This window comes from Azospirillum brasilense (assembly GCF_022023855.1).
GTDB classification, from domain to species: domain Bacteria; phylum Pseudomonadota; class Alphaproteobacteria; order Azospirillales; family Azospirillaceae; genus Azospirillum; species Azospirillum brasilense_F.
In genome coordinates, this window is record NZ_CP059450.1 from 1,949,610 (window position 1) to 2,004,179 (window position 54,570).

Sequence of the window (54,570 nt, forward strand, 5' to 3'; positions counted from 1 at the left end):
ATCCACGGCTGCGTCCGCGACGCCGCCGTGCTCGCCACGCTGGACCTGGGCATCAAGGCGCTGGCGGCGACCCCGCGCAAGACCGTTCGCAACGGCGAGGGGCAGAGGGACCTGCCGGTGACGCTGGCCGGCATCCGCATCGATCCCGGCGATCTGGTCTTCGCCGACGAGGACGGCGTGTTGGTGCTGACTGCCGAGGAGTTCGGTGCAGCCGCGTGACGGGTGGGGACCGGGACACCCACAGGCTTTATGGCCCGGCACCGTAACGCGGCCATCAGGCCCGGCGATGAGGAGTTCGGCGCATGTTGATCGTCTTCGGCGGGTTGCCCGGAACCGGCAAGACGACGATTGCCCGAGCGCTGGCGCGACGGCTCGGCGCCTTTCATCTGAGGATCGACACGATCGAACAGGCGATTCGCGCAACCAGCGGAGCCGACGATCCGGTCGGCCCACAGGGCTATGTGGTCGCCTACGCCGTGGCCGGCGACAATCTTCGGCTTGGCGCCACCGTCGTCGCGGATTCGGTCAACCCCATCCGGGTCACGCGCGAGGCGTGGCGCGCCACGGCGCTTCGCGCCGGGGTGCCGCTGGTCGAGGTGGAGGTCGTGTGCTCGGACCCGCTCGAGCACCGGCACCGGGTGGAAACCCGTCACAGCGACATCGCCGGGCACCGTCCGCCCTCATGGGCGGCGGTAATGGGCCGGACCTACGAGCGTTGGGACGGGCCGGCGGTCGTCGTCGACACGGTGGGCCGCGCGGTCGACGACTGTGTCGCGTCGATTCTGGCGGTTTTGCCGATCCGCTCGCCCGACGGGACCGGGCGCCGTCGATGAGGAGGGATCAGCCCGCGACCTTCTCCCAGCCCATCTTCTGGTACCGGTATTCCAGGATCGTCGGCGCCGCGCAGGCGTAGCCGACCCAGACGCCCAGCGTCATCAGGGCGCCGGCCGGCCACAGCGGGATGGAGATGAGGATCAGCGCCGCGTGGATCGCGGCGTGCAGCCACTCGGCCTTTTTTGCGAAGTAGACGGGTCCGAGCAGGAAGGCCCAGAGGATCTCGCGGTTGGTCACCGCCTCCCGTTGGCCGTTCGTGGGATTCTCGAACATCATCCCGGACGGAGCCGCTGCCATCCCTGCCTCCCTTTGATTGTTTGGGAATCAGATTTGACGACGGCGGCCCGGTCTGTCGAGACCGCGACGAAGTTTTTCCGGATGGTGGAGACGGCGCCCTGACGGATGGATCAGGCCGCCGCTCCGCTCCGCCCGGTCTGCGTCATGGCCAGGAAGCGCCGGCACTGCTGTTCGCGGTCGTAGCCCAGCAGTGTGCCGAGGATGAAATCCTCCTCCGGCGTCAGTTGGTTCAGCGGCTTGCGCACCACGCTGCGCACCATCGCGACACAGGCCGCGTTGCCGAAGAAGACGTTGACCTTGGCCTCCGTCACCGTCTGGACGTGGTAGTCGACGAACCGCTCCGCCAGCTTGCGGGTCACCGTGTCGGCGTCCCGCGTGCTGAGCGTCATCATGACCATGGGCCGGACACCCTTGCTGTACTCGTACAGGTGGTGTCCGAGCAGGTGGACGGGCATGGACAACCCGTCATGAGGCGTCATGTCAGCTGGCTGATCCATGCGGTGATCCGTTTGTCGGTTTGGGAGGACTGGTTGTCCTGGTCGAGCGCCAGCCCGACGAACCGCCCGTCGCGTTCCGCGGTGGAGCCCGAATGCTCGTAGCCGGTGGTGTCGGTGAAGCCGACGACGACCCCGCCCTGCGCCACCACCTGATCGTAGAGCGTGCCCATGGCGTCCACGAAGGACTCCGGGTAGGTCACCTGATCGCCGGTGCCGAACAGGGCGACCTTCTTGCCGTTCAGGTTGGCGGCCTTCAGCGTGCCGAAATTGGCCTCCCAATCGCATTGCAGATCACCGACGCCATAGGTTGGCGCGCCGAGGATCAGCAGGTCGCAATTCTCGAAATCCGCGGCGGAGGCGCGGGCGATGTCGACGGTCTTTCCCTGAATCTTCTTCGCGATGCGCGAGGCGACCGACTTGGTCGCGCCGCCGTCGGAGCCATAGATGATCGTGACGTTCATGGTCTCTCTCTGGGCAATCCTGTGGGCCAATCGCATCAGGGCCGGCAAGCAAAAGAGGGAACGTCCGGCCTGCGTCGAATGATAATAAGAATGATTCGCATTTGCAATATGACCATGACGGATTTGTGGGAATTCCGCGAAGGGGAGGCCGCGCCGCCTGGAACGGCGCGACCTTCAGGGGTTCAGGAGTCCTTGTGCGGGGAAACGTTGGGCAGCAGCGCGGCGAACAGGCCGAGCAGGGGAACGACCGAGCAGGCCTGGAAGACGAAGCCGATGCCCTTCCAGTCGGCCAGGACGCCGAGCCCGGCGGCGGCCATGCCTCCGATGCCGAAGGCCAGCCCGAAGAACAGCCCGGAGACCATGCCGACCCGGCCGGGCATCAGCTCCTGCGCGAAGACGATGATGGCGGGGAAGGCCGAGGCCAGGGCCAGCCCGATCACCGCGCTGAGCGCGACCGTGGCCGTCAGCCCGACATGGGGCAGCAGCAGCGTGAAGGGCAGGATGCCGAGGATGGACACCCAGATGACCGTCTTGCGCCCGATCCGGTCGCCGATCGGCCCGCCGATGATCGTCCCCGTCGCGACCGCCGCCAGGAAGACGAACAGGCAGAGCTGAGCGGCGTCCGGCGCCAGGGCGAAGCGCTCCATCAGGAAGAAGGTGTAGTAGCTGGTGATGCCGGCCAGATAGACGTATTTGGACAGGATCAGCACCATCAGCACGGCCAGCGCCCGGTTCACCTGCCCGCGGGACAGGCCGGGGTGGCGGACCGCGGCGCCGCGGCGGACCGGGCGGGCGTGGTCGCTGCGCGCGTACCAGCGCCCGATGCCGGTCAGCAGCGCCATGCCGCCAAGGGCGGCGAGGGCGAACCAGGACAGGCTTTCCTGCCCGCGCGGCAGGATGATGTAGGCGGCCAGCAGCGGCCCCAGCGCCGAGCCGGCGTTGCCGCCCACCTGGAACAGCGACTGCGCCAGCCCGTGCGCGCCGCCGGAGGCCAGCCGGGCGATCCGCGACGCCTCGGGGTGGAAGACCGAGGAGCCGAAGCCCAGCAGGGTCGCCCCGATCAGCAGCGCCGCATAGTTCGGCGCGAAGGCCAGCGTGACCAGCCCGACCAGCGAGGCCCCCATGCCGATGGTCAGGGAGTAGGGCGCCGGCCGCCGGTCGGTGGCGAGCCCGATGATCGGCTGAAGCAGCGAGGCGGTGATCTGGTAGGTCAGGGTGAGCAGGCCGATCTGCGCGAAGCTGAGGTCGAATCCGCCCTTCAGGATCGGGTAGATCGCGGGCAGCAGGGACTGGATCAGGTCGTTCAGCAGATGGCAGACGCTGATCGTCCCCAGGACGGGCAGGGCCGTCCCCCCGGCCTTGGGCCGGGACAGGGTGGTGTCGGTCACGAAAGGAAGCCTTTTTTGACGCTTGGCCGGTGGGCGGGCGGCGCGTTGCTTGGTGTGGAGCAACAGCCTATGGTGAGCCGCGACGGCCTGCCACCGCGGGCAGGCCGATTTCTTACGAGACTGGGCCATGGTCCGGAACCTGCGCATCGACACGGTCGAGGAGTCGCCCCATCCGCTGATCGCCCTGGGGCAGGATCACGCGGACGGCACCTTGCTGGCCGCCCACACGCACCGGCGCGGGCAGTTGCTGTCCGGGGCGACAGGGACGCTTCTGCTGTCCACCGCCCAGGGGCGCTGGGTGATGCCACCCCATTGCGGGCTGTGGATTCCGCCGGGCGTCCCGCACGAGGTCCGCATGATCGGGATGGTCATGACGCGGAGCCTCTATCTCGCCCCCGCGCTGGCCGACACCATGCCGGGCCGCTGCGAGGTGGTGGCGCTGTCGCCCTTCTTCCGCAGCCTGATCGGGCGGGCGATCGACGTGCCGGTGGACTACGACCCGGACAGCCACGACGGCGCGGTGATGGCGTTGCTTCTGCACGAGATGCGGCGGCTTCCGGTGGAGCCGCTGTCACTGCCCTTCCCCGCCCACGCCGCCCTGGCGGAGCGCTGCCGGCGGTTCCTCCAGGAGCCGACGATCCAGGCGACGATCGAGGGGTGGAGCGACGGTCTGGGCATGAGCCGCCGCAACTTCACCCGGCTGTTCCGGCGCGAGACGGGGCTGAGCTTCGTGGAATGGCGCCAGCAGGCGTGCTTGGTGTCAGCCCTGCCGCGTCTGGTCGCCGGGGTTCCGGTGACGACGGTGGCGCTGGACCTCGGCTACGACAACCCGGCGGCCTTCACGACGATGTTCAAGCGGACGCTGGGGGCGTCACCGAGGGCCTATCTGGCACAGGCTGGTGCTCACGGCCCGGAGCGTTCGGCCTGAGGCTCTCTGTATCTCTATGGTCCAAATCCCGATGCCGAAGAAGAAAAGCCCCGCCGGAGCAATCCCGGCGGGGCTTTTCATTAACGCGGAAGCTCTCGCACCCGGCCCCCCTCCCGGCCTCCCCCCGCTTGCGCGAGGGGAGGGGAAGAGATGCAGGCGGATCAGGCGGCGACCGTGTCGGCCACGTCCTGGAACTCCTTGATCTGGTCGAAGTTCATGTAGCGGTAGATGTCGCCGGCCTTCTGGTTGACGACGCTCACCTGCTCCAGATACTCGGCCGGGGTCGGCAGCTTGCCCAGCAGGGCGGCGACGGCCGACAGCTCGGCGGAGCCGAGATAGACGCGGGTGTCGATGCCCAGGCGGTTCGGGAAGTTGCGGGTCGAGGTCGAGATGGCCGTCGAACCCTTGCGGATCTGCGCCTGGTTGCCCATGCACAGCGAACAGCCCGGCATCTCCATGCGGGCGCCCGACTTGCCGAGAACGCCGTAATAGCCTTCCTCGGTCAGGATCTGGGCGTCCATCTTGGTCGGCGGGGCGATCCACAGGCGGGTCGGGATGTCGGTCTTCCCGTCCAGGATCTTACCGGCGGCGCGGAAGTGGCCGATGTTGGTCATGCAGGAGCCGATGAAGACCTCGTCGATCTTGTCGCCGGCAACTTCCGACAGCAGCTTCACGTCGTCCGGGTCGTTCGGGCAGGCGACGATCGGCTCCTTGACGTCGGCCAGATCGATCTCGATCACCGCGGCGTACTCGGCGTCGGCGTCCGGCTCCAGCAGCGACGGGTTGGCGATCCAGTCCTCCATCGCCTTGATGCGGCGGCCGAGCGTCCGGGCGTCCTCGTACCCGTTGGCGATCATCCACTTCATCAGGGTGATGTTGGAGCGCATGTACTCGATGATCGGCTCCTTGTTGAGCCGGACGGTGCAGGCGGCGGCGGAACGCTCGGCCGAGGCGTCGGACAGCTCGAACGCCTGCTCCACCTTCAGCTCGGGCAGACCCTCGATCTCCAGGATGCGGCCGGAGAAGATGTTCTTCTTGCCCTTCTTCTCCACCGTCAGCAGGCCCTGGCGGATGGCGTAGAGCGGGATCGCGTTGACGAGGTCACGCAGCGTGACGCCCGGCTGCAGAGTGCCCTTGAAGCGGACCAGCACCGATTCCGGCATGTCCAGCGGCATCACGCCGGTGGCCGCGGCGAAGGCGACGAGGCCCGAGCCGGCGGGGAAGCTGATGCCGATGGGGAAGCGGGTGTGGCTGTCGCCGCCGGTGCCGACGGTGTCGGGCATCAGCAGGCGGTTCAGCCAGGAGTGGATCACGCCGTCGCCCGGACGCAGGGCGACGCCGCCGCGGGTCGAGATGAAGGTCGGCAGCTCGCGGTGGGTCTTGACGTCCACCAGCTTCGGATAGGCCGCGGTGTGGCAGAAGGACTGCATGACCAGATCGGCGGAGAAGCCGAGGCAGGCCAGATCCTTCAACTCGTCGCGGGTCATCGGGCCGGTGGTGTCCTGCGAGCCGACCGTGGTCATCTTCGGCTCGCAATAGGTGCCCGGACGCACGCCCTGGCCTTCCGGCAGGCCGACCGCACGGCCGACCATCTTCTGGGCGAGCGTGAAGCCCTTGCCGCTGTCGACTGGGGAGGACGGCAGGCGGAACAGGGTCGACGGGGCGAGGCCCAGCGCCTCACGCGCACGGGCGGTCAGGCCGCGGCCGATGATCAGCGGGATGCGGCCGCCGGCGCGCACCTCGTCGAAGATCACGTCGGACTTGACGGTGAACTCGGCGATCACCGCGCCGTTCTTCAGCGCCTTGCCCTCGTAGGGGCGCAGCTCGACCGTGTCGCCCGTCTCCATCTGCGAGACGTCGAGTTCGATCGGCAGGGCGCCGGCGTCTTCCATGGTGTTGTAGAAGATCGGGGCGATCTTGGAGCCCAGGCAGACGCCGCCGAAACGCTTGTTCGGGACGTAGGGGATGTCCTCGCCCGTCCACCACAGCACGGAGTTGGTGGCCGACTTGCGCGAGGAACCGGTGCCGACCACGTCGCCGACATAGGCGACGAGGTTCCCCCGGGCCTTCAGATCCTCAAGCTGCTTGATCGGGCCGCGGACGCCGGCTTCCTCCGGCACGATGCCGGGGCGCGGGTTCTTCAGCATGGCCAGGGCGTGCAGCGGGATGTCCGGGCGCGACCAAGCGTCCGGGGCCGGCGACAGGTCGTCGGTGTTGGTCTCGCCCGACACCTTGAAGATGGTCAGCGTCAGGCTGGCCGGAACCTCGGGGCGCGAGGTGAACCACTCGGCGTCGGCCCAGGACTGGATCACCGCCTTGGCGTTGGCGTTGCCCTTGTCGGCCAGCTCCTTGACGTCGTGGAAGTAGTCGAACATCAGCAGCGTGGTCTTCAGGCCGGCGGCAGCGGCCTCGCCGCACTCGGCGTCGCCCAGCAGGTCGATCAGCGGCTTGATGTTGAAGCCGCCGAGCATCGTGCCCAGCAGCTCGGTCGCCTTGACCTTGGAGATCAGCGGCGAGGTCTCGTTGCCCTTGGCGAGCGAGGCCAGGAAGGCGGCCTTGACCTTGGCGGCGTCGTCGACGCCCGCCGGGACGCGGTGCGTGATGAGATCGACCAGGAAGGCTTCCTCGCCCTGCGGCGGGTTCAGGAGAAGGTCGACCAGATCCTCGGTCTGCTTGGCCGAAAGCGGCAGGGCGGGAATTCCGAGCGCGGCACGCTCAGCGACATGCTGGCGGTAAGCTTCAAGCACGGTGCGGTCCTCTCATCCAAGGTTGCTCAACAGTCGTCCGATTCCCCGACCCGGGGGGCGCGCTCGCGGACCCGGCTTTTTGCCCTTGCGGCGTCTTGCCACGCCGCTGGTCCTACCATTCCGGAAGGAACTTCCGCGGAACGGAGATGTCTTACGTCGCGGCCTTGGGAGTCGTCAAGTCAACGCTCCGCCTGCGACACGTTTTCAGGCGCCGGCCATAGAAGTGGTATTACAACTTGCTCCCGCCGGCCCTGTGGAGGGGCGGCGATTTCCTGAATTCCTCATGGTCTTTGCAATGAACGCCCCGGTGGGGTTTCTGCGCGGACCGCCGCATCACCATGGCTAACCCGCTGGTGAAGAGGTTGATGGTGAACAATTGGGCATGTAGGGTGTTCTGGCCGGCATCCACGGCACCGCGCAGGCTCCATGCCCCCAGGCCCCATGTCCTCTGGCCCCAATCCCACTGGTACAAAGCCCGTTCGGAATCGGATCGCCGCCCGGTTCCTGAGCGTTGTTTTGGCGCTGGCGCCGCTGCAACCGCTGCCCGCCGCCGTCCCCGCGACGGTGCCCGCCGGGCTGGCCGCTGCCACCGCCGCGCTGCTCTGGCCGCAGGCGGCGGAGGCGCGGGCCGGTGGGGGCCGAAGCTCCAGCGGGGGATACAGCCGTCCGGCCGTCCGCACCCCGTCCTTCTCCACCCGCTCCGCTCCGTCGCGCGCGCCGTCCACCGGCAGCAGCGGCTACAGCCGTCCCCAGAGCGGGCCGTCCTTGGGCTTTCCCGGCGGGGCGCCGTCCGGCGGTGGCGATCTGGGCGTGTCGCGGCGGTCGAGCGGCGAGGCGCTGGACCGCTACCGGGCGCAGCAGCAACAGCAACAGCGTGAGCGCACCCCGCCGGTCGCCGCGCCACCGCCCCGCTCCGGATCCGGGTCCGCTTCCGGGTCGGGCTGGGGCGGGGGAGGGGGCTGGCAGGGCGGTGGGGCCGGCTGGGGGCAGCGGCGCACCGGCGGCTATGGGCCGGGCGGATGGTACGGCGGCTGGCGCCCGCCGGGCTGGGCCTATGGCAGCCGTCCCAGCTTCGGCCTGTGGAACGGACTGTTCCTGTGGTTCCTGCTCGATAACCTGTCGCGTCCCGGCTACGCCGACTGGTTCCACAACCACCAGGGCGACCCCGGCTACGCGGAATGGCGCACGGAGGCGGAGCGGCGCGCGCAGGACGATCCCGACCTGCGCCGCCGCCTGGACGATCTCGACACCCGCCTGCGCGCGCAGGAGGACCGGCCGCGCGACCCCGGCTACCTGCCGCCCGACATTCCGCGCGACGTCGCGCAGGCCGCGCCGGAGACACCGTCGTCCCCGGCCCAGTCCGATGGGGGCTCCGGGGGCGGCATGGGCACCCTGCTCCTTCTGATTCTGCTCGTCGGGGGGATGGTGGTGGCCGTGACCGTCCTGCGCCGTCGCTCGTCGGGCTCCCGCTCCGGAGGTTCCGCCATGACCCGTTCTCCCTGGAGCACTGCCGCCGGCATCGTCAAGGCCAAGGCCACCGGCGCGTCCTACGAACCGTCGCTGTTCCGCGTCGGCATGACGCTGACGCCCGATCCCACGCCCTTCCTGCTGGGTGGCGGCGCGATCAAGGCCGCGGCGCCGGAGGGGGCTGGCGCGATGGTCAGCGTGGAGGCCGTGGGCACGTTGACGGGTGGCGGCGTGACTTTGCACCGGCTCTATCTTCCGGGCGGGAGCGGCTTCTACCAGCTTCATCTGGGAGCCGGGGGAGCGCCGGACGAATGCCGCTGGTTCTCAGTGCTGGACGAGGTGCACCCCACCGACAACGACGAATGGGGCTTCTGGCTGGACCCTGCCGACGGGATGATCGGCTACCCGCAGTTCCAGACCAAGGACGGCAAGCTGTACGGGCGGCTGTGGTCACCCGGCGCGTCCCGCATCGCCCCCATCACCTTCGACGAGAGGCTGACCGACCACCGCGGCAGCCGCACCCGCCGCCTGACCGCCATGCTCTACGCGGCTCCCACCGGCGCCGCCGACCCCGCGCCGCGGACCGAGTATGTGCTGGTCGCGGCGGTGGAGGACGGCGGCGAGGCGTGGGTGGAGGTCCGCGCCGGCATCGACGTCAACCCTGCCTCGCTATCCCTTTCCTGACGCCCTTCCCAGCGTTTCCCGCCCGATCCCGCCAGCCCGTATGGAAGACACCATGGACACCAGCGTCGCGCAAATCCTGCAGGGCCTCGAATCCGGCCTGCCGCTGCTGCTTCTGCATTTCGGAGCGACCCTGGCTCTGTTCCTGATCGGGGTGGCCGTCTACGTCGCGGTCACGCCGCTGCACGAGCGTGAGTTGCTTGCGAGCGGCAACCAGGCCGCCGGCGTTGTGCTGGGCGGCACGATGGTGGCGCTGGCGATCCCGCTGGCGGCGACGCTGGCGACCAGCCTCGTCCTGGTGGACATCGTGATTTGGGGGGCGGTTGCCCTGGTGCTGCAGTTGATTACCTTCCTGATCGCCATCTGGCTGTTCCGCGACCTGCGCCCGATGATCGAATCCGGCAACGTCGCGGCGGGCACGGCGCTGGCCGGACTCCAGATCGCCATCGCGCTGCTGAACGCCGGAGCCATGGCGGGCTGAAGACCCGCCCAGACAGACCCGCCGAAACAGAGAGGAACCGCAACCATGATCTCGTTCATCCGCAACCTCGTCGGGGTGAAGACCGATCAGGCCGTCCAGTCGGCGGTGGAAGCCCTGGTGCGCTGGGACCCCAAGGCCGCGACGGAGGCCGAACTGCGCACGATGGAAGAGCATCTGGACAGCCTCGGCCTTCAGGTCGCACAGGCCCGCGCCGCTTACGAGAAGGAGCAGAAGGAGGCCGAGGCCATCCTTCAACTCTCCCGCCAGCGCATGGCCGCCGCCGAGCATCTGCAGCGCCAGATGGAGGCGGAAGCCGACGCCGGTCGCAAGGCCCAGCTCGAAAAGAGCCTGGAAACGCTGGTGGGGATGCTGGAGCAGATGGCTCCGGACATTGATCGGGAGGAGCAGGACGCCGTGGACGCGCGCGAGTTCCTGACCATGCTGGAAACGACCTACGCCGAGGCCGGCGGCAAGCTGAAGGCCGCCCGCAGCGCGTTGCAGCGGGCCGAACGGGACATGGGTCGCGCCGCCCAGCAGCGCGACATGGCCGAGCAGCGGGCGGAGGCGGCCCGGCAGGCGGCGGGGCTGAGCGGCGCCACCTCCAGCCTCGGCACGGCGCTGAAGGCGATGCAGGACGCGGCGGCCCGCGACCTTGCCCAGGCGGAGGCGTCCAGCGCCAAGGCCCGCCTGCTCAAGCCGTCCAAACCGGAAGAGGATGACCCCAACATCAAGGCGGCGCTTGATGCCGCCACCGGAGCGAAGCCGGTGCCGAGCACCCTCTCCGACCGTCTGGCCTCCCTGAAAGGCCGGCATTGAGGAATGAATAGGATCATCCTATCGGTGAGATAGGATGATCCGTATCGATCCTATCGAAGTTCTCCGCCATGATGCGAGCGGTGAAAGTCTGCTCGGTGGAGGACGACCATGCGCAGGTCCATGGCGGAGCTGTTGAACGAACTGGAACGGCACGGCGTGCGGCTGCTGCCGGGCGGGCGTCTGCTGGTGCCGGGCGACGTTCCGGCGCCGCTGCTGATGCGCGCCCACCGCAACCGCCGCGCCCTCAGCGCCGCTTTGGCGCCGCCGCGCGGTTGACGACGCACTTGACCCCAAACCGCGGGGCGTTGTTCCTGCGCGGACGGCGCCCCACGTCAATGCAACGCCCCCGATGTTCCGGGCGATCCCGTGCCCTACCAGGAGACCCTGTGTGACGATCCAACTGACCACCCTCGCCAACGGATTCCGCGTGCTGACGGACCACCTGCCGCATCTCGGCACGGTGACCAGCGGCGTCTGGGTCGGCGTCGGGGCGCGCAACGAACGGCCGGCGGTGAACGGCATCGCCCATTTCCTGGAGCACATGATCTTCAAGGGAACGGAAAGCCGCGACGCGCTGGGCATCGCGCTGGAGATCGAGAACCGCGGCGGCGAGTTCAACGCCTACACGGACTACGACGTCACCGCCTATTACACGCAGATGGCCGCCAAGCACGTCGACATCTCCTGCGAGATCATCGGCGACATCGTCCTGAACTCCGTCTTCCCGGAAGAGGAGGTTGAGAAGGAGCGCGGCGTTGTCATCCAGGAGATCGGCCGCTACGCTGACGAGCCGGAGGATGTGGTCTACGAGGCGCTGCGCCGCACCGCCTTCGACGGGCAGGCGCTGGGCCGCCCGATCCTCGGCCCCAAGGAGAACGTCGCGGGTTTCGGGCGGGAGCACCTGTTCGACTATGTGTCCCATTACGATCCGCGCCGCATGGTCTATGTGGTGTCCGGCAACGTTGATCACGGCACCGTGGTGCGCCGGGCGGAGGCGCTGTTCGGTCATCTGACCGCCAAGGACGATCCGTTCCAGGAGACGGTCGTCAACAAGGGCGGTGCGGCGCTGCTGAAGCGCGACGCCGAACAGGTGCATTTCATGGCGGCCTTCCCCGGTGTCGGCACCGAGGATTCGGCGAGCTACGCGCTGCGCCACCTCGCCAACATCCTGGGCGGCGGCATGACCTCGCGCCTGTTCCAGGAGATCCGGGAGAAGCGCGGGCTGGTCTATTCGGTCTACGCCGCGCCCATTCAGTATGCGGACGGCGGGGCGCTCAGCTTCTACGCCGGCACCGGGCCGGAGGAGGTGGCCGAACTGGTGCCGGTCTTCTTCGAGGAACTGCGCAAGGCCCGCGACGGCGTGACCGCGGTGGAATTGGAGCGGTCGAAGGAGCAGATGCGTTTCTCGGTGGGCAAATCGCTGGAATCGACGATGCGCCGCGCCGACCGCTTCGCCCGCACCCTGCTGCGCACCGGCGAGGTGCGGACCATCGAGCAGATCTTCGAGCGCATCGACGCTGTGACGCCGGAGGATGTGGCGGCGGCGGCCAACCGCGTTTTCGCCGGCCCGATGGCGGTGTCCGCGGTCGGCAAGCTGGACCATCTGCCATCCTACGAGGACATGCAGGGGATGCTGAAGGCGGCGTAAGGTTGTTGCTTTGCGACGCTTGCCCCCTCCCTAACCCTCCCCCGCTGACGCAGGGGAGGGGATTCGGTCCCTCTCCTGCGAAGCGAAGGAGGGAAGGGGCCCACGCGCAGCGTGGGAAGGATGGGGGCAAGACGTCGCCCTACCAGACCACCGCCGGCAGCGCCGCGACCTTCAGCGGACCGAGGAACAGCCCGCGGTTCTGCAGGGTGACCGGGGCGGTCAGCACCGGCTCGCCGTTCGGCCCGGTGGGGCGGGCCAGCAGGCCCAGCATGGTGCGGGCCATCGCCAGCTCCTTGGGCCGGAACATCCCCTGGAGCGCGTCCAGCACCGCCTGATAACCGCGCACCTCCGCCGTCAGCGCGGCCTGCGGCTGCAAGGCGGCATCCAGCGCCAGCGTCCCGTTCATCGCCAGCTTCAGCGGTCCCCAATCCACATTCAGCCCGTCGATCTGGAGCGTGCCGCCGTCGCGGCTCCAGGCCGACAGGCTGGCCGGCTCCGGCTTCGGTGGCTGGCCGAGGACGCGCGCGGTCAGCAGGAGCCGCTGAACCTCGCGGCCCAGCGAGTCCGGCGCGCCCTCGGGCAGGGTGGCGCCGCGGGCTTCCAGCGTGACGGACAGGCCGGTGTCGCTGTGGCTGGCCGGTGGTGCGGCGGGCTGGCTGGCGGTCAGGTCCAGGGCGGCGATGGGAACGGGCAGGGCCTCGGGCTGCGCCACGAGGTTGGTGAAGGCGAGCCGCGCCTCGACCGGCTGGCCGGTCAGGGTGAGGCCGACATGACCCCGGCCGCCGTCGCGGGCGATGAGTGTGAAGGGCGGCTGGCTGGGCTGCACCACCGTCACCCGCTGCTCGCCGGGCAGCGACAGGGCGATGCGCGTGTGGTTCCAGGGCGGCGCCTCCGCCACCAACCGGGCGCCCCGCCATTCCACGTCGCGGGTGGCGAGGTGCGGCGCCTCCAGCGCGGCGCGGATGGTGAAGGGATAGCCGCCGACACTCAGCCCGCCATGGGCCACCACGGTGCCCGCCGTCCGCTGCTCGTCCATCCAGGCAAGCACGCCGCGCTCCACCGCCGCTGCGGCCTGCCACCACCACACCGAGTAGGCGCCGGCGAGCAGGGCCAGGGCGAGAACGGCGAAGCCCAAGATCTTCCGAACGCGCATCTGTGGCATTTCCGTTTTGTGGCACCCACCTTATAGCGGGCGGCCAGGGGCCGTGCTAGCATTCACCGTGTCGCCACCAGTCGGCGCACGCTGCATTACTTAAGGGTCATGCTGCTCGATACGCAATCGCCTGTTGCCGAGCTTCCGGTCATCGCACCGGCGCAGCGCACGGCATCATCCGCCTCTTCCTGGTCTGCCGACATCGCCGTGACGCCCGGCGCCGACCTCTGGGTCTTCGCCTACGGCTCGCTGATGTGGAACCCGGAGTTCCCCTTTCTGGAGCGCCATCCGGCGGTGCTGGGCGGCTACCACCGCCGCTTCTGCGTCTCCTCCCACCGCTACCGCGGCACGCCGGAGCGGCCGGGGCTGGTGCTGGGTCTGGACCGCGGCGGCTCCTGCCGGGGAATCGTCTTCCGCGTGGCGGCGGAGCGGGTGCCGGAGACGCTGGACTGTCTGTGGGACCGGGAGATGCTGAACCGCGTCTACCGGCCGAAGCTGCTGCCGGTGCGCCCGCGCGACGGCGGGGCGCCGGTCATCGCCTGCACCTTCGTCGTGGACCGCCGCCATCGGCAGTATTGCGGCTGCATGGACGAGACCGCCATGGCCGAGCGCATCGCCTGCTGCCGGGGCGAGCGCGGTCCGAACCTGGACTACCTCGCCAACACGGTCGCCCATCTGGAGGCCATCGGCATCCACGACCGCGGGCTGTGCAGCCTGCTGACCGCGGTGCGCGCGCGGATCGGCTGACGGTCAGAGGTCACGCCAACGCCGCCCTCAAGCTCGCGTCCAGCGGCCGGACCGTGTAGCCCAGCTCCCGCATCGCCTTGCCGCTGTCGAACCCGCCGCCGCCCAGCGCCAGCCGGACTCCGGTGACCGGCGCGGTGGGTGGGCGGCGGGTCACATGGTCGGACAGCCATTCCTCCACCCGCGCGGCCCCCAGCGCCACGGCGGGCGGCACGGGGTAGCGACGGAGCGGCGGGCGCCCGCAAAGCCGGTCGATCCGCTGCGCCAGATCGCTCAGCCCGATGTCCGTGCCGCCCAGGATGTAGCGCTCCCCGATTCGTCCTCCTTCCGTGGCCAGGATCATCCCCTGCGCCACGTCACGCACGTCCACGAGGTTCAGCACGCAATCCAGGATCAGCCGCGGCCCGCCGCGCCGGAACAGGCGCAGCATGGCGTTTGGCGGCGTGGGCAGCCGATCGCCGGGGCCGATGGGCGCCGTGGGGTTGACCACCACCACCGGCAGCCCCTGCGCCGCGGCGGCCAGCGCGTCCTTTTCCGCAAGATACTTGGACCGGCAGTAGGCACCGGCCAGCGCCTCCGGCCCCGGATCGGCGCTCTCGTCCAGCCGTTGGGGCGGCCGGCGGGGCGGCGGGTGGCCGATCATCACGGCTTCCGTCGAGCAATGGAGAAAGCGCCTCAAGCCCGGCGTCCGTGCCGCCGCGTCCAGAACCGCCATTGTCCCTTGCCGGTTCACCCGGTCGAAGACGGTCGGGTCGCGGTCCCACAAGGTTGCCACGGCGGCGAGGTGATAAACCCGCACCGCCCCCTCCAGCGCGCGGGCGACGGCCGCCGCATCGAGGATGGAGCCGCGGTGAAACTCCACACCGGTCGGCCGATCATGCGGCGGCTCCTGCCGGTCGAGGATGCGCACCCGCTCGCCCCGCGCGGCCAGCGCCGCCACCAGATGCCCGCCGATGAAGCCGCTGCCCCCGGTGACGAGGGTGATGCCCATGCGCCTCCGCCTCCGCCTCTAGGCCCCGCCGAGGATGCGGTCGGCGTTGCTGTTGAGATCGCGCGTCAGGGCGGCCAGCCCGCCGCCGCGCAGCGTGTTCTGGAACTCCGAGCGCTGCGTGGCGAGCTGGCTGACCGTGCCCTTCGCCAGCACGTCGAGGATGCGCCAGCGGTCGCCCTCCGGCCGCAGCAGGTAGCTCAACCGCACCGGCGTCTTGCCGGCGCGCACCAGATCGGTGTCGACCAGCAGCATCCCGCGCGGGGCGGGCCGCTCGCCGACGATCTCGAGCCGTTGCCCGTCGTAGCTGTCGAAGCGGTCCACATACTGGGCGGCGCTGCGCCGGGCGAAGGCGTCCAGCGCCTGCCGCTTTTCCGGCTCCGCCGACTGGTCGAAATAGGGAGCGGCGGCGACGCGGAGCGCCGCTTCCAGATCGAAGGTGTCGAGCATCACCGGCAGGAAGCGCTGAAGGCGCGCCCGCGCCGGCTCCCGTCCCGCGGCCTCCCGCATCAGGGACAGGATGGCCTCGTTCAGCCGCGCCACCGTGGCGCGGGCGCCCGGCGTGGTGCCGGGGGCTTGCTGCGCCACGGCGGGGACCGGCAGCAGGCCAGCCGCCAGGACGGCCAGCGCGAGCGCGGCGCGCATCCATGTTCGGCGTGAGAAAGACCCAGTCATCGCGGTGCGCCCCGTCCTGTTCCGGCAAGAGTCGATAGAAAATCTGCCCGTTCGGGGCAGGCGGATTCAACCGTCCGTGTGGGATGTAACAGAGTCCGGCCCGGTCTATCCTCCTGAGCGGCGCTGTCGAAGGGAGATGTCCGGATGGGTGGGCAAGCAAAGAGGGAAAGCGGATGGATGCCGATCCCGGACCATCCGCTGTATGGCTGCGACGCCATCACCCTGCTGACCGTGCTGACGCGCAACGGCGGGCCGCGGGGGCGCGGCTGGCCGACGGCACTGGCGGCGCTGGCTTCGGCCCTTGGCCGCGCGCCCTTCTCCCTGGCGGAGGCTGGGTGGGTGGCGGCGCGGCGCCGGAAGTCCGCAGGTTTGCCTCCGCCGGTCTTCATCCTGGGCCATTGGCGCAGCGGCACCACCCACCTCTACAACGTGCTGAGCCGCGACCCGCAATTCGGCATCATCGACCCCTTCGCGGTCGGGCTGCCCTGGGACATGCTGGGGCTGGGCTCGGTCCTGCGGCCGCTGCTGGCCCGCGCCCTGCCCGAGCGGCGCTACATCGACAACGTGCCGGTCAAGGCCGACAGCCCGCAGGAGGACGAGATCGCGCTGGCGAACATGTCGCCGGTCTCCTTCTACCACGGGCTCTACTTTCCGGAGCGGTTCGACGAGAACCTGCGGCGCGGCCTCTATTTCGACGGCTGCACGGCGGCGGAGCGGGACGCCTGGAAGCGCCGCTTTCTCTATTTCCTGGAGAAGGTGTCGATCGCCCAGGGCGGGCGCTGCATCCTGCTGAAGAACCCGGTCTACAGCGCGCGGGTTGCCATGATGCGGGAGATCTGGCCCGACGCGCGCTTCATCCACATCCACCGCGACCCGCGGGCAGTGTTCGTGTCGACGGTCGGCTTCTACCGCACGCTGCTGGCACGGCTGGCGCTTCAGCCGCATGAACACATCGACGTGGAGCGGGTGGTTCTGGACCATTACCCGCGCATCATGCAGGCGCTGCTCGATGACACGGCCGACCTGCCGGCGAACCGCTTCGCCGAGGTGCCGTTTGAACGGTTCGAGCGCGCGCCGCTGGAGGAGGTGGAGCGGCTTTACCAGACGCTGGAGTTGCCGGGTTACGCGGCGGCGCGGCCGAATTTCGAGGCGTATCTGGGGGCTGTGAGCGATTACGCGAAGAACCGCCACCGCCTGTCGGACGAAGGGCGGGAGCGTGTGGACCGCGAGTGGGCGCCCTTCGTCGCGCGCTGGGGGGCCGGTGTGGCGTGATTTGGCCCTCCCCTGCGAAGCGGGGGAGGGAGGGGACCCACGAAGTGGGGAGAGTGGGGGCAACGACCTTCCTCCTCATCACCCTCCTCACCCAGTCCGCCCACGCCGCCTGCCGCACCGTCTCCGTCACCGCTGACGACGCCCCCGTCATCGGCATCGAGGACGTGGCGCTCGACGCCGCGCGTGGTCAGGCGGTGCTCTCCGCCTACGACCGCCGGACCGGAACCGTGGGCGGCCTCTACCTGCTGAACCTGCAATCCCTCGACGCGCCGACCATCGCCGTCGTCCCCCTCGCCACCGGCCTGCGCCCAGCGGGCATCGACCTCCGCGCCGAGCCGGACGGCGCACGCTCCCTGCTCGCCATCAGCCGTCACGACAATGGGACGGCGACGGTCGAGCGTTACCGCCTGTACGGCGCCACCCTGACCCACCAAGGCACCATCACCAGCCCGTTGCTCTGCCGGGCCAACGACGTGGCCTTCCTCGATGGTGAGCGTTTCCTGTTCACCAGCAGCCACGGCGGCTGCGGCTGGGGCGCCGTGATCGAGGACAACGTCTTCGGCGGGCGCCACGGCTTCGTCGGACTGGTGGAAAACGACGACGCTCGCGTCCTGATCGGCGGGATCGGCTTCGCCAACGGCCTGCTGCCCGACCCGAGCCACGACCGGCTGACCGTCGCCGCCACACGGGAGGAGGTGCTGCTCGTCTACCGCCTGTCCGATCCGCAGGCCCCGCCAGAGCGCATCGCCTTGCCCGGAGGGCCGGACAACCTGACGATGGCCCCGGACGGCCGCCTGCTGGTGGCGCTGCACAGGTCGCCGTTCCGGCTGGCGCTGCACCGCTACGGCTGGCCGGGCGGGGCTGCGGCACCGACCCGCGTCGCGGCGCTTGGCCCCGCCGGGACGGAGATCCTGCTGGACGAGGACGGACGGCGCTTTTCGGCCGCCACGGTCGCCCTCTCGTGGAATGGGCGGCTGATCGTCGGTTCGGTCACCGCGCCGGGACTGCTGGTCTGCGACGCAGCCGCCAGCGGTGCCACAGGATCATCAGCGCCGGCAGAACCACCAGCGACGAGATGACCGTGTAGGTGATCGACACCGCCAGCAGCACCCCCATGCTGGACAGCCCGCGGTGATTGGACAGCGCCAGCGTGGCGAAGGCGGTGCTGGTGGTCAGCGTGCTGACCAGGACGGCGCGCGGCGTGCTGGTCACCAGAAGCTCGATGCCGAAGGCGCTGTCCGACGCCCCTTCCCGTACCAGATCCTGCCCGCGCGAAACCATGTGGATGCTGCTCGACACGCCGAGCGCGAACAGAAGCGGGATGACGATGACGTTGGCGAAGTTGAAGGGGATGTCCAGCAGCCCGGCCGTTGCCATGGTCCACAGGGCGGCCAGGACCAGCGGCGCCAGGATCAGCACCATCCCGGTCACCGAGCGCTGAACGGCGACCAGCAGAAGCACCATCAGCACCAGCGTCAGCGCCGTCGCCTCCAGAAAGGAGGAGCCGACGACCCTGGCCGCCTCCGTCACCGTGACCGGGGCGCCGGTGGCGTTGGGCGCCACGGCCAGCACCGCGTCGGCGAAATCGGCCATTTCGCGGCTGTCGGAGATGTCGTGGGTGGGCAGCACCTCGACGCGGGCGCGTCCGTCCGCGGCGATCCAGCGGGCCTTCAGGATGTCCGGCACATCGGCGGCCGTCACCGGCTGCTCCACCGCCATGCCCTCGCGCAGCCGGTCGAGCAGCGGCGGCACGCCCCCGGTCAGCGCGGCGTCGAGCGTGGCGAGCTGCCCCGGCTGGATGCGGGCCAGCGCGCCGTCAAAGCGCTGCACGGCGGCGCGCAACTCGGGCGGTCCGTCGCCCTTGTCCGTCCGATAGCCGCCCAGCACCGTCTTCAGCATGGCGAAGGCGCGCTCCAGCCCACCTTGGTCCAGCGCCGCCGGGGTGGCGGGTGCGGCGAGGCTGGGGCCGACCAGCAGCGACATGTCCGCCAGGATCGGCAGCTTGGCCTCCTGGTCCTTGGGGATGAAGCTGGCGAAGGTGCGCACGCCGCCCGTCTCCGGCAGGGGGCGCAGCCGGTCGGCCAGCGCCTGCGCCGCCGCGAGGTCCGGCGTCAGGATGTTGACGGAATAGGGTGAGGTGCGCGGGGTGGTGGCGAGATCGCGGTAGGTGGCGACGGCCTCCGTCCGCTCGTCCTGCAGGTTCAGCGGGTTGACGTCCAGCCGCACCAGCGGCAGCGCCGCCATGGACAGAACGGCGCTTGCCCCGGCCAGGGCGAGGATCGCGCGGTGGTGGCGGGTGACCCAGCCGGCGAAGCCGCGGTCCTCGCGCTCCGGCGCTGGGACACCGGGGCCGGGGCGCAGCAGGACGATCAGTGCGGGCAGAAGGGTCAGGCTGATGAGCAGCGCCACCACCATGCCGACGGCGGAGATGATGCCGAACTCCGCCAGTCCCAGATAGGCGGTCGGCACGAAGGACAGGAAGCCGATGATGGCGCACAGGGTACTGAGGACCAGCGCCGGCCCGACCGCCCGCACCGCCTCGATGGCGGCGGCCAGCGGCGGCAGGCCGCGGCGCAGCTCCTCCTGGTAGCGCAGGCCGAGATGCCCGCCGTAATCGTCGCCCAACCCGAAGAACATCACCGCGCAGGTGACGGAGATCAGGTTCAGCCGCCCCACGGTCAATGCCGCCGCCCCGGCGCTCAGCGTCAGGCCCAGCAGCAGGACCACCATGATGCAGGCGATCAGCCGCCCCGACCGCATCCCGGCGATCAGCACCGCCGAAACCAGGATGAAGGACAGGATGGTGGCGAGACCGGCGCTGTTGGCGACCGTGTCCAACTCCGTCTGGCGCAGCGGCACGGCGCCGGTGACCCGCATCTCGACCCCTTGCCCGACCGGCTCCGCCATCACCGCGCCGATGGCCTCGTGCACCGCGGTGACCGCGGGACGCCCGCGCCCGAAGGAGCTGTTGTCGAGGATGGGCCGGGCCAGGACGAAGCGGCGGTTGGCTGCCCGGTCCTCTTCTTCCGCGGCCTGCACCAGCCCGGTCCAGGACAGCGGCACGGGGCGACCGTCCGCCACCGTCGCCGTGCTGACCGCCAGCCGATCGAGAAGATTGGCGGGGGTGGCCGGCGCCCCTTCGTCCGCGTGGGTCAGGATCAGGTCCAGCAGGTCGGCCAGACCCTGAAGGTTGGGAGCGGCGTTCAGCGCGCCCAGCGCCGCCTGCGCCCCGGCCAGACGGGTGGCCAGATCCTGCAATTTTTCCGTGTCGAGAAAGAGCAGGCCATACTGGCGGAAGTACGGATCGGCGGACGGCACCTCCACCGCCGACAGCACCTCGCTGCGGGCGGACATGCGCTCCGCCAGACGTACGGCGGCGGCGTCCGACTGATCGGGGGACGGGCTGTCCACCACCACGACAATCTGGTCGTCGGCGAAGGGAAAGGCCTGCCGGTATTCCTCCGTGTGCTGGCGGAAGGCGGTGTCCGGCGAGATCATGTCCGCCGTGCTGGTGCTCATCGTCAGGTTTTCGGCGGAATACCAGCCGGCCAGGACGGACAACAGGACCCCGACCGCCAACGTCACCCGCGGCCTTCGGCAGGACAGGGCGCCCAAGCCCCCGATCATGCTGCGGCCGAGGTCCGCCATCCGGCTCAGGACACCTTGCCGTTCTGTCACGCTGTACGTCTCCCCTTGAAGCGTACGCAGTCTGCCAGGACAACCTCTGGCACCCAACGTACGCTACCGTATCTTACTTCCAACCAATGGGCGAAGCGCGGCACCTCATTACCCTGATACCTCCACCATGGGGAACACCGGGGCAAAGCGGGAGCGCCGATGCAAGACCACAACGCAAGCACAACCTTGCGGGTCCAACGGGCCGAGCCGTCGGCCAAGGCCGTGGGCGACGCCGTGGCCGAGGCCACGGACGCCCTGATCCGCCGCCAGCAGGCCGATGGCCATTGGGTGTTCGAGCTGGAGGCCGACGCCACCATCCCGTCCGAATATCTGCTGCTGCACCACATCCTCGACGAGATCGATCCGGAGCTGGAAGCCGGTCTGGCCGCCTTCATCCGCGGGCGGCAGGGCAAGGACGGCGGCTGGCCGCTGTTCTTCGGCGGCGCCATGGACATCAGTTGCAGCGTGAAGGCCTATTTCGCTCTGAAGGCCGCGGGGGACAGCCCCGACGCGCCGCACATGCGCCGCGCCCGCGAGGCGATCCTGGCGCGCGGCGGCGCGGCGCGCTGCAACGTCTTCACCCGGATCCTGCTGGCCCAGTTCGGGCAAATCCCCTGGCGGGCGGTGCCGGCGATGCCGGTGGAGGTGATGAACCTGCCGCCCTGGTCGCCCTTCCACATTTCCCGCATCTCCTACTGGTCGCGGACGGTGGTGGTCCCGCTTCTGGTCGTCATGGCGCACCGGCTGCGAGCCCGCAACCCGCGCGGCATCGGCATCGCGGAACTGTTCACCGAGCCGCCGGAGCGCGTGCGCAACTGGCACAGCAACAACAGCCGCGGTGGCTGGGCCACTCTGTTCCGCGCGCTCGACGCCGCCCTGCACGCGGTGGAGCCGCGCCTGCCCGCCAACGGGCGCCAGACGGCCATCGACCGCGCGGTGCGTTTCGTGACCGAGCGGCTGAACGGAGAGGACGGGCTGGGCGCCATCTTCCCGGCGATGGTCAACGCGGTGCTGATGTTCCATTGCCTGGGCATGCCGCCCGATCATCCCGACGCGGCGACGGCGCGCCGCGCGCTGCGTGGGCTGGTGGTGCGGCAGCCGGGGCGGGTCTATTGCCAGCCCTGCCTGTCGCCGGTCTGGGACACCGCGATCATCTGCAACGCCTTGTTGGAAACCGGAAACCCGTTGGCCCGCGCCGCGGCCCGGCGCGGGGCGGACTGGCTGATCGACCGGCAGATCCTGGATGTCGAGGGCGACTGGGCGTGGCAGCGGCCGGGGCTGGCGTCGGGCGGCTGGGCCTTCCAGTACAACAACGCCCATTACCCGGACACCGACGACACCGCCATGGTGGTGATGGCCCTGCAACGGCTGGACACCGAGCGCTATGGCGAACCGATCCGCCGCGCGCGGGACTGGATCGTCGGCATGCAGAGCCGCAACGGCGGCTGGGGCGCCTTCGACGCCGAGAATCAGCACGATTTCCTCAATCACATCCCTTTCGCCGACCATGGCGCCTTGCTCGACCCGCCGACCTCCGACGTGACCGCCCGCTGCGTCATGATGCTGGCCCGGCTGGGCGAGGGGCGCGACACCGTACCGACCCGCCGCGGCCTGACCTTCCTGGAGCGCGAGCAGGAGAGCGACGGCTCCTGGTTCGGGCGCTGGGGCACCAACTACGTCTACGGCACCTGGTCGGCGCTGGAGGCGCTGAACGCCGCCGGGGTGCCGCACGCCGCACCGGCCGTGCAGCGCGCCGCGCAGTGGCTGCTGGCGCACCAGCGCGCGGACGGCGGCTGGGGCGAGGACGGGGCCAGCTATTGGGCCGGCAACCCGCGTGGCGAGGGGCCGGTCTCCACCGCCTCGCAGACCGCCTGGGCGCTGCTCGGGCTGATGGCCGCCGGCAAGGGCAACCACCCGGCGGTCGACCGCGGCGTGGATTATCTGCTGTCGGCCCGCGACGCCGAAGGGCTGTGGAGCGAGGAACCCTTCACCGCCGTGGGTTTCCCGCGCGTCTTCTATCTGAAGTACCACGGCTACGCGGCGAGCTTCCCACTGTGGGCGCTGGCCCGCTACCGCGCCTTCAGGGTGTGATGGGGCGGGCGTGAGAGGAGGAGCGGCGGTCTTGGCAGCGGCGCTGACCGTGACCGTTCAGGGCGTGCGCAACGGCGACGGGCAGATCGTCCTCGCCGTCTGCGAGGAGGCGGCCTACCCGGCGGGGCGTTGCGCCTTCCGGGTCACCGCCCCGGCGGCGGAGGGGTCGGTGCGCATCGCCGTGCCCGACGTGCCGCCGGGGATCTACGCGTTGCGCGTCTATCACGACGAGAACGGCAACGGTCAGTTGGACCGCAACCTTCTTGGCGTGCCGCGGGAGGGCTTCGGCTTCGGCAACGACGCCCCGGTGCTCCTGGCGCCGCCGAGTTTCCGCGACGCCGCCGTGACGGTGGGGGAGAATGGCGTGGAAACGGCGTTGACGCTGCGTTACTGGATATCGCCATAAGGAGGCGTGATGGCCGCCGCGATCCTCACCGGCATGGCGTTGGAGGCCCGTATCGCCCGGCGCAGCGGGTTGCCCGTCGCCTGCGCCACGGGGGACGCCGCCGCCGCGGAGGCCGCGCATCGGCTGTTGGAAGGCGGAACCTGCGGAATCATCAGCTTCGGCATCGCCGGTGGTTTGGCGCCCGACCTGCGGCCCGGCTCGCTGGTTGTAGCGACGGCTGTCGTCGATGAGGACGGTACCGTCCATGAAACCTGCCAGCCCTGGCAGAATCGCCTGCACGACGCCTTGCCGCAGGCCCATTCCGGCATGGTGGCGGGGGCGCGGATCCCCGCGGCGACCGTCGGAGACAAGGCGCGGCTGCGCGCTCTGACCGGTGCCGCGGCGGTCGATCTGGAAAGCCTTGCCGTCGCGCGGGCCTGCCAAGCATGGGGGCGGCCCTTCGCCGTGCTGCGCGCGGTCGCCGACCCGGCGTGGCGGGCGCTGCCCGCGGCGGCGTTGGCCGGGCTGGACGGGGCGGGGCGCATGGCGCCCGGCGCCGTGCTGGCGCGGCTGGCCGCCGACCCCCGCGAACTCGTCGCGCTGGGTCGGCTGGCCTGGGACCTGGGCCGCGCCTTGGCGTCACTGCGCGGGGCGGCCCAAGCCTTTCCCGCCGACCTATTCGGCGGCGGTCCGCTCGGCCTCGATCCGGCGCAGCGTGTCCGCAACGTGGCGTGAGAAGACCTCCTCCGCCGGGCGCTGGCGGTCCAGCGGGATCTCCGGCGCCATCGGTCCCTCCGTGCGCGGCCCGCGCAGGCTGACCGCCAGCGCCGACAAGGGATTGCGCAGCGTGTCCTCCACCGCGGTCGGCTCATAGCCGCTGTGAACCATGCAGTCGGCGCACTTCTCGTAATTGCCGGTGCCGTAGGCGTCCCAGTCCGTCTCCTCCATCAGCGCCTTGAAGGTCGGGGCGTAGCCCTCGCCCAGCAGGTAGCAGGGGCGCTGCCAGCCGAAGACGTTGCGCGTCGGATTGCCCCAGGGTGAGCAGCGGTAGGTGCGGTTGCCGGCCAGAAAATCCAGGAACAGGGACGATTGCGAGAAGCGCCATTTGCGGCCCCGCCCCCGCGCGAAGATGTCGCGGAACAGCTCCTTGGTCTTGCGGCGGTTCAGGAAATGCTCCTGGTCCGGGGCGCGCTCGTAGGCGTAGCCGGGCGACACGGTGACGGCGTCGATGCCGGCGGCCATCGCCTCGTCGAGGAAGGCGGCGACCTTCTCCGGCTCCGCCCCGTCGAACAGGGTGCAATTGATGTTGACGCGGAAGCCGCGCGCCTTGGCGGCGCGGATCGCCGCGACGGCGCGGTCGTAGACGCCCGGTTGGCAGACCGCCTTGTCATGCTCCTCCCGCCCGCCGTCGAGATGGACCGACCAGGTGAAGAAGGGGCTGGGGGTGAAGCGGTCGAGTCGCTTCTCCATCAGCAGGGCGTTGGTGCAGAGATAGACGAACTTGCGGCGCGCCACGATGCCGGCGGCGATGGTGTGGATCTCGGGATGCAGCAGCGGCTCCCCTCCGGCGATGGAAACCACCGGGGCGCCGCACTCGTCCACCGCGCCCAGGGCCTCCTCCACCGACAGGCGGCGGCGCAGGATCGGGTCGGGATAGTCGATCTTGCCGCAGCCGGCGCAGGCGAGGTTGCAGCGGAACAGCGGCTCCATCATCAGCACCAGCGGGAAGCGCCGGTTGCCTCTGAGGCGCTGGCGCAGGACATAGGCGCCGACCAGCGCCGCCTGGATCGCGGGAACGGCCATGGTTACGCCTTGCCCTTTCCGTCGTGGATCGCCGTCTGGTGGATCGCCGTCATGCGCCTATCCCTGAAATTGCGTCGCGCTCCAGTTTGGAACGTCCGGAGACGCGCGGCAGGTAGGTTACTGTATGATACTTGCCGGACTCTGGTGCGGTCCGGCTCCGCCTTTCATCCTTGGCAAGCCGCAAAACCACAGCGCGCGGGACCGCTGCGCCGGCCGCTGCATTGGTTGACGGCCCATAATGGGGCCCATAATGGGGGAGGCACCGGCCATGAAGTCCAAGACCCCGAGCAGCAGGACGCCTCTGCTCGACCGGGTGCGCACCCCCCTTGATCTGCGCCGGTTGAAGCCACGCCAACTGCGGCAGCTGGCCGACGAACTGCGAACCGAGACGATCAGCGCGGTGTCGGTGACCGGCGGTCATCTGGGCGCCGGGCTGGGTGTCGTCGAGCTGACCGTCGCGCTTCACTACGTTTTCGACACGCCAGCCGACCGGCTGATCTGGGATGTCGGGCACCAGTGCTACCCGCACAAGATCCTGACCGGGCGCCGCGACCGCATCCGTACGCTCCGTACCGGAGGAGGATTGAGCGGATTCACGAGACGTACGGAGAGCGCGTACGATCCCTTCGGAGCGGCGCACAGTTCCACCGCCATGTCGGCGGGGTTGGGCATGGCGGTGGCGCGCGACCGGCTGGGCCGCCGCAACCATGTGGTGGCCGTGGTCGGGGACGGCGCCATGAGCGCCGGCATGGCCTATGAGGCGATGAACAACATCGGTTCCGGCGACAGCCGGGTGATCGTGGTGTTGAACGACAACAACATGTCGATCGCCCCGCCGGTCGGCGCCCTGTCGGCCTATCTGTCGCGGCTGATCTCCTCCAAACCTTTCCTCACCCTGCGGCACTTCGCGGAGGATCTGGCCGGCCACATGCCGCGTCCTCTGCGCACGGCGGCGCGGCGGGCGGAGGAGTACGCCCGCGGCATGGTCACCGGCGGCACGCTGTTCGAGGAGATGGGCTTCTACTACATCGGCCCGATCGACGGGCACAATCTGGACCATCTGCTGCCGGTGCTGCAGAACGTGCGCGACGCCGGCGACGACAAGCCCGTCCTGATCCACGTCGTCACCAAGAAGGGCAAGGGCTACGGCCCCGCCGAGGCCTCGGCCGACAAGCTGCACGCGGTCGCCAAGTTCGACGTCGTCACCGGCGCCCAGTCCAAGCCCAAGTCCAACGCCCCGACCTACACCCGCGTCTTCGCCAACGCCCTGATCGCCGAGGCCGAGCGCGACCCCGGCGTCCTCGCCATCACCGCGGCCATGCCGTCGGGCACCGGGCTCGACCTGTTCGGCCAGCGCTTCCCCGACCGCTGCTTCGACGTCGGCATCGCCGAGCAGCACGCCGTGACCTTCGCCGCCGGGCTGGCGACCGAGGGCTTCAAGCCCTTCTGCGCCATCTACTCGACCTTCCTGCAGCGCGCCTACGACCAGGTGGTGCACGACGTGGTGCTGCAGCGCCTGCCGGTGCGCTTCGCGCTCGACCGCGCCGGTCTGGTCGGGGCGGACGGGGCGACCCACGCCGGGGCCTTCGACGTCGCCTATCTGGGCTGCCTGCCCGACATCGTGCTGATGGCGGCGGCGGACGAGCTGGAGCTGATGCACATGGTGGCGACCAGCGCCGCCATCGACGACCGCGCCTCGGCGCTGCGCTACCCGCGCGGCGAGGGGGTGGGGCTGGAGCTGCCGGAGCGCGGCGAGGTGCTGCCCATCGGCAAGGGCCGCATCCTTCAGGAAGGCACCAAGGTGGCGATCCTCAGCTACGGCACGCGCCTGGCCGAGGCGCGCAAGGCGGCGGCGGAGCTGGGCGCGCGCGGGCTGTCGACGACGGTGGCCGACGCGCGCTTCGCCAAGCCGCTGGACGAGGAGCTGGTGCGCCGTCTGGCGCTGGAGCACGAGGTGCTGATCACCATCGAGGAGGGCTCGGTCGGCGGCTTCGGCAGCTTCGTCCTGCAGCATCTGGCGATGGCCGGGCTGCTGGATGGCGGGTTGAAGATCCGCCCGATGGTCCTGCCCGACCGCTTCCTCGACCATGACAGCCCGGCCAGGCAGTATGAGGAGGCCGGCCTCGCCGCCCGTCACATCGTCGCCATGGCGCTGCAGGCGCTGGGCAACCACAGCGGGCGGATCGCGACGCTGGGATAGGAACCTTACCGCGCTTCCGGCTTGCGCTTGCTCCGTGCGGCCTTCGCGGATTTTGCCTTCATGGGCTTGGCGAGGTGTTTCAACTCCTCGTACCGGCTCAGAAAGAGGGCATAAGCTAGGTCGGGGCCGACCGGAACGATCCTGTCCGGGTGGGCGGCCGGCAGATGCCCCCAATCCAGCCAAGCCGGGGGCAGGAGGTCGCGCAACTCCGTCGCCATGCAGACGAGGTCGGCCTGCTTGATGGCCGGCGCCTCGTCATCGAAGCCGAACCAGCGGCGCAGCGCGTCCTTGACCGGGTGAAGCCGCTGTTTGACATAGTCGCGGTCCAGCATGACCTTCACCGGCGACGGCCAGTCGCCAAGGAACTCCTCGCAGTCGTGCATCAGGGCCGAGTAGGCCAGGGGGGGCGGCACCAGACGCGAGACCATCACCGAATGCTCGGCGACCGAATACCAGGGCCGCGCCGCGCCGCCCCAGCGCGGCTGGGACGACAGGCACTGGGCGATGTCCTCGATCGGCATGCCCGTGGCGTCCGGCGTCAGCAGATCAAGGACGAATCCGGACGGCATCAGGATGGCCGTGCGCCCGTCCGGTCGCTTGAGAAGGTCGAGTTGCATGGATCGCCGCTGTTCCAAACCGCGGACCGGGTGCGGTGCCGTTTTCAAGGGCTGGACCCGGCCGCCAATCGGTCTGGGTTTAACAGATGGCCGACGCCGCGGACAACGGCCCCCGGCGCATCGCCGCCATCGGCCGCAACAACCCGTCGCCTTCTTGTCCCTGCGGTTGAAGAAATTACAAAATCAGCATCATTTACCGGCTTTTCCGGCATGGTCCGACGATGTAACGTGTTCCTGCATTCGCCCAATGCAACGACACGGATATGGGTGGCCGCGCCGATGCTGACTGACAATGCGAAGGATGGGCTGCCGAGCCGCAGCATCAACGACCTGCGCGTCCTGCTGATCGAAGACGACGACTTCACCCGCCGGCTGATGAGCCGCCTGCTTCAGGATCTGAAGGTTCGCCATGTGTGGGAGGCATCGGACGGCATGGCCGCGCTGGGCATCCTGCGCGACCATGCGGAGGAGGTGGACCTCGCCATCTGCGATCTGGAAATGCCGCGGATGAGCGGGCTGGACCTGCTGCACGCCCTGCGCACGGCCACGGGCAATCCGCTCGCCGACCTTCCGGTGATCGTGCTGACGGCGCATCGCGAGGCCGACACGGTCAAGCGGGCCATCGCTTACGGCATTTCCGGCTATCTGGTGAAGCCGGTGTCGAAGGCCGACCTCGTGAAGCGGCTGACCTTCGTTCTTCAGAAAGGCCGTTAGCAAAACCGTCGATCAGAAGATAGACAACCATAGGATGCGATTGCCGAAATCTGGACCGGTCGGCGCAGTCAGGCGTTGCGGGAACGGGTGCGAGGGCGCACCTTTCATCCGAACGCCCCCTCGACCGGAGACGCCGCGCCATGCCGGAGACCGTCCGGCCTTCCCAGGACCCGATACGGATTGCCTCCAACCCCATTGCGGACCGCCGCGCCGAATTGGCGCGCGCCGTCGTGGCGATCCAGTTCGAGCGCTGGCCCGCGCTCTACGCCCGTTACGGCGAGGCCGGGCGGGAACGGTGCGTCGAGGATGTCGGTTTTCACCTTCTCTATCTTGCGGAGGCCGTGGCCGCCGACAGCCCGGCGCTGTTCCGCGAGTATGTGGCCTGGGTCAAGGTCCTCTTCGCCGGGATCGGCATCCCCGACGAGGAACTGGGCGAAAGCCTGGAAATCCTCCGCGACGTGGTGGCCGCCCGGATCGATCCCGCCACGGCGACGCGCGTGCGCGCCTGCGTGGGGGAAGGGCTGGCCGCTTTGCCCGCCCTGCCGCGGGAGGTGCCGCCCTTCGTCCGGTCGGACGCGCCGCTCGGCGCGCTCGCCCGCGCCTATCTGGATGCGCTGTTGTCCGGTGACCGGCGCCGGGCGGCGCTGCTGGTGACGGACTCGGCGGCCGGCGGGGCGACGGTGCCCGAGCTTTACCTGCATGTGTTCCAGCCGGCCCTGCGCGAGATCGGACGCCTGTGGCAGACGCGCGCGATCACCGTGGCGCACGAGCATTTCGCCACCGCCGCCACCCAGACGATCATGGGCCAGCTCTATCCGGTGATCTTCGCTGCCGAGCGGCGCGGCCTGTCCATGGTCGCCACCTGTGTCAGCGGGGAGCAGCACGAGATCGGCATCCGCATGGTCGCCGACTTCTTCGAGATGGCCGGGTGGGACAGCCATTATCTCGGCGCCAACACGCCCGCCGACAGCGTCGTTCGGTCGGTGCGGGAGCGGGGCGCCCGCGTCCTGGCGGTGTCGGCCACCATCACCGCCCATGTCGGGCGGGTCGCGGCCCTCATCGCCGCGGTGCGCGCCGAATCCGGAGAGCAGCCGCATGTGCTGGTCGGCGGTTATCCCTTCAACCTCGTTCCGGAGCTGTGGAGGACGGTCGGTGCCGACGCCTTCGCCCCCGGCGCGGAGGAGGCGGTCGCCATCGCGGAGCGGCTGATCGGCCCGGCGGCTCCGAACCGTGCCGTCGGTGTGGCGTGATGCGTGTTCCGTAACCCATGCGGCTTGAGGGAGAGGGCATGGACGGGCTGGTCCTGACCTGCGACCACGATGGACGGCTGCGCGCCCTGCACCGGGTGGGCGCTGGTTTGCCGGGATTGACCGGAAAGCCTGGCACGCCTTTCCCGGTTTTGTTCGGCCCGGACGCGGTGGCGGGCGCGCTGGACCTGTTCAGCAGCCTGCGGAAGTCCGGCCAGGTGATCGACCAGCCCCTGTTCAGCCGGCTCGACCCCATGGGGGGATTCCATGTGAGCGGGCTCAGCGACGCTGAGGGGTTGGTGCTGGCCGTGGCGCGGGCGCCCGGCGGGCTGTCCGCCGTGATGGAGGAACTGGCGACGCTGAATCCGCGGCTGGCCCAACGGCTCGCTCCGCTTCGGGAGGTGGTGCCGGGGCCGGAGGTTCCCTCCCTGGACGCGCTGTTCGGCGAAATGACCCTTCTCAACAACGAGCTGGCCAACGCCCAGCGGGCGCTCGCCAAGGCCAATGCCGAGCTGGCCGCCAGCAACGAGCAGAAGAATCGGCTGATGGGCATGCTCGCCCACGATCTGCGCACGCCGCTCCAGGTCGTCGTCGGCTTCGCGGAGTTGCTGGAGCAGCGGCTGGACGGGCGCCTGGAGGCGACGGAGCGTGCCTGCCTGGAGCGGATCCGCGAATCCAGCCTGTCCATGCGCCACATGGTGGAGGACGCGCTGTCCCTGGCGGCGCTCCAGGCGGGGCGGATGCGGTTGGCGCGGCGGCCGTCCGATCTGATGACGCTGGTCCGGCGGAACGTCTCGATGAACCGCGTGTTGGCCGAAGGCAAGTCCATAACCATCGAGCTGTCCGTGCCCGAACCGCCCATGCCCATGGCCGACATCGACCCGGCCAAGCTGGACCAGCTTCTCAACAACCTCCTGTCGAACGCCATCAAATACTCCGACCGCGGTGGGAGCGTCCGTGTCGCCCTCAGCGAGGCCCCGGGCGAGGGTGGCGGCTGGGCGCGCCTGCGTGTGTCCGACGACGGCCGCGGCATTCCGCCGGCGGAGCTGACTCAGCTCTTCCAGCCCTTCGCCCGCACCGGCCGGCTGGGCACGGAGGGGGAGGGAACGGTCGGCCTCGGCCTCTACATCTGCCGGTCCATCGTCGAGGGGCACGGCGGGCGCATCACCGCCGATTCGGCGCCGGGACGCGGCTCGACCTTCACCGTCGAGCTGCCGTTGGTGGCATCATCCCCTTGAGAAACGGCACATTCCACAGATGGGCTGGCGCACCGACCGGCGATGCTGTAAAAGGAGCCGCTACGATGTTGCGACGCGAAAGGTCCATGGGTTTACCCTTCCGCCGTTTCGGGCGGCCTCCGTGGGGAGCGCCGTGAGCGACGGCCGACCTCCCGACACGTCCCCGGACCGTCAGGCTCTGGAGGGCGTCGACCGCGGCGATGCCGCGACCACCGGTTTCCCGCCGGTGAACCCCGCTTCGGCGGTGCTGGACGATTTCCTGAACCACGACCACGGCGCGCGGATCGCGCTTGGTGACCTCGTGGGCATTCTGGGCGACCGCGCCTTCGGCGCCCTGCTTCTGATCCTCTCCATTCCGAACATCCTGCCGGTGCCGGGGCTGTCCACGGCGACGGGCCTGCCGATGCTGCTGATCGGCGCCCAGATCGCCGCCGGGCGCGACCGCCCCTGGTTGCCGCGCCGGCTGGCCGCCCTCACGCTCGACCGGGACGCCTTCCTGCGCGTGATCGCGAAGGCGAAGCCGCATGTCGACCGGCTGGAGCGGCATCTGCGCCCGCGCCTGCCGGCGATGACCGCCCCGACGGCGGAGCGGCTGCTCGGCGTGGCCGTGATGATTCTCGCCGGAATCCTGGCCCTTCCCATCGTCTTCGGCAACCAGCCGCCGGCCTTCGCCATCGCGCTGATCGCGCTGGGGCTGATCGAGAAGGATGGGGCCTTCGTCGTCGCCGGCCTCGTGGCCGGGCTGATCGCCATCGTCATCGTCGCCGCCATCCTGTTCGGTTTCGGGCAGGCCGGCATGCTGATCTTCGACAAACTGTTTTCATAAAAGGGAGCGCCCGCGGGCTCGACGCCATGATTTGGGAAGTACTGGTCATCATTTTGCTGATCCTGCTGAACGCCTTTTTCGCGATGTCGGAAATGGCGCTGGTGTCGTCGCGACGCGCGCGGCTTCAGCAGATGGCCGAGGAAACACGCAGCAAGGGCGCCCGCGCCGCGCTGAAATTGTCGGAGGACCCCGGCAACTTCCTCTCCACCGTGCAGGTCGGCATCACGCTCATCGGCATCATCGCCGGCGCCTACGGCGGCGCGACCCTGGCCGACCGGCTGGGTACGGTCCTGGACGCCAACGTCGCCTGGATCGCCCCTTACGGGCAGCAGGTCGGCTTCGCGCTGGTGGTCGCCGCGATCACCTACCTGTCGCTGATCGTTGGCGAACTGGTGCCCAAGCGCATGGCGCTGGTGAACGCGGAGCGCATCGCCGCCGGCGTGGCCGGCCCGATGAGCGTCCTGTCGCGGGTCGCCATGCCGCTGGTCTGGCTGCTCGGCGTCTCGACCGAGGGCTTGATGAAGCTGCTGCGCCTGCCCACCGCGCGCGAGCAGACCGTCACCGAGGAGGAGGTCAAGAGCCTCATCAAGGAGGGCACGCAGACCGGCGTCTTCGAACCCGCCGAGCGGCAGATGATCGAGGGCGTGTTCCGCCTGTCCGATCGCACCGCGCGGTCGATCATGACCCCGCGCCCGGACCTCGTGTGGATCGATCTCGACGACCCGCCCGACGCCATCGCCAAGGAGATCCAGGCCAGCGGCTATTCCCGCTTCCTGGTCTGCCGCGGCGATGTGGACGAGGTGCAGGGCATCGTGTCCAGCAAGGCGCTGCTCAACCAGGCGCTCCAGGGCCGCAGCTTCGACCTGCGCGAGGCCATGGTGGAGCCGCTGATCGTCCATGACGGCACCCCCGTCCTGCGGCTGCTGGAGCTGTTCAAGCAGGCCAGCATCCACATGGCCGTGGTGGTGGACGAGTATGGCAGCGTCGAGGGCATCGCCACCGTCACCGACATCATGGAGGCCATCGCCGGCGAGATGCCCGAACAGGGGCAGGAAGGCGACGGATTCGCGGTCCAGCGCGAGGACGGTTCCTGGCTAGTGGATGGCATGACCCCGGTGGAGGAGGTCGAGTCGCTGGTCGGCGTGAAGGGGCTGAAGGGCGAGGGCGACTACCACACCATCGCCGGCTTCATGCTCGACCGGTTGGGCCATGTGCCCACCGCCGCGGAGCATTTTCACTGGAACGGCCTGCGGTTCGAGGTCGTCGACATGGACGGCCGGCGCATCGACAAGGTGATGATCCAGGAGAACGGCGAGGTCTCGGAGGGCTGACGAAGCGCTCCGAAGAGCGGCGTCACAGCTCGGTGACGCCGCTCTTCGGGATGCGGACCTCGCGGTGGACCGACATGCTGAGCAGAAGCCCCACGCCGATCATCAGCGTCATCATCGCCGACCCGCCGTAGGACACCAGCGGCAGCGGAATGCCCACCACCGGGATCAGGCCGGTCACCATCGACACGTTGACCATCACGTAGAGGAAGAACTGCGCGGTCATGCCGACCGCCACCAGCCGGGCGAACTGGCTGCGGCAGCTCAGCGCGATGACCACGCCGTAGATGAACAGCATCAGGTACAGCGCCAGCAGGATCAGCGCGCCGACCATCCCGAACTCCTCCGCCAGCACCACGAAGATGAAGTCGGTGTGCTTCTCCGGCAGGAACATCAGCTGGCTCTGCGAACCGGACATGAAACCCTTGCCGAACAGCCCCCCCGATCCCAGGGCGATCTTCGACTGCAGGATGTTGTAGCCGGCGCCCAGCGGGTCGGTTTCCGGGTCGAGGAAGGTGTAAACGCGCTGCTTCTGGTAATCGTGCAGGAATTCCCAGGCGATGGGGATGGCCGAGAGGCCGCCGCCGATGACCACCAGGAACTTCCAGATCCGCACCCCCGCCGCGAAGAAGACGGCGCCGCTGCCCATGATCAGCAGCAGCGAGGTGCCCAGGTTCGGCTGCATCAGCACCAGGGCCACCGGGATGAAGACCAGCAGCAACGGCGGGATCAGCAGCAGCGGGCGGCCGATCTGGTCCAGCGAGATGCCGTGGAAATAGCGGGCCAGCGCCAGGGTCAGGGCCGGCTTCATCAATTCCGACGGCTGGAGCTGGAAGAATCCCAAGTCGATCCAGCGCTGCGCGCCCATGCCGATGCGCCCCATCAGTTCCACCGCGACCAGCAGGCAGAGCACGATCAGGAAGATGGCGTAGGCCGATTTCATCAGATGCCGCACGTCGATCAGCGCGATCATCAGCATCAGGACGAGGCCGGGGATGGCGCGCACCAGCTGCGGCTGCGCCCAGGGCTTCCAGTTGCCGCCGGCGGCCGAGTAGAGCAGGGCCACCCCGACCGACGTGATGACGCAGACCAGGAGCACCAGCCCCCAGTTGATCATGCGGAACTTGCTGCCGAGCGTCAGTTCCGGGCGCTGCGGGGCAAGTCCGCCCGACCCGTGGTTCGAAAGGACCGCGACCATGAGGAAACGTTCGTTGTGTCCGGGGGCGTCCGTGCCGGAAGGGCAAGCGGCGGCGCCTTGCGCGGCGGATACTGCACCAGCGCCGCCCTCCGGTAAAGCCGCCCGGTCCCCCGGCCTTAAAACTGCTTCAGCGGCCGGTCAGAACTGCTTCAGCAGCCGGTCGATGTACTCGCGCTCCATCTGCGGACGGCCATACTGCCCGGAGCGGCGGCGCAGTTCGTCGAGGATTTCACGGGCGCGCTGGAGTTCGGCCTCCTCGGGGATCTTCACGTCCTCGTTGTTGTAGTTGCCGAAGCCGGAGGGGCGGCGGCCCAGCGGGTCGCGGTTGCGGCCCTGGCCCTGGCGCTGCTGCGCCTGTCCGGGCTGCTGCCCGCTCATCGCCGGACCCTGCTGGCCCATCATCTGCTGCATCATCTGCTCGGCCATCGCCTGCATGCCCTGCTGAAGCTCGTCCATCGCCTGGGTCTGCGGCGGAACGGCGGAGCCGGGCTGCCCCTGCTGGAGCGCTTGCCCCGCGTCGCGCATCGCCCGTTCGGCGCGGCCCAGCGGGCGGGGGATCTCGCCGCCCTGCTGTTCCCCCATGCGGCGCATCAGCTCGCCGAGCTGGCGGCGCAACGCCTCCTGCTGCTCGGCCTGCTGCTGCATCAGCGGGCTGCCGGACGGACCCTGCTGGCCTTGCTGCCCCTGCTGTGGGCGGCCCTGGCGGTTGCGCGGCCCCTGTTGCGGGCCCTGCTGCCCGTCCTGCCGGCCCATCTGCTCCTGCGACTGGCGGAAGGTCTGGTCGAGCAACTGCTGCTGCCGCTGCGTCAGCTCCTGAAGCTCGCGCATCATCTGCGCCGCCTCGTTCTGGCCCTGCTGCTGCATCTGGGCCATGGCGCCGTTGCGCATATTCTCCATCATCTGCTGAAGCTGGGACAGCATCTGCCGCGCGGCGTCGCGGGCGCCGGTCTCGGCCATCTGCCGCATCTGCTCCATCATGCGCTGAAGGTCCTGGCGGTCCATCATCTGGTCGGCCATTTCCGGCGGCACCATGGGGATTTGCTCGCCACGCTCCAGCGCCTCGCGCATCTGCTGTTCCATGGCGTCGAGGAACTTGTCGAGCGCCGCCTGAAGCTCGTCCATCAGCTTCTTCAGCTCCTGGTCGTCGGCGCCGCGCTCCAACGCTTCGGCGAGCCGGCTCTCGGCGTCGCGCAGGTCGCGCTCGGCCAGCGACAGCCCGCCGTCCTCAATGCGCAGCGCGGTTTCCCACAGAAGTTGCTGGACGGCTGGGATCGATGCCCCCTCCTCGTCCAGCAGCAGGCGGTTCACCGCGGTGCGCATGGCGAGGAAAACCACCAGATCGCCGCCGAACTGGCTGGGTCTGGACGAGATTTCGGCCAGCGCGCGGGCCACTTCGATACGGAGCTGCTGGGGCCGCAGGGTCAGCTTCTTGCGCTCCTCCACGATGGCGCGGGCGACCGGGTGGTTGAAGACGCGCTCTGGCAGGACCATCGCCACGTCCTCCGTGTTGCCGGTTTGGCCGGCGCCGTCGAGCGCGGTCAGGCGGATGGTGACGTTCAGCCCGGCCCAGGGATGGGCGGTCAGGTCGTGAAAGGCGGCGTTGCGCGCCTCACGCGGGCGGACGCCGGGCAGGGCTAGCGGCAACTCCAGCGGGCTGCGGTCGAGCGCCGGGGCCTCGCCCTCCGGCAGGTCCAGCCGGACGACGGCCTTGGCCTCGGCCAGCCCGTAGTCGTCCTGCGCGGTGTAGTCCAGCCGCAGTGCGCCGCGCTCCCCCTTGGTCGGGGGGCTGGCGTAGGCGATGGTCGGCGGGTTGTCCGGGATGATCCGCACGTTCCAGCCCCCCAGCAGGGTGGACCCCTGGGTCACGGCGATGCGGGCGCCGTCCTCGATGGGCTGCTGGATCTGGAAGGTCGCGGAGTCCACGGCCTCGAAAGCGGTGGTCTTGCTGCCGGCCTCCAGCGACGGCGTGCTGCTGCCGCCGGTCACGCGGGCCAGCACGAGGCTGCCCTTGGGAACCGGCACGGGGTCGGCGAGGCTCGGCGTGTGGGCGGGGTTGGCCGACTTCAGGAAGACCGGCGGCAGGCCGGTGTATTCCGGCGGCGTCACCCACAGGTCGAGCGTCGCGACCGTCGCCGTCGCCGTCCCGCCAAAATGCGGGGTGATGGCGGCGACAAGACGCGGCCTCCAGTCGCCCCAGGTCGCGCCGCCCGCGGCGATCAGCACCAGCGCCACCAGCGCGCGCAGGGCGTAGCGGTCCTGGGCGGCGAGGCCGTCGGACAGCGGCATGGCGACGCGCAGCCGCCGCATGGCAGCGCGCACCCGCTCCTGGTGCAGGCGCCACAGCTCCGCCGCGACGGGGTCGTTGCCGGCGGGCGTGTCGCGCAGCGCGTGGAGGGGGCGGTGGGGCAGGCCGCTGTCGCGCTCCAGCCGGCGGCGGGCGGCGTCCTCGTCCGGCAGGCGGAAGGCGCGCAGCCCGCGCCACCCCGTCCAGCCGATGGCGGCAACGAACAGCAGCAGGGCCAGGGCGTGCAGCCAGCCCGGCAACAGCAGGAAGACGTTCAGCAGGGCCAAAGCGAGGAAGGCTCCCGCGATGGTGATGGGCGCCCAGAGCGCCGGCCACAGCCTTTCCCAGAGCAGGGCGGCGCGGGCCTGCCCCATGCGGAGGCGGGGTTCCCGCGGGGCGGGCGCGGGTGGTGCCTCCTTGCGCAGGGGGAACCGGAACCCGTCCTTGCTGTCGCTCATGCCGCTCTCCCGTCAGGTCAGGCACCGGGCGGGAGGAGAAACCGCCGCCGGAACATCGTCAGGATATAGGCTCGGCTGCGCCGTCTGTCGCGGTCCGGCATGCCGGTTCCTTACCGAAACATCGGGCCATGTCCAAAATATGGCGGGCCGATGGATGGCACAGGGTGCGGCGCCCCTCTTATCTCAGGGCCGTCCGAATTCACGGCCGTGGACGGTGGGGCGTTTTCCAGAAGGCGAGGCGCATCGCGCCCGTCCAATGGAATCCGATCAGGAGCGGCCCAATGCCAAGCCCCAAGACTTTCTCGACCGCGAACGCCACCGGTGAACGATACACGCTCGACCCCGCCAAGCCCGGACATGTCTTTGTCTATCGGTTCGCCGACAAGGCCAAAGCGACCGACTGGAGGTCGCGCCGCCGGAACACTGTCGGCGGCGGCTTCGCCAAACCCAGCGATTCGGTGTTGAACGACTGGGCGCTCAAGCAAAGCTCGTACGGCAGCCAGTCGGAGAACTCGAACGACAACCCCTTCCTGTCCGTCGCCACGGATTACGAAGCCCTCTATGACCGGGCCGAGGGCTGGGTGAAGAAGATCCTCGAAACGGCGCCCGACCTGGGGGTTTTCTCGGTGCCTTACGACAAGCTCTATCGGCCGTCGCCGACCAAGCCGTTGTCGAAGGAGGAAACCGAGTGGCTGTACTATGACGGGGACGCCGAACTCGTGTCCTACCTGAAGACGTGGGCGGCCAATCCCTACAAGAAATAGACGGCGGCCGGTCCGGAGGTTCTGAGCGCCGGGCTTCCGCGGCCCGGCCCTCAGGCCGTCGGGGCCGCCGCGCCGGGATCCCCGCTCCGCCCGTCCAGCCATTCGCCGAACCACTTGTCCATGACCAGGATATGGCCGCACAGCCACATCTCGACGTAGCTCTGGAGGAACTGCACCTCTTCCGGATCGCGCGTCCCGGAGTCGGATTGCCGGCGGACGAAGTCGGCAAAGGTGTCGTGCATCGTCTTGTGCTTGGTGTAGTCGGGGTACCCGACCGCGCGCATCAGCCCTTCCTCGCGGCGGAAATGGTAGGCCGAGTAGTCGGCCAACTCGCGCAGGAAGCGGTTCGCGGACTCCCGTGTTTCCCCGGCGGCGATGGCCGCGCTGAACTGGTTGAACAGTTGGAACAGGCGCTGGTGGTCTCCATCCACAGCGCTCTGTCCGATGGCATAGGCCGCGTCCCACTCCATGATGTTCCCCGCCCGTTTCTCGAACGGGGAATCATACGCCTTATGGGTGGTTCTGTGCAGCGGTTATTGCATCCCGATAACCGTCGCGGATCAGTCCTTCAGCCAATCCGGCACGCGGTCCAGCGCCAGCAACTCCTCCACCGACACGCGCGGCCGGATGACCGAGAACTGGTCGCCGTTCACCAGAACCTCCGGGATCAGCGGGCGGGTGTTGTAGGTGGAGGACATGACCGCGCCATAGGCCCCCGCCGACAGGATGGCCACCAGCTCGTCGGGCGCCATGGCCGGCAGCGCGCGCTGGAGCGCGAAGGTGTCGCCGCTCTCGCAGACCGGACCGACGACGTCGTAGGGCTCGGTTGCGGCGCCCCTGGCGGGCTCGGTCACCGGGACGATGCCGTGATAGGCCTCGTAGAGTGTGGGACGGATCAGGTCGTTCATCGCCGCGTCGATGATGACGAAGCGGCGGTGCAGCCCCTGCTTCAGGTAGATCACCCGCGACACCAGGATGCCGGCGTTGCCGACCAGCGAGCGGCCCGGCTCCAGCGAGATGCGGCAGCCGAGGTTGCCGGTGATCGACTTCACCATGGCGGCGTAGTCGGCGATGTCCGGCGGCGCCTCGTGCTTGTAGACGATGCCCAGCCCGCCGCCGAGGTCGAGCCGGGTGATGTCGTGCCCGTCCTCGCGTAGGACGTGGAGCAGCGCCGCCACCCGCTCGTAAGCGGCGCGGAAGGGGGCGAGGTCGGTCAGCTGCGACCCGATGTGGACGGCGATGGCCACCGGCTTGATGCCCGGCAGCTTGGCGGCCTGGGCGTAGACCTCCCGCGCGTGGTCGTAATCGACGCCGAACTTGTTCTCCTTCTTGCCCGTCGCGATCTTCGCGTGGGTCTTGGCGTCCACGTCCGGGTTCACGCGGAAGGCGATGGGCGCGGTGACGCCCAGGCTGACCGCGACCTCCGACAGGGCCTCCACCTCCGGGATGGATTCCACGTTGATCTGGTGGATTCCGGCTTCCAGCGCGGCGCGCATCTCCTCGCGCGTCTTGCCGACGCCGGAGAAGATGATCTTGCCGGCCGGGATGCCGCCGGCCAGCGCGCGGCGCATCTCGCCGCCCGACACCACGTCGGCGCCGGCGCCCAGCCGGGCGAAGGCGCGGATGACCGCGAGGTTGGAGTTGGCCTTCACCGCGTAGCAGACGTCGGCGTCCTGCCCCGCGAAGGCCCCGGCGTAGGCGCTGTAATGCGCCTCCAGCGCCGCCGTGGAGTAGCAGTAGAAGGGGGTGCCGACCTCCGCCGCGATGGTGGACAGCGGCACGGATTCGGCGTGCATCACGCCGTTGCGGTAGGCGAAGGCGCTCATGGGAAGCGGGCTCCGGAGGACGGCTGACCGGGCTTGGGGTCGGTCTTCGGGTTCGGGTAGGGCTGCGGGAACTTGTCGGCTTCCTTGCCCTGCGGGGGATCGACGAAGCTCGGCTTCTTGCCGCAGCCGGCCAGCGTCAGCGCGACGGCAGCGGTCGCCAGGATCAGCAGCGGGCGCCTCACAGGAAACGCTCCCGCGCCGCCGCGACGGCCTCGCGCACGCGGACGGGGGAGGCGCCGCCGAAGCTGCGCCGGCTGTCCAGCGACGCCTCGATGCTCAGCGCCGGGAAGACGGCTTCGGTGATGCGCGGCTCGATGGCCTGCAACTCCTCCAGCGTCAGGGCGGTCAGCCCGACGCGCTTGTCCTCCGCCGCCTTCACGGCGCGCCCGGTGATGTGGTGCGCCTCGCGGAAGGGAATGTCCAGCTCCCGCACCAGCCAGTCGGCGAGGTCGGTGGCGTTGAGGAAGCCGCGGTCGGTCGCCTCGCGCAGCGCCGGCACGTTCGGCTGCATGTCGCGCACCATGCCTTCCATAGCGGCGATGCACAGCGCCAGCGTGTCGTCGGCCTCGAAGACCGGCTCCTTGTCCTCCTGCATGTCCTTGGAATAGGCCAGCGGCAGGCCCTTCATGGCGACCAGCAGGCTGTTCAGGCTGCCGATGACGCGTCCGGCCTTGGCGCGCACCAACTCCGCCGCGTCCGGGTTCTTCTTCTGCGGCATGATCGAGGAGCCGGTGGTGAAGGCGTCCGTCAGCTTGATGAAGCGGAACTGGGCCGAACACCACAGCACGATCTCCTCCGCGAAGCGGGAGAGGTGCATGCCGCAGATGCTGGCGGCGGCCAGATACTCCAGCGCGAAGTCGCGGTCGGACACGGCGTCCAGCGAATTGGCGGTTGGCCGGTCGAAGCCCAGCGCCTCCGCCGTCATGAAGCGGTCGATGGGGTAGGGCGTGCCGGCCAGCGCGGCGGAGCCGAGCGGGCACTCGTTCAGCCGCGCGCGGGCGTCGCGCAGGCGGCCGCGGTCGCGCCCGAACATCTCCACATAGGCCAGCAGATGGTGGCCGAAGCTGACCGGCTGGGCGGCCTGGAGGTGGGTGAAGCCCGGCATCACCGTGTCGGTGTGCTTTTCCGCCAGATCGATCAGCGCGGCTTGGAGCGCCTTCAGCCCCTGGTCGGCGCGGTCGAGCGCGTCGCGCACCCACAGCTTGAAGTCGGTCGCCACCTGATCGTTGCGCGACCGCCCGGTGTGAAGGCGCTTGGCCGGCTCGCCGATCAGCTCGGCCAGCCGGGCCTCCACGTTCATGTGGATGTCCTCCAGTTCCACCTTGAAGGTGAAGGCTCCGGAGTCGATCTCTTCCTTGACCCGGTCCAGCCCTTCGCGGATGGCATCGGCGTCGGCCTGGGTTATGATGCCCTGGCGCGCCAGCATGGCGGCGTGGGCCTTCGATCCGGCGATGTCCTGGTCGGCCAGCCGCTTGTCGAAGCCGATGGAGGCGTTGATCCTCTCCATGATGGCGGCGGGACCGCGGGCGAAGCGGCCGCCCCACATCTGGCTGGCGGCCGGGGCTGAGCCGTCTTGGGCGGCGCGGTCTTGAAGGTTCGGCTTGGGCTGTTCGGCGCTCATGGCGGACACAATACGGATGGGAGGACGGGAAGCGTGAGTATGCGGACTTTGGCGGCCACCGCAATCTTTTGTGTGACGCTGGGCGGTGCCGGGCTGTGGATGGCGCTGGCCGGGCCGTCGGCTCCACCGCCGCCCGCCGTGCTGACGCTGGACCAGCCGGCCAACCAGCCCTCCCCCGGGGTGACGGCGGTGGGTCTCGACAAGTTCCGCTACATGGAGCCGCTGACGCCGGTGCCGGAGCTGCCCTTCCTGGACGGGGAAGGGCGCCGGGTCGACCTGTCGGAGTTCAAGGACCGCTTGGTCCTGCTGAACCTGTGGGCGACATGGTGCGCGCCCTGCGTGAAGGAGATGCCGGCGCTCGACCGCCTCCAGGCGCAGTTGGGCGGGCCGGGCTTCCAGGTGGTGGCGCTGTCGGTGGACCGCGGCGGCAAGGATCAGGTGCAGCCCTTCTACCAGCGGACCGGCGTGAAGAACCTCGCCCTCTACCTCGACCCGTCGAGCGCCTCCATGCAGACTCTGAAGCTGCGCGGCCTGCCGACCACCCTGCTGGTCGACCAGGAGGGCCGCGAGCTTGGCCGCATCGAGGGCGCGGTGGAGTGGGATTCGCCGGAGGTCATCGCCTTCCTGCGCAAGCACATGGGCCACGGCGGCGGCCCGAACCGCGACAACCGCGGCGGTGTGGTAAAGACGGGCGGGTAAGACGTGGCCTTGTGAAATCGTGCGCCGTACGTCGGTCTCCTCCTCAGCCCACCGGAGCCGCATGAAAACTCTGGTCGCGATCCTGGCCTTGGGGGCGATGCTCTACGCCATCGTCCTGCTGCTGGCCTATGTTGCCCAGGACCGCTTGATCTTTCCGGCCATTCCGCTTGCACAGGCCCCGGATGAGGTCGGCGTGGGCGATATGGCGGTGGTGTCCGTGCACACCGGTGACGGGCTGGACCTGCTGGGCTGGTACAAGGCGCCGGCTGCGTCGGGGCGGCCGACGCTCCTGCTGTTCCACGGCAATGGCGAGACGGTGGCCTGGAACGGCCACATCGCCCGTGCGCTGATCGACGGCGGGTACGGTGTGTTCATGGCGGAGTACCGCGGCTATGGCGGGAATCCGGGAAAGCCGAGCGAGGCGGGCCTGTATGAGGACGGGCGGGCGGCCTTGGATTTCCTGGAGGCATCGGGCGCACGGGTGGTCCTGCACGGCTATTCGTTGGGCAGCGGTGTCGCCGTGCAGCTTGCGGCTGAACGGCGCGTCGAGGCGGTGATCCTTGCCGCCCCCTACACCAGCATCGCGGACATCGGTGGTGGACTGCTGCCATTTTTGCCGGTGCGCTTGATGCTCCGCCACTCGTTCGACAGCTTTTCAAAAATTGGTCAGGTGAAAGTCCCACTGCTGATTTACCATGGCACCCTTGACCGTGTGATACCGACAGACCACTCCAGGCATCTGTTCGAGGCTGCCAACGCTCCCAAGAGCTTCGTTGCGCTTGAGGGAGCTGGTCATGTCGGCCTGTGGGCTTCCGGTGGTGAAAAGGCGGTATTGTCGTTTTTGGAAACACTGCCGGCGATGGTCAGCGCAGGTGCCCATTTGGGAAGGTGACCTCATTGCGACGACCCCGACGTTCCCGGTGGGGCATCGCCCGGCGGCGCCTGGGTCTGCGGCGGGGACGGGCGGCGGGCCAGTTCGGCCATGATGTCACGCGCCTCCTCGAAATGGCTGTGCAGCATGGGCAGGGCGTCGCGGGCGAAGTCGCCGGTCTCGCCGCCGCGTTCGGCCTGCGCCTCGTACAGCTTGATGGCGCGGGCGTGGGTTTCCTCCTCCGCGGCCATGTAGCGGCGGTCGAAGGCGCCCTCGGGCGTGTCGCGCAGGCTGGACATGTGGGCGCGGGCGGACAGGCCCGGCTCGCGCGGGATGGGGATTCCGTGGCGCAGCGCCATGCCGGCCAAGCGGTCGGTCTTCAGCCCGTGATCGTCGGCCATACGGCGGGCGAAGCGGCGGACCGGCTCGGTTTCCGCCCGGTCCTGGGCCAGCTTGCCGAGCGCCTGTTCGGCCATGCCGTCGGCAAGCGCCTCGGCGATGAAATTGCGCTCCTGCCGGGACAGGGCAGATGGGGATGCCGGGACGGAACCCGGCGCCTGAGCCAGGGCCGGGGCGGACAGTCCGGCCACAAGGATCGCCGTCAGGAAGCCGCGCCGCATCGCCCCCGTCCTTTCCGCTGTTCGCCTTGGTCCCTTATGGGCCGTTCCCCTGCGGGACGAACAGAGCGCGAGCGCAGCGGTTCCGCAAATGCACGAAGCCCGCCGTGGTTTCCCGCGGCGGGCTTCGCAAAAAGCGTCCGTTCGGAGACGCCGCGTCAGCGGGTCGGGACCGGCGGATTCTTGGAGTAGTCGTAGAAGCCGCGGCCGACCTTGCGGCCGACCCAGCCGGCCTCGACATACTTCACCAGCAGCGGGCAGGGGCGGTACTTGCTGTCGGCCAGACCCTCGTAGAGGACCTGCATGACCGCCAGACAGGTGTCCAGACCGATGAAGTCCGCCAGCTCCAGCGGGCCCATCGGGTGGTTGGCGCCCAGCTTCAGCGCCGTGTCGATGGCCTGGACGCCGCCCACCCCCTCATAGAGGGTGTAGACCGCCTCGTTGATCATCGGCAGCAGGATGCGGTTGACGATGAAGGCCGGGAAGTCCTCGGCCACCGCCGCGGTCTTGCCGATGTTCGCCGTCAGCTCGCTGATCGCGTTGAAGGTCGCCTCGTCGGTCGCGATGCCGCGGATCAGCTCGACGAGCTGCATCACCGGCACCGGGTTCATGAAGTGCATGCCCATGAACTTGGACGGGCGGTCCGTCGAGGCCGCGAGGCGGGTGATCGAGATCGACGAGGTGTTCGTCGCGATCAGCGCCTCGGGCTTCAGGTTCGGGACCAGCTTCTTGAAGATCTCGCGCTTGAGCGCTTCGTTCTCCGTCGCGGCCTCGACCACGAGATCGGCGTCATGGAACACGGACAGGTCGGAACCGGTGGAGATGCGGGCGATGGCCGCCGTCTTGTCGGCCTCCGTCAGCTTCCCCTTCTGAACCTGACGGTCCATGTTCTTGGAGATGGCGGCCACCGACTTCTGCAGAATCTCCGGGCTGATGTCGGAGATGACGACCTCGTACCCCGCCTGCGCGCAGACGTGGGCGATGCCGCTGCCCATCTGGCCGGCACCGATGATGCCAATCTTCTTGATCGTGGACATATGAGCTTTCCCGCTTGTCTTTGGCCCGCTGGTCTTCCGAAGAGGACTGGCCGATTACGCCTTGCCCAGCTCGGCCGTCAGCTCCGGCACCGCCTTGAAGAGGTCGGCGACGAGGCCGTAGTCGGCGACCTGGAAGATCGGCGCCTCCTCGTCCTTGTTGATGGCGACGATGACCTTGCTGTCCTTCATGCCGGCGAGGTGCTGGATGGCACCGGAGATGCCGACGGCGATGTACAGCTCGGGCGCCACGATCTTTCCGGTCTGGCCGACCTGGTAGTCGTTCGGCACGAAGCCGGCGTCCACCGCGGCGCGGCTGGCGCCGACCGCCGCACCCAGCTTGTCGGCCAGCGCTTCCAGCAGCTTGAAGTTCTCGCCCGACTGCATGCCGCGCCCGCCCGACACGACGATCTTGGCCTGGGTCAGCTCCGGACGCTCCGACTTCGTCAGCTCCTGGCCGACGAACCTGGCCGAACCGGCGTCGCCCGTCCCGGCGATCGTCTCGACCGTGGCCGAGCCGCCCGTGGCGGCGGCCGCCTCGAAGGCGGTGGTGCGCACCGTGACGACCTTGATCGGGTCGGCGGACTTCACCGTGGCGATGGCGTTGCCGGCGTAGATCGGCCGCTCGAAGGTGTCGGGCGAGACCACCCCGGTGATGTCGGAGATCGCCGCGACGTCGAGCAGCGCGGCGACGCGCGGCAGCAGGTTCTTGCCCTCCGACGAGGCGGCGGCCAGCACATGGCCGTAGCCCTTGGCGAGATTGACGACCAGCGGGGAGACGTTCTCCGGCAGCGGGTGGGCGTAGGCCGCGTCGTCGGCCAGCAGCACCTTGGACACGCCGGCCACCTTGGCGGCGGCCTCGGCGACGGCCTGGGCGCCCTGGCCGGCGACCAGAATGTGGACTTCCCCACCGATCCTGGCGGCGGCGCTGACCGCGTTCAGCGTGGCGGCCTTCAGCGCGGCGTTGTCGTGTTCGGCGATGACGAGAATGGACATGTCAGATCACCCGCGCTTCGTTCTTCAGCTTGTCGACCAGGGCGGCCACGTCGGCGACCTTGACGCCGGCCTTGCGCTTGGCCGGCTCGGCGACCTTGAGCGTGGTCAGGCGCGGCGCCACGTCGACGCCCAGCGCGTCGGGCGCCAGCGTCTCGATGGGCTTCTTCTTGGCCTTCATGATGTTGGGCAGCGAGGCGTAGCGCGGCTCGTTGAGGCGCAGGTCGGCGGTGACGACCGCGGGCAGCGTCAGCTGCACCGTCTCCAGCCCGCCGTCGATCTCGCGGGTCACGGTGACCGCGCCCTCGCCCGGCACGACCTTGGAGGCGAAGGTGCCCTGCGGCCAGCCCAGCAAGGCGGCGAGCATCTGGCCGGTCTGGTTGCAGTCGTCGTCGATCGCCTGCTTGCCCAGGATGACCAGGGTCGGGCCTTCCTTGTCGACCAGCGCCTTGAGCACCTTGGCGACGGCCAGCGGCTGCGTCTCGGCGTCGGTCTGGACCAGGATGCCGCGGTCGGCGCCCATGGCGAGGCCGGTGCGCAGCGTCTCCTGGGCGGCCGTCGGGCCGACGGTGACCACGATGACCTCGGTCGCCTTGCCGGCTTCCTTGAGGCGGACGGCCTCCTCGACGGCGATCTCGTCGAAGGGGTTCATGCTCATCTTCACGTTGGCGGTCTCAACGCCGGAGCCGTCCGCCTTGACGCGGATCTTGACGTTGTAATCGACCACCCGCTTGACCGGGACGAGGACCTTCATATCCCACCCTTTTCTTGAATTATGCAGGCGCACCTTCGCCGCTGGCGCCGAATCGGGCAGCTTGTGACAGCGCTGCGACCATAGGAGTTGACGTTTTGGCTGTCAACGCCGCCTACGCCGCAAGCGCGAAGGAGGCGGAATTGCATCAACGGTTTGCGCCCGGAACCCACAGCACGTCGGCCGCTCCGTTCGCGTTCAGTTTCCGGCTCAGCACGAACAGGTGGTCGGACAGGCGGTTGGCGTATTTCACCGCCGCCGGGTTGACCGGCTCCACCTCCGCCAGTTCGGTCATCAGCCGCTCGGCGCGGCGCACCACGGTGCGGGCCAGATGCAGATGCGCCGCCGCCGGCGAGCCGCCAGGCAGGATGAAGGAGGTGAGCGGGGCAAGGTCGGCGTTCATCGCGTCGATCTCCGTCTCCAGCCGGTCCACCTGCGACTCCAGGATGCGCAGCGGCGGGTAGGCCGGGTCCTCCGCCTCCGGCGTGCAGAGGTCGGCACCCAGGTCGAACAGGTCGTTCTGGATTCGCGACAGCATGGCGTCGGTCTCCGGCAGGCCCGCAGTGTGGAGGCGAACCAGCCCGAGGACGGCGTTCGCCTCGTCCACCGTGCCGTAGGCGGCGACGCGCGGGTCGTGCTTGGGCACGCGGCGCCCGTCGCCGAGCGAGGTCTGGCCGCGGTCCCCGCCGCGGGTGTAGATGCGGGTCAGCTTGACCATGATTCCTGTGGATGTCCTCAATCAGCCGTGGGTCAGGATGGCGAGCAGGAACAGCACCAGCGCCACCCCCTGGAGCGCCACGCGCATCCGCATCGCCCGGTTCGATTTGCGCGAATCGCCCTGTCCGCCGCGCGCCATGAAAAACAGCCCGGAGAACAGCGACGCCACGACGAGGCCGAGCGCCACGATCAGCAGAAACATGACGAGTCCGTTCATGGCGCCATCATACCCCACGGTCCAGGTTACGCCTACACCGGCCAAACCGGTTACACAGGCACTCCGATGCGAGGCGCCTGTTGCGCTGACGCCCGGTCTTCTTACATTGTCGCGGACGACCCGGACGGCGAGAGGAATTCGGTATGCGGCGGCGGAGTTTCCTGAAGGCGGCGGCGGCCACCAGCCTGGCGGCCTCGGCCGGGGCCTTTCTGGCCACGCGCCGCGCCGCGGTGGCCCAGCCGTCGGAAGTGCTGGCCGCCTTCCCCGACCGGTTTGTCTGGGGCGCCTCGACCTCTTCCTACCAGATCGAGGGGGCGGTCACCGCCGGCGGGCGCGGCCCCAGCGTGTGGGACAGCTTCAGCCATTCCTTCGGTAAGGTGGCGAACGGCGACACCGGCGACGTGGCCTGCGACCATTACAACCGCTACGCCGAAGACGTGGACCTGATGGCGAAGGCGGGGATGAACGCCTACCGCTTCTCCGTCGCCTGGCCGCGCGTCCAGCCGACCGGCACCGGCCCGGCCAACGCCGAGGGTCTGGACTTCTACGACCGGCTGACCGACGCGCTGCTGGCCAAGGGCATCGCGCCCTGGCCCTGCCTGTACCATTGGGACCTGCCCCAGGCGCTTCAGGACCGCGGTGGCTGGACGAACCGGGACATCGCCGGCTGGTTCACCGACTACGCCCAGCTCGTCGCCACGCGGATCGGCGACCGGGCCAAGCACTGGACCATGCTGAACGAGCCGTCCGTCCACGCCATCTTCGGCCACGGGCTGGGCGGGCACGCGCCGGGGATGACCGGCAAGGACAACTATTTCAAGGCGATCCACCACCAGAACCTTGCCCAGGGCATGGCGCTGAAGGCGCTGCGCGCCGCGGGCGGGGCCAAGGGCTGGCAGCTCGGCACCGTCCTGTCGCTCCAGCCGGTCTGGCCGGTCGGCGGGCTGGACGCCAATTACGCGGCCTCGCTGATGTGGGACGCGGTGTGGAACCGCGCCTGCCTCGACCCGCTGCTGCGCGGCGAGTATCCGGAGCTGCTGCGCGACGGCTTCGCCCCGCTGGTCAAGGCCGGCGACCTGGAGGCGATCCGCCAGCCCATCGACTTCCTGGGAATCAACTACTACAGCCGGATGCACCAGCAGCCGGACCCGGCGGGCCTGTTCGGCACCGGCTACGGCTCCCCGCCGGAGGGCACGCCGACGACCGGGATGGGCTGGCCGGTGGAGCCCGACGGCATCGCCGAGATCCTGATCGAGCTGAAGCAGGAGTACGGCAACCCGCCGGTCTACGTGATGGAGAACGGGGCGGCTTATCCCGACCAGACCGGGCCGAAGGGCTTCGTTCAGGACAACGACCGCATCAGCTACCTGCGCCGCCATATCCTGGCCGGTCATCAGGCGTTGGAGGAGGGGGTCGACCTGCGGGGCTGGTTCGTGTGGAGCCTGCTGGACAATTTCGAGTGGGCGGAGGGGTACCAGCGCCGCTTCGGCCTGATCGAGGTGGACCGCCAGACCCTGGAGCGCCGCCCCAAGGCCAGCTACCACTGGTACGCCGACGTGATCCGCAGGAAGGGCGTTCCGACCTCGGCTTAAGAGGCCCGGCGTAAGGGACCCGGCGTAAGAGGATGAGGTTGCGATCATGGCGCCTGTCGCCGCCGGCCAGCCGACGCGCTTCGCCATCCAGAAGGCGCGCGGCAAGGGCTGGAAGACGCTGGAAATCGGGGAGGATCTCGACCACGCCCGCGCCCGCTTCAACCTGATGGTGCGGGTGAACCCGCGCGCCTATTTCCGCCTGATCCAGCTCGATCACAACGCCGGGGCCGGCGGCGACGGAATCGAGTTCAACTGGAAGCTCATCGAACTGCACGACCCGAACCAGGGGGGAGCGGCCGGGACGGGCCGGCAAGCCGTTCCGGCGAGGACGGCGCCCCGTTCCGCCAAGGCCAGGGCCGCGGCCAAGGGGGCGCAACGGGGGGAGAAGGTCCCGCTGCCCCTGAAGTTCTACGCCGCGGTGGTGCTGGCCGGGCTGCTGATCGGCGGGGTGATGTATCTGCGCTACGGACTGCCGGGGCCGTGACGAGGGCTCAATCGTCCGCCGTGTAGCCCTTGCGCCGCATGCACAGGGCAAAGATTTCCTTGCGGTAGCGGAATTGCGGCGTTTCCGGCAGCGGGCGGTAGGGATAGCCGCGCAAGCGCATGGTGTTGTCCACCTGCTCGATGCATTCATCATAGGCGGCGGTCGCCGTGGTCTCCGTTGCCGTCCACTCCCGGTAGGCCGGGGTGCTGCCGCAAGCCGCCAGCATCAGCGTGCCGCCCGCCAGGATCGCTTGTCTCAAGGTCGCCATGCCATGGCCTCCCGCAAAGCGCCCCGCAAGGCGCCATGTGTGGATCTATACCACGTTTTTGCGCGCGCATCGGTTAACGGATGGGGAATGGGCCGGCCTTCCGGGGGCGTCAAGGGGGAGGGGACCTGATGCCGCCGCAACGCAGGCGCACAAAAATCGCGCCCGGAAATCCGCCGCAATCTGGTAACACGATCGCGCATCCACGATAGTGGACGGGCGATGGTCGGTTGGCGTTTCGGACGGAGGATGGTCATGACGGGTGGTTCGCGCCGCGCGGTCGCGTTGGCTGTGGTGGTGCCGGTTCTGGCGGCGGGTCTGCTGGCGGGCGCTCCGGTCCGGGCGCAATCGACGGCGGACATCCAATGGGCCCAGACCATCCTGAAGGACAAGGGCTACAACATCGGCGGGCGGGCCAACGGCCAGATGTACGCCGAGACGAAGGCGGCGCTCGGCAAGTATCAGGCCGCCCACGGACTGCCGGTGACCAACCAGCTCGACAAGGCGACCATCGCCAAGATGATGGGCGAGCGGGAGGGCAAGGCCCCCGCGACGGTTGGGAACCTCGCCCAGCAGAAGGTCGGCGGCGGCGGTCCCGGTCAGGCGCCGCGCGAGCCGCAGCGCGAGGTGGTTCCCCGCGCCGCTCCCACCCAGCGGATCGACAGCGGGACGGGCAGCGTCGGCGGCGGCGCGCAGTTCAGCGCCGGCCCGCCCGTGACCAGCAGCGGTTCGTCGTCGGGGGGGCCGTCCGGCGCTCCCGCTTCGTCGGTCCCCGCCACCTCCGCCACGGCCTCTTCACAGGGGCATGGACAGGGGCCAGTGCCGCAAGCCGCGCCGCGGGCCAGCGTCACCGCGACCACACCGTCCGGTCAGTCGGTGCCGGTGGTCGAGGCGGCGCCGGACAGCGGATCGATGCTGCCGGGCTGGGCCGCCAACGGCGCCCGCTACGGGGTGATGGGGGTGATCGGGGCGACGGTGCTCGGCATCGGCTTCGCGTGGTGGCGCAGCGGGCGCGCCAACGCCTCGCGGCCGGCGCCGCGCAACGACGGCCCGCGCGACCATCGCCGCGAGCCGAGCTTCGGCAGCGGCCGCCGCCGGGAGGAGCTGACCACCGGTGCCCTGCCGCCGCTCAGCAGCGGTGGGCGCGGCCGGCGGTAGGACACCGTCTTCTCAGGCCATCGGCGACATCGGGCACATGGCATTGCCGCATCCGGACGGGTTGCAGGCGGGCATCGGTGCGGGCGACGGCTTGGACGCGCCGACGCGCGGCGCCATGATCGCCTTCGACACCTCGGTCCCGCGGCAGGACGGGCAGGACAGGCCATCGGCCTTGCGGGTGTCGTAATCGGCCATGTTCTTGAACCACTGTTCGAATTCGTGGCCGCAGGCGCAGCGCAGGGCGTACAGGATCATCGGCGGTCTTCCTTGGATCGTCCTCGGGCGGGTCTGTTGCCGGACAGAAGGACGGAATCCCGCGAAGCGGCGCGATGATCTGCATCAAAGCCGCGGCCGGCGGCTCCTCAGCGATGGGTCGTCACCCCCACCTGCCGGCACATGGACAGCATGGCGCAGGTCGAGCAGCGCGGGCGGTCGCCGGTGCAGATCCACTTGCCGAAGGGCACCAGCCGCTCGTTGATCTCCACCCAGTAATGGCGGGGCAACAGCTCCATCAGCGCGACCATGGTGCGCTCCGGCGTCGGTGCGGCGACGAAGCCCCAGCGGTTGACGATGCGGTGCACGTGCACGTCCACCGCCACCGCCGGAATGCCGAACCCGACCGCCAGGGTCAGCGCGGCGATCTTCGGGCCGACGCCGTGGAAGGCCATCAGGGCGTCCGGCGTGTCGGGAACCTCGCCGTCGTGCTCCGTGATGATGCGGCGGGACAGCGCCCGGATGTCGCGGGCCTTCGGCTCGGGGAAGGTCGCGCCATCGAGCAGGCGGATCAGCTCTTCCGGCGTCAGGGCGACCATCTGTTGCGGCGTGCGCGCCACCGCGAAAAGCCGCTCGCACACCACGATGGTCGTCTCGTCGCGCGTCCGCGCGGAGATCAGGCTGCCGACCAGCTGCTCGAAGGGGCTGCCGTAGCCGCGGTCGCGCAGCGCGAACATCGCGGCCTTCGGGCGTCCGGCCACGGCTTGGCGCAGGCGCCGGAACGCCTCGTCGATGTCGAAGGGTTCCTTGTCGGCGAGAGGGGGCGCGGAGCGCAGAGGCATGGTCGGTCGCTGGCATGGTGAAGGGAGCCACACCGAAACAGCGGGCAGGGCAGGGTTGCTCCCCATTTCCCTTTGCGGCACAACGTGATTTCTATACATTAGAAGTTTCTAAATTAGAAAGGGAGTTGGGGCCATGGTGAAGGACTGGCCGCAGATGGCGAAGGACATGTCCGGCGCGGTGCGGGAGCTGCGCGGCGGCGCCCCGGAGGTGATGAAGGGCTTCTCGGCCATTGCCAGGGCAGCGCTGGAGGCCAAGGCGCTGGACACCAAGACGAAGGAGCTGATCGCGCTGGCCATCGGGGTGGCGACGCGCTGCGACGCCTGCGTCGCCTTCCACGCCCAGGCCGCCGTCCAGCAGGGCGCCAGCCGGGAGGAGGTAATGGAGACGCTGGGCATGGCGATCTACATGGGCGCCGGCCCGTCGGTGATGTACGCCGCCATGGCGACGGAGGCGTTCGACCAGTTCGCCTGGGATCGATTGGACGAAGACAAGGCCGGCTGACCCCGGCGTCCCGCTGGCCGCCCCTATCCGGCGCTGGAGAACAGCGGGCGGCGCAGGCGGCCGGCGGCGATCTCGGCGCGCAGCGCGTCGGCGTCCATGGCCTGGATGCGCTCCAACTCCGCCTTGTTGGCGTCGATGAAGGGGTTGCGATCGGTGGAGTTCTCGGGCCGCGCGTGCTCCAGATGGTAGAGCGGCCCGGGCACCCGCTCGACCCGCAGGCCCAGGCGGCGCAGCCGCACCACGATCTCGTCGTCCTCATAGCCCCAGGAGACGAAGCGTTCGTTGTAGCCTCCGGCCGCCAGCAGCGCCGCCTGGTCGAAGAAGGCGCCACCGCCCGGCGAATCGCGGTGCATCAGCGGGAAGCGCGGGCAGACCGCGTTCAACGGCGCGGCCGATAGCGTATGGCCAAAACGGTGGACCTCCCGCCCCAGAATCCAGAAGAACAGCCCGTTGTAGGGAAAGGCCATGGCTGCCCCGCCGCGCACCGCGTCGCGGGCCAGCGCGTATTGCACGGGATCGACCACGACGTCGGTGTCGTGCAGGGCGACGATGGGGGTGTCCGCCGCCTCGACCATGCGGTTGAGGAGGTGGGCCTTGTGGGTGAAGGGCGTGTCGTTGCCGGTCAGATGCAGATGCCGGCAGCGGGCGGCCAGCTCCGGCCCCAGCGCGTCGGCGACATCGCTCGGCCCGGCCTTGTCCTCGCCGATCAGGACGGTGGTATCGGCGTGCTTGAGGAGGAAGGAGACGATCCAGCGCAGGTTGCGCTTGCGGTCGGCGCTGTCGGCGCGGAAGGGGACCAGGACGGTGACGTCGCGCAGGTCCAGGCGCCCGTCCGGCCCGGCCCCGTCGAGGATCGCCCGGCGGGCGCGGTAGGCAGCGGCCTGCGCGGCCAGCCGCTCCCGCGCCCCTTCGTCCCGCGGGTCGATGGCAAGCGCCATCTCGTAGAAGGACACCGCGGCGCCGGGGCGGCCGAGATCGGCCTCGATGTCGCCCTTCTGCCGCCAGCCGGGAACGAAGTGCGGATGGCGGGCCAGCAGCGCGTCCAGCACCTCCAGCGCCTCCCCGATGCGGCCGATGGCCTGCAGGGCCTCGCTCAAGTGATACTCGGCGTCCGGAAAGTCGGGGCGCAGCGCCAGCGCCCGGCGGTAGGCGGCGATCGCCTCCTCCGTCCGCCAGGCGACGTGGAGCAGGGCGCCGAGATTGAAGTGCGCGTCGGCGTCCCCGCCGTCCCGCTCCACCGAACGTGCGATCATCGCCATGCCGCGCTCCCGGTCGCCGCCCAGCGCGGCGAGCAGGCCCAGCCGGTGCAGCGCGTCCGGGTTGTCGGGATCGGCGTCCAGGATTCGCCCGTACAGGTCCATCGCCTCGGCCTGCCGCCCGGCCTTCAGATGGTCGAGCGCGATGCCGAGCGCCTCCTTGATGGTCGCCATTGGGTGGGGTCCGTTTCGTCCGTATGTCGCCTTCCGGTGGATTCCACTTTGACACAAAGGCAATTGCGGGGAAATCATCCGCTCCGGGACCACGCCTCAGGGAAACACCCGATAATGAACGATCATCGCATCAGCAAGAATGGGTCCATGGGAGGACTCACCCGCCGTCAGCTCGGCACCGCCGCGGCCTCGGTCGCCCTCTCGGCCGGCGCGCTGGCCGCCTTCGGCCGGGCGCCGGCCTTCGCGCAGGGCGCCGCGCTGAAGGTGGGCGTGCTGCTGCCCCGCTCCGGCCTGCTCGCCCAGGCGGGCCAGGCCTGCCAGCGCGGCGCCGAGATCGCGCCGGCCATCCTCGGCGAACTCGGCTACAAGGTCGAGATCCTGTCCGCCGACACCGAATCGAACGTGGACGTCGCCCGCTCGCGCGCCGAGAAGCTGATCAACGACGGCGCCAACGTCATCGTCGGCGCCTTCGACAGCGGCCAGACCGCGGCGGCGGCGCAGGTCTGCGAGCAGCGCGGCGTCCCGCTGGTGATGAACATCGCCGCCGCCGACCGCCTGACCGAGCAGGGCTACAAGACCGTCTTCCGCAACTTCCCGACCTCCACCATGCTCGTCACCAACGGGCTGGCGCTGATGAAGGACCTGTTCGCGGTCAGCGGCGTCACCCCGAAGACGGCGGTGTTCCTGCACGCCAACGACACCTTCGGCATGGCGAACAAGCAGGCGATGGACGCCCTGTTCCCGAAGCTGGACATGCCCTTCGGCATCGTCGACAGCATCTCCTACGACCCCAAGGCCCAGGACCTCGCGGTCGAGGTGGCCAAGGCCAA

Annotated in this window: 55 protein-coding genes (2 of these 55 running past the window's edge); 28 read left to right on the forward strand and 27 right to left on the reverse strand. The window is 69.5% G+C overall.

Features of this window, described 5'->3' with window-relative positions; all coding sequences use genetic code 11:
• Together rraA and H1Q64_RS22275 are read left to right on the forward strand one after the other, a co-directional pair.
• Positions 1-219, forward strand: partial view of a ribonuclease E activity regulator RraA gene (gene rraA / locus H1Q64_RS22270; protein WP_237905645.1) — the end only. It extends 279 nt beyond the left edge of the window; the window shows 219 of its 498 coding nt (coding positions 280-498); its start codon lies beyond the left edge, outside the window; it ends in the stop codon at positions 217-219.
• Between the two features lie 83 nt (positions 220-302).
• Positions 303-833: an AAA family ATPase gene (locus H1Q64_RS22275; RefSeq protein WP_237905646.1), complete on the forward strand. Its 531-nt coding sequence runs from the start codon at positions 303-305 to the stop codon at positions 831-833.
• Positions 834-840: 7 nt separating this feature from the next.
• Here H1Q64_RS22275 and H1Q64_RS22280 read toward each other — a convergent pair whose 3' ends face one another.
• The 4 genes from H1Q64_RS22280 to H1Q64_RS22295 form a co-directional block, all read right to left on the reverse strand.
• Complete coding sequence (locus H1Q64_RS22280) at positions 841-1,131, reverse strand: hypothetical protein (RefSeq protein WP_237905647.1); 291 nt, start codon at positions 1,129-1,131, stop codon at positions 841-843.
• 110 nt (positions 1,132-1,241) lie between these two features.
• Entirely contained in the window at positions 1,242-1,628 is a 387-nt protein-coding gene (locus tag H1Q64_RS22285) for a DUF2023 family protein (RefSeq protein WP_237905648.1), read from the reverse strand.
• Positions 1,607-2,089, reverse strand: coding sequence for a flavodoxin FldA (fldA, locus tag H1Q64_RS22290; protein ID WP_237905649.1), 483 nt, complete (start codon positions 2,087-2,089; stop codon positions 1,607-1,609). Before fldA ends, H1Q64_RS22285 begins: the two co-directional genes overlap by 22 nt.
• 182 nt (positions 2,090-2,271) lie before the next feature.
• On the reverse strand, positions 2,272-3,477 hold the full coding sequence (locus H1Q64_RS22295) for an MFS transporter (RefSeq protein WP_237905650.1): 1,206 nt from the start codon (positions 3,475-3,477) through the stop codon (positions 2,272-2,274).
• A gap of 127 nt (positions 3,478-3,604) precedes the next feature.
• On the opposite strand from H1Q64_RS22295, the gene H1Q64_RS22300 reads away from it, so the two are divergent.
• The gene (locus H1Q64_RS22300; RefSeq protein ID WP_237905651.1) at positions 3,605-4,405 is read left to right on the forward strand and encodes an AraC family transcriptional regulator; all 801 of its coding nucleotides are present in this window, start codon (positions 3,605-3,607) and stop codon (positions 4,403-4,405) included.
• Positions 4,406-4,566: 161 nt separating this feature from the next.
• On the opposite strand, the gene acnB is transcribed toward H1Q64_RS22300, so the two are convergent.
• Positions 4,567-7,152 carry a bifunctional aconitate hydratase 2/2-methylisocitrate dehydratase gene (acnB, locus tag H1Q64_RS22305; protein ID WP_237905652.1) on the reverse strand — a complete coding sequence of 862 codons (2,586 nt, stop codon included), beginning with the start codon at positions 7,150-7,152 and terminating at the stop codon, positions 4,567-4,569.
• Positions 7,153-7,668: 516 nt separating this feature from the next.
• On the opposite strand from acnB, the gene H1Q64_RS22310 reads away from it, so the two are divergent.
• The 5 genes from H1Q64_RS22310 to H1Q64_RS22330 all read left to right on the forward strand — a co-directional run bounded on the left by H1Q64_RS22310 (position 7,669) and on the right by H1Q64_RS22330 (position 12,245).
• On the forward strand, positions 7,669-9,303 hold the full coding sequence (locus H1Q64_RS22310; protein WP_237905653.1) for a DUF2491 family protein: 1,635 nt from the start codon (positions 7,669-7,671) through the stop codon (positions 9,301-9,303).
• A 52-nt stretch (positions 9,304-9,355) separates the two neighbouring features.
• A complete protein-coding gene (locus H1Q64_RS22315) occupies positions 9,356-9,781 on the forward strand; it encodes a DUF350 domain-containing protein (RefSeq protein WP_237905654.1) in 426 nt (141 codons plus the stop codon).
• Positions 9,782-9,826: 45 nt separating this feature from the next.
• The gene (locus tag H1Q64_RS22320) at positions 9,827-10,597 is read left to right on the forward strand and encodes a hypothetical protein (protein WP_237905655.1); all 771 of its coding nucleotides are present in this window, start codon (positions 9,827-9,829) and stop codon (positions 10,595-10,597) included.
• 108 nt (positions 10,598-10,705) lie between these two features.
• Positions 10,706-10,873, forward strand: coding sequence for a hypothetical protein (locus H1Q64_RS22325; protein WP_014197640.1), 168 nt, complete (start codon positions 10,706-10,708; stop codon positions 10,871-10,873).
• A 112-nt stretch (positions 10,874-10,985) separates the two neighbouring features.
• Complete coding sequence (locus H1Q64_RS22330; RefSeq protein WP_237905656.1) at positions 10,986-12,245, forward strand: M16 family metallopeptidase; 1,260 nt, start codon at positions 10,986-10,988, stop codon at positions 12,243-12,245.
• Between the two features lie 139 nt (positions 12,246-12,384).
• Here H1Q64_RS22330 and H1Q64_RS22335 read toward each other — a convergent pair whose 3' ends face one another.
• Complete coding sequence (locus H1Q64_RS22335; protein ID WP_237905657.1) at positions 12,385-13,398, reverse strand: DUF2125 domain-containing protein; 1,014 nt, start codon at positions 13,396-13,398, stop codon at positions 12,385-12,387.
• Between the two features lie 108 nt (positions 13,399-13,506).
• Here H1Q64_RS22335 and H1Q64_RS22340 point away from each other — a divergent pair, with 108 nt between their 5' ends.
• Positions 13,507-14,145 (forward strand): gamma-glutamylcyclotransferase, encoded by a 639-nt coding sequence (locus tag H1Q64_RS22340; RefSeq protein ID WP_237905658.1) that lies wholly within the window; start codon positions 13,507-13,509, stop codon positions 14,143-14,145.
• A 10-nt stretch (positions 14,146-14,155) separates the two neighbouring features.
• Here H1Q64_RS22340 and H1Q64_RS22345 read toward each other — a convergent pair whose 3' ends face one another.
• Positions 14,156-15,133, reverse strand: coding sequence for an NAD-dependent epimerase/dehydratase family protein (locus tag H1Q64_RS22345; RefSeq protein WP_237905659.1), 978 nt, complete (start codon positions 15,131-15,133; stop codon positions 14,156-14,158).
• A gap of 18 nt (positions 15,134-15,151) precedes the next feature.
• Positions 15,152-15,775 carry an ABC transporter substrate-binding protein gene (locus tag H1Q64_RS22350; protein ID WP_237905660.1) on the reverse strand — a complete coding sequence of 208 codons (624 nt, stop codon included), beginning with the start codon at positions 15,773-15,775 and terminating at the stop codon, positions 15,152-15,154.
• Positions 15,776-15,982: 207 nt separating this feature from the next.
• Here H1Q64_RS22350 and H1Q64_RS22355 point away from each other — a divergent pair, with 207 nt between their 5' ends.
• Together H1Q64_RS22355 and H1Q64_RS22360 are read left to right on the forward strand one after the other, a co-directional pair.
• On the forward strand, positions 15,983-17,077 hold the full coding sequence (locus tag H1Q64_RS22355) for a sulfotransferase family protein (protein WP_237905661.1): 1,095 nt from the start codon (positions 15,983-15,985) through the stop codon (positions 17,075-17,077).
• A gap of 53 nt (positions 17,078-17,130) precedes the next feature.
• Positions 17,131-18,156 carry a hypothetical protein gene (locus H1Q64_RS22360; RefSeq protein ID WP_237905662.1) on the forward strand — a complete coding sequence of 342 codons (1,026 nt, stop codon included), beginning with the start codon at positions 17,131-17,133 and terminating at the stop codon, positions 18,154-18,156.
• Here the strand turns inward: H1Q64_RS22360 and H1Q64_RS22365 are convergent.
• Positions 18,068-20,725, reverse strand: a complete 2,658-nt coding sequence (locus H1Q64_RS22365; protein WP_237905663.1) for an MMPL family transporter — start codon at positions 20,723-20,725, stop codon at positions 18,068-18,070. The genes H1Q64_RS22360 and H1Q64_RS22365 overlap by 89 nt on opposite strands.
• A 189-nt stretch (positions 20,726-20,914) precedes the next feature.
• Between H1Q64_RS22365 and shc the strand changes: the two genes are divergently transcribed.
• The 3 genes from shc to H1Q64_RS22380 are packed head-to-tail and all read left to right on the forward strand — an operon-like array spanning position 20,915 to position 23,966.
• Positions 20,915-22,846, forward strand: a complete 1,932-nt coding sequence (gene shc, locus H1Q64_RS22370; RefSeq protein WP_237905664.1) for a squalene--hopene cyclase — start codon at positions 20,915-20,917, stop codon at positions 22,844-22,846.
• 31 nt (positions 22,847-22,877) lie between these two features.
• Positions 22,878-23,252, forward strand: a complete 375-nt coding sequence (locus tag H1Q64_RS22375; RefSeq protein WP_237905665.1) for a DUF2141 domain-containing protein — start codon at positions 22,878-22,880, stop codon at positions 23,250-23,252.
• A gap of 9 nt (positions 23,253-23,261) precedes the next feature.
• Positions 23,262-23,966: a hypothetical protein gene (locus tag H1Q64_RS22380; protein WP_237905666.1), complete on the forward strand. Its 705-nt coding sequence runs from the start codon at positions 23,262-23,264 to the stop codon at positions 23,964-23,966.
• Here the strand turns inward: H1Q64_RS22380 and hpnH are convergent.
• Positions 23,907-25,034: an adenosyl-hopene transferase HpnH gene (gene hpnH, locus H1Q64_RS22385; RefSeq protein ID WP_237905667.1), complete on the reverse strand. Its 1,128-nt coding sequence runs from the start codon at positions 25,032-25,034 to the stop codon at positions 23,907-23,909. The two genes, H1Q64_RS22380 and hpnH, sit on opposite strands and share 60 nt — an antisense overlap.
• 268 nt (positions 25,035-25,302) lie before the next feature.
• Here hpnH and dxs point away from each other — a divergent pair, with 268 nt between their 5' ends.
• Positions 25,303-27,234 (forward strand): 1-deoxy-D-xylulose-5-phosphate synthase, encoded by a 1,932-nt coding sequence (gene dxs, locus H1Q64_RS22390; RefSeq protein WP_237905668.1) that lies wholly within the window; start codon positions 25,303-25,305, stop codon positions 27,232-27,234.
• A gap of 5 nt (positions 27,235-27,239) precedes the next feature.
• Here the strand turns inward: dxs and H1Q64_RS22395 are convergent, their stop codons facing one another.
• Entirely contained in the window at positions 27,240-27,851 is a 612-nt protein-coding gene (locus H1Q64_RS22395) for a hydrolase (protein ID WP_237905669.1), read from the reverse strand.
• Positions 27,852-28,130: 279 nt separating this feature from the next.
• Between H1Q64_RS22395 and H1Q64_RS22400 the strand changes: the two genes are divergently transcribed.
• From H1Q64_RS22400 to H1Q64_RS22420, 5 genes are all read left to right on the forward strand, one after another.
• Entirely contained in the window at positions 28,131-28,565 is a 435-nt protein-coding gene (locus H1Q64_RS22400; protein ID WP_014197623.1) for a response regulator, read from the forward strand.
• 140 nt (positions 28,566-28,705) lie between these two features.
• Entirely contained in the window at positions 28,706-29,815 is a 1,110-nt protein-coding gene (locus H1Q64_RS22405; RefSeq protein WP_237905670.1) for a cobalamin B12-binding domain-containing protein, read from the forward strand.
• A gap of 38 nt (positions 29,816-29,853) precedes the next feature.
• Positions 29,854-31,050: a sensor histidine kinase gene (locus H1Q64_RS22410; RefSeq protein ID WP_237905671.1), complete on the forward strand. Its 1,197-nt coding sequence runs from the start codon at positions 29,854-29,856 to the stop codon at positions 31,048-31,050.
• A 133-nt stretch (positions 31,051-31,183) separates the two neighbouring features.
• Positions 31,184-31,876 (forward strand): exopolysaccharide biosynthesis protein, encoded by a 693-nt coding sequence (locus H1Q64_RS22415; protein WP_237905672.1) that lies wholly within the window; start codon positions 31,184-31,186, stop codon positions 31,874-31,876.
• Between the two features lie 26 nt (positions 31,877-31,902).
• Positions 31,903-33,207 carry a hemolysin family protein gene (locus H1Q64_RS22420; RefSeq protein WP_149166878.1) on the forward strand — a complete coding sequence of 435 codons (1,305 nt, stop codon included), beginning with the start codon at positions 31,903-31,905 and terminating at the stop codon, positions 33,205-33,207.
• Between the two features lie 22 nt (positions 33,208-33,229).
• Here H1Q64_RS22420 and rodA read toward each other — a convergent pair whose 3' ends face one another.
• On the reverse strand, positions 33,230-34,402 hold the full coding sequence (gene rodA, locus H1Q64_RS22425) for a rod shape-determining protein RodA (protein WP_237905673.1): 1,173 nt from the start codon (positions 34,400-34,402) through the stop codon (positions 33,230-33,232).
• Positions 34,403-34,540: 138 nt separating this feature from the next.
• Positions 34,541-37,144, reverse strand: coding sequence for a TIGR02302 family protein (locus H1Q64_RS22430; protein ID WP_237905674.1), 2,604 nt, complete (start codon positions 37,142-37,144; stop codon positions 34,541-34,543).
• A gap of 281 nt (positions 37,145-37,425) precedes the next feature.
• Between H1Q64_RS22430 and H1Q64_RS22435 the strand changes: the two genes are divergently transcribed.
• Complete coding sequence (locus H1Q64_RS22435) at positions 37,426-37,908, forward strand: hypothetical protein (protein WP_237905675.1); 483 nt, start codon at positions 37,426-37,428, stop codon at positions 37,906-37,908.
• 50 nt (positions 37,909-37,958) lie between these two features.
• Here the strand turns inward: H1Q64_RS22435 and H1Q64_RS22440 are convergent, their stop codons facing one another.
• From H1Q64_RS22440 to argH, 4 genes are all read right to left on the reverse strand, one after another.
• Positions 37,959-38,378, reverse strand: a complete 420-nt coding sequence (locus H1Q64_RS22440; RefSeq protein ID WP_237905676.1) for a bacteriohemerythrin — start codon at positions 38,376-38,378, stop codon at positions 37,959-37,961.
• Between the two features lie 90 nt (positions 38,379-38,468).
• On the reverse strand, positions 38,469-39,734 hold the full coding sequence (lysA, locus tag H1Q64_RS22445) for a diaminopimelate decarboxylase (protein WP_237905677.1): 1,266 nt from the start codon (positions 39,732-39,734) through the stop codon (positions 38,469-38,471).
• Positions 39,731-39,916 (reverse strand): hypothetical protein, encoded by a 186-nt coding sequence (locus H1Q64_RS22450; RefSeq protein ID WP_237905678.1) that lies wholly within the window; start codon positions 39,914-39,916, stop codon positions 39,731-39,733. The genes lysA and H1Q64_RS22450 overlap by 4 nt, the downstream gene beginning before the upstream one ends.
• On the reverse strand, positions 39,913-41,355 hold the full coding sequence (gene argH, locus H1Q64_RS22455) for an argininosuccinate lyase (RefSeq protein WP_237905679.1): 1,443 nt from the start codon (positions 41,353-41,355) through the stop codon (positions 39,913-39,915). Before argH ends, H1Q64_RS22450 begins: the two co-directional genes overlap by 4 nt.
• Positions 41,356-41,394: 39 nt before the next feature.
• On the opposite strand from argH, the gene H1Q64_RS22460 reads away from it, so the two are divergent.
• Positions 41,395-42,054, forward strand: coding sequence for a TlpA family protein disulfide reductase (locus tag H1Q64_RS22460; RefSeq protein ID WP_237906499.1), 660 nt, complete (start codon positions 41,395-41,397; stop codon positions 42,052-42,054).
• A 61-nt stretch (positions 42,055-42,115) separates the two neighbouring features.
• Positions 42,116-42,946, forward strand: coding sequence for an alpha/beta hydrolase (locus H1Q64_RS22465; protein WP_237905680.1), 831 nt, complete (start codon positions 42,116-42,118; stop codon positions 42,944-42,946).
• A 2-nt stretch (positions 42,947-42,948) separates the two neighbouring features.
• Here H1Q64_RS22465 and H1Q64_RS22470 read toward each other — a convergent pair whose 3' ends face one another.
• The 6 genes from H1Q64_RS22470 to H1Q64_RS22495 form a co-directional block, all read right to left on the reverse strand.
• Positions 42,949-43,545, reverse strand: coding sequence for a DUF4142 domain-containing protein (locus tag H1Q64_RS22470; RefSeq protein ID WP_237905681.1), 597 nt, complete (start codon positions 43,543-43,545; stop codon positions 42,949-42,951).
• Positions 43,546-43,700: 155 nt separating this feature from the next.
• A complete protein-coding gene (locus H1Q64_RS22475; RefSeq protein ID WP_237905682.1) occupies positions 43,701-44,579 on the reverse strand; it encodes a 3-hydroxybutyryl-CoA dehydrogenase in 879 nt (292 codons plus the stop codon).
• A gap of 54 nt (positions 44,580-44,633) precedes the next feature.
• On the reverse strand, positions 44,634-45,572 hold the full coding sequence (locus tag H1Q64_RS22480; RefSeq protein WP_237905683.1) for an electron transfer flavoprotein subunit alpha/FixB family protein: 939 nt from the start codon (positions 45,570-45,572) through the stop codon (positions 44,634-44,636).
• Position 45,573: 1 nt separating this feature from the next.
• Entirely contained in the window at positions 45,574-46,323 is a 750-nt protein-coding gene (locus tag H1Q64_RS22485) for an electron transfer flavoprotein subunit beta/FixA family protein (protein WP_237905684.1), read from the reverse strand.
• 145 nt (positions 46,324-46,468) lie between these two features.
• Positions 46,469-47,038 (reverse strand): cob(I)yrinic acid a,c-diamide adenosyltransferase, encoded by a 570-nt coding sequence (locus H1Q64_RS22490; protein WP_237905685.1) that lies wholly within the window; start codon positions 47,036-47,038, stop codon positions 46,469-46,471.
• 21 nt (positions 47,039-47,059) lie between these two features.
• Complete coding sequence (locus H1Q64_RS22495) at positions 47,060-47,254, reverse strand: twin transmembrane helix small protein (RefSeq protein ID WP_014197605.1); 195 nt, start codon at positions 47,252-47,254, stop codon at positions 47,060-47,062.
• Between the two features lie 143 nt (positions 47,255-47,397).
• On the opposite strand from H1Q64_RS22495, the gene H1Q64_RS22500 reads away from it, so the two are divergent.
• Complete coding sequence (locus tag H1Q64_RS22500) at positions 47,398-48,846, forward strand: GH1 family beta-glucosidase (RefSeq protein WP_237905686.1); 1,449 nt, start codon at positions 47,398-47,400, stop codon at positions 48,844-48,846.
• A 46-nt stretch (positions 48,847-48,892) separates the two neighbouring features.
• Positions 48,893-49,330 (forward strand): hypothetical protein, encoded by a 438-nt coding sequence (locus tag H1Q64_RS22505; RefSeq protein WP_237905687.1) that lies wholly within the window; start codon positions 48,893-48,895, stop codon positions 49,328-49,330.
• 7 nt (positions 49,331-49,337) lie between these two features.
• On the opposite strand, the gene H1Q64_RS22510 is transcribed toward H1Q64_RS22505, so the two are convergent.
• On the reverse strand, positions 49,338-49,598 hold the full coding sequence (locus H1Q64_RS22510) for a hypothetical protein (RefSeq protein WP_237905688.1): 261 nt from the start codon (positions 49,596-49,598) through the stop codon (positions 49,338-49,340).
• A 252-nt stretch (positions 49,599-49,850) separates the two neighbouring features.
• On the opposite strand from H1Q64_RS22510, the gene H1Q64_RS22515 reads away from it, so the two are divergent.
• Positions 49,851-50,753, forward strand: a complete 903-nt coding sequence (locus tag H1Q64_RS22515; RefSeq protein WP_237905689.1) for a peptidoglycan-binding domain-containing protein — start codon at positions 49,851-49,853, stop codon at positions 50,751-50,753.
• Between the two features lie 12 nt (positions 50,754-50,765).
• Here the strand turns inward: H1Q64_RS22515 and H1Q64_RS22520 are convergent, their stop codons facing one another.
• Positions 50,766-51,008, reverse strand: a complete 243-nt coding sequence (locus tag H1Q64_RS22520) for a DUF1178 family protein (RefSeq protein ID WP_237905690.1) — start codon at positions 51,006-51,008, stop codon at positions 50,766-50,768.
• A gap of 107 nt (positions 51,009-51,115) precedes the next feature.
• A complete protein-coding gene (locus H1Q64_RS22525; RefSeq protein WP_237905691.1) occupies positions 51,116-51,808 on the reverse strand; it encodes an endonuclease III domain-containing protein in 693 nt (230 codons plus the stop codon).
• Positions 51,809-51,941: 133 nt separating this feature from the next.
• Here H1Q64_RS22525 and H1Q64_RS22530 point away from each other — a divergent pair, with 133 nt between their 5' ends.
• Positions 51,942-52,310 (forward strand): carboxymuconolactone decarboxylase family protein, encoded by a 369-nt coding sequence (locus H1Q64_RS22530; RefSeq protein ID WP_237905692.1) that lies wholly within the window; start codon positions 51,942-51,944, stop codon positions 52,308-52,310.
• Between the two features lie 23 nt (positions 52,311-52,333).
• On the opposite strand, the gene H1Q64_RS22535 is transcribed toward H1Q64_RS22530, so the two are convergent.
• Positions 52,334-53,740 (reverse strand): tetratricopeptide repeat protein, encoded by a 1,407-nt coding sequence (locus H1Q64_RS22535; RefSeq protein ID WP_237905693.1) that lies wholly within the window; start codon positions 53,738-53,740, stop codon positions 52,334-52,336.
• 147 nt (positions 53,741-53,887) lie between these two features.
• On the opposite strand from H1Q64_RS22535, the gene H1Q64_RS22540 reads away from it, so the two are divergent.
• Positions 53,888-54,570, forward strand: partial view of an ABC transporter substrate-binding protein gene (locus tag H1Q64_RS22540; RefSeq protein WP_237905694.1) — the 5' portion only. The gene runs 559 nt beyond the window's last position; only the first 683 of its 1,242 coding nucleotides appear in the window; the start codon lies at positions 53,888-53,890; its stop codon lies beyond the right edge, outside the window.

Bases quoted from the DNA above. Each gene is read 5' to 3' on its own strand.
- H1Q64_RS22275 (WP_237905646.1), top strand. From the start codon at position 303: ATGTTGATCGTCTTCGGCGGGTTGCCCGGAACCGGCAAGACGACGATT.
- H1Q64_RS22280 (WP_237905647.1), bottom strand. From the start codon at position 1,131: ATGGCAGCGGCTCCGTCCGGGATGATGTTCGAGAATCCCACGAACGGC.
- H1Q64_RS22285 (WP_237905648.1), bottom strand. From the start codon at position 1,628: ATGGATCAGCCAGCTGACATGACGCCTCATGACGGGTTGTCCATGCCC.
- fldA (WP_237905649.1), bottom strand. From the start codon at position 2,089: ATGAACGTCACGATCATCTATGGCTCCGACGGCGGCGCGACCAAGTCG.
- H1Q64_RS22300 (WP_237905651.1), top strand. From the start codon at position 3,605: ATGGTCCGGAACCTGCGCATCGACACGGTCGAGGAGTCGCCCCATCCG.
- H1Q64_RS22315 (WP_237905654.1), top strand. From the start codon at position 9,356: ATGGACACCAGCGTCGCGCAAATCCTGCAGGGCCTCGAATCCGGCCTG.
- H1Q64_RS22320 (WP_237905655.1), top strand. From the start codon at position 9,827: ATGATCTCGTTCATCCGCAACCTCGTCGGGGTGAAGACCGATCAGGCC.
- H1Q64_RS22325 (WP_014197640.1), top strand. From the start codon at position 10,706: ATGCGCAGGTCCATGGCGGAGCTGTTGAACGAACTGGAACGGCACGGC.
- H1Q64_RS22335 (WP_237905657.1), bottom strand. From the start codon at position 13,398: ATGCGCGTTCGGAAGATCTTGGGCTTCGCCGTTCTCGCCCTGGCCCTG.
- H1Q64_RS22340 (WP_237905658.1), top strand. From the start codon at position 13,507: ATGCTGCTCGATACGCAATCGCCTGTTGCCGAGCTTCCGGTCATCGCA.
- H1Q64_RS22345 (WP_237905659.1), bottom strand. From the start codon at position 15,133: ATGGGCATCACCCTCGTCACCGGGGGCAGCGGCTTCATCGGCGGGCAT.
- H1Q64_RS22350 (WP_237905660.1), bottom strand. From the start codon at position 15,775: ATGCGCGCCGCGCTCGCGCTGGCCGTCCTGGCGGCTGGCCTGCTGCCG.
- H1Q64_RS22355 (WP_237905661.1), top strand. From the start codon at position 15,983: ATGCCGATCCCGGACCATCCGCTGTATGGCTGCGACGCCATCACCCTG.
- H1Q64_RS22365 (WP_237905663.1), bottom strand. From the start codon at position 20,725: ATGGCGGACCTCGGCCGCAGCATGATCGGGGGCTTGGGCGCCCTGTCC.
- shc (WP_237905664.1), top strand. From the start codon at position 20,915: ATGCAAGACCACAACGCAAGCACAACCTTGCGGGTCCAACGGGCCGAG.
- H1Q64_RS22380 (WP_237905666.1), top strand. From the start codon at position 23,262: ATGGCCGCCGCGATCCTCACCGGCATGGCGTTGGAGGCCCGTATCGCC.
- hpnH (WP_237905667.1), bottom strand. From the start codon at position 25,034: ATGGCCGTTCCCGCGATCCAGGCGGCGCTGGTCGGCGCCTATGTCCTG.
- dxs (WP_237905668.1), top strand. From the start codon at position 25,303: ATGAAGTCCAAGACCCCGAGCAGCAGGACGCCTCTGCTCGACCGGGTG.
- H1Q64_RS22395 (WP_237905669.1), bottom strand. From the start codon at position 27,851: ATGCAACTCGACCTTCTCAAGCGACCGGACGGGCGCACGGCCATCCTG.
- H1Q64_RS22400 (WP_014197623.1), top strand. From the start codon at position 28,131: ATGCTGACTGACAATGCGAAGGATGGGCTGCCGAGCCGCAGCATCAAC.
- H1Q64_RS22405 (WP_237905670.1), top strand. From the start codon at position 28,706: ATGCCGGAGACCGTCCGGCCTTCCCAGGACCCGATACGGATTGCCTCC.
- H1Q64_RS22410 (WP_237905671.1), top strand. From the start codon at position 29,854: ATGGACGGGCTGGTCCTGACCTGCGACCACGATGGACGGCTGCGCGCC.
- H1Q64_RS22420 (WP_149166878.1), top strand. From the start codon at position 31,903: ATGATTTGGGAAGTACTGGTCATCATTTTGCTGATCCTGCTGAACGCC.
- rodA (WP_237905673.1), bottom strand. From the start codon at position 34,402: ATGGTCGCGGTCCTTTCGAACCACGGGTCGGGCGGACTTGCCCCGCAG.
- H1Q64_RS22430 (WP_237905674.1), bottom strand. From the start codon at position 37,144: ATGAGCGACAGCAAGGACGGGTTCCGGTTCCCCCTGCGCAAGGAGGCA.
- H1Q64_RS22435 (WP_237905675.1), top strand. From the start codon at position 37,426: ATGCCAAGCCCCAAGACTTTCTCGACCGCGAACGCCACCGGTGAACGA.
- H1Q64_RS22440 (WP_237905676.1), bottom strand. From the start codon at position 38,378: ATGGAGTGGGACGCGGCCTATGCCATCGGACAGAGCGCTGTGGATGGA.
- lysA (WP_237905677.1), bottom strand. From the start codon at position 39,734: ATGAGCGCCTTCGCCTACCGCAACGGCGTGATGCACGCCGAATCCGTG.
- argH (WP_237905679.1), bottom strand. From the start codon at position 41,355: ATGAGCGCCGAACAGCCCAAGCCGAACCTTCAAGACCGCGCCGCCCAA.
- H1Q64_RS22460 (WP_237906499.1), top strand. From the start codon at position 41,395: ATGCGGACTTTGGCGGCCACCGCAATCTTTTGTGTGACGCTGGGCGGT.
- H1Q64_RS22465 (WP_237905680.1), top strand. From the start codon at position 42,116: ATGAAAACTCTGGTCGCGATCCTGGCCTTGGGGGCGATGCTCTACGCC.
- H1Q64_RS22470 (WP_237905681.1), bottom strand. From the start codon at position 43,545: ATGCGGCGCGGCTTCCTGACGGCGATCCTTGTGGCCGGACTGTCCGCC.
- H1Q64_RS22475 (WP_237905682.1), bottom strand. From the start codon at position 44,579: ATGTCCACGATCAAGAAGATTGGCATCATCGGTGCCGGCCAGATGGGC.
- H1Q64_RS22480 (WP_237905683.1), bottom strand. From the start codon at position 45,572: ATGTCCATTCTCGTCATCGCCGAACACGACAACGCCGCGCTGAAGGCC.
- H1Q64_RS22485 (WP_237905684.1), bottom strand. From the start codon at position 46,323: ATGAAGGTCCTCGTCCCGGTCAAGCGGGTGGTCGATTACAACGTCAAG.
- H1Q64_RS22490 (WP_237905685.1), bottom strand. From the start codon at position 47,038: ATGGTCAAGCTGACCCGCATCTACACCCGCGGCGGGGACCGCGGCCAG.
- H1Q64_RS22495 (WP_014197605.1), bottom strand. From the start codon at position 47,254: ATGAACGGACTCGTCATGTTTCTGCTGATCGTGGCGCTCGGCCTCGTC.
- H1Q64_RS22500 (WP_237905686.1), top strand. From the start codon at position 47,398: ATGCGGCGGCGGAGTTTCCTGAAGGCGGCGGCGGCCACCAGCCTGGCG.
- H1Q64_RS22505 (WP_237905687.1), top strand. From the start codon at position 48,893: ATGGCGCCTGTCGCCGCCGGCCAGCCGACGCGCTTCGCCATCCAGAAG.
- H1Q64_RS22510 (WP_237905688.1), bottom strand. From the start codon at position 49,598: ATGGCGACCTTGAGACAAGCGATCCTGGCGGGCGGCACGCTGATGCTG.
- H1Q64_RS22515 (WP_237905689.1), top strand. From the start codon at position 49,851: ATGACGGGTGGTTCGCGCCGCGCGGTCGCGTTGGCTGTGGTGGTGCCG.
- H1Q64_RS22520 (WP_237905690.1), bottom strand. From the start codon at position 51,008: ATGATCCTGTACGCCCTGCGCTGCGCCTGCGGCCACGAATTCGAACAG.
- H1Q64_RS22525 (WP_237905691.1), bottom strand. From the start codon at position 51,808: ATGCCTCTGCGCTCCGCGCCCCCTCTCGCCGACAAGGAACCCTTCGAC.
- H1Q64_RS22530 (WP_237905692.1), top strand. From the start codon at position 51,942: ATGGTGAAGGACTGGCCGCAGATGGCGAAGGACATGTCCGGCGCGGTG.
- H1Q64_RS22535 (WP_237905693.1), bottom strand. From the start codon at position 53,740: ATGGCGACCATCAAGGAGGCGCTCGGCATCGCGCTCGACCATCTGAAG.